Source organism: Nakamurella antarctica (assembly GCF_003860405.1).
GTDB lineage: Bacteria > Actinomycetota > Actinomycetes > Mycobacteriales > Nakamurellaceae > Nakamurella > Nakamurella antarctica.
Genome location: NZ_CP034170.1, coordinates 57,228 through 114,459 on the forward strand (window position 1 = coordinate 57,228; position 57,232 = coordinate 114,459).

At 61.9% G+C, this 57,232-nt stretch carries 53 protein-coding genes (2 of these 53 only partly in view); 39 read left to right on the forward strand and 14 right to left on the reverse strand.

Going from position 1 to position 57,232, the window contains the following annotated elements; genetic code table 11:
• From EH165_RS00275 to EH165_RS00285, 3 genes are all read right to left on the reverse strand, one after another.
• Window positions 1-675, reverse strand: the 5' portion of a protein-coding gene (locus EH165_RS00275) for a TIGR03842 family LLM class F420-dependent oxidoreductase (RefSeq protein ID WP_124797520.1). Its footprint begins 351 nt before the window's first position; only the first 675 of its 1,026 coding nucleotides appear in the window; the start codon lies at window positions 673-675; its stop codon lies beyond the left edge, outside the window.
• Window positions 676-722: 47 nt separating this feature from the next.
• Window positions 723-2,144, reverse strand: coding sequence for a dihydropyrimidinase (hydA, locus tag EH165_RS00280; RefSeq protein ID WP_124797521.1), 1,422 nt, complete (start codon window positions 2,142-2,144; stop codon window positions 723-725).
• A gap of 64 nt (window positions 2,145-2,208) precedes the next feature.
• Complete coding sequence (locus EH165_RS00285; RefSeq protein ID WP_124797522.1) at window positions 2,209-3,057, reverse strand: nitrilase-related carbon-nitrogen hydrolase; 849 nt, start codon at window positions 3,055-3,057, stop codon at window positions 2,209-2,211.
• Between the two features lie 235 nt (window positions 3,058-3,292).
• On the opposite strand from EH165_RS00285, the gene EH165_RS00290 reads away from it, so the two are divergent.
• Window positions 3,293-4,624, forward strand: coding sequence for an aminotransferase class I/II-fold pyridoxal phosphate-dependent enzyme (locus EH165_RS00290; RefSeq protein ID WP_124797523.1), 1,332 nt, complete (start codon window positions 3,293-3,295; stop codon window positions 4,622-4,624).
• Window positions 4,625-4,805: 181 nt separating this feature from the next.
• Here EH165_RS00290 and EH165_RS00295 read toward each other — a convergent pair whose 3' ends face one another.
• The 3 genes from EH165_RS00295 to EH165_RS00305 form a co-directional block, all read right to left on the reverse strand.
• Window positions 4,806-5,768, reverse strand: a complete 963-nt coding sequence (locus EH165_RS00295) for a Gfo/Idh/MocA family protein (RefSeq protein WP_164479029.1) — start codon at window positions 5,766-5,768, stop codon at window positions 4,806-4,808.
• A gap of 173 nt (window positions 5,769-5,941) precedes the next feature.
• Window positions 5,942-7,018 (reverse strand): NHL repeat-containing protein, encoded by a 1,077-nt coding sequence (locus EH165_RS00300; RefSeq protein ID WP_124797525.1) that lies wholly within the window; start codon window positions 7,016-7,018, stop codon window positions 5,942-5,944.
• On the reverse strand, window positions 6,999-7,847 hold the full coding sequence (locus EH165_RS00305) for a phytanoyl-CoA dioxygenase family protein (RefSeq protein ID WP_124797526.1): 849 nt from the start codon (window positions 7,845-7,847) through the stop codon (window positions 6,999-7,001). Before EH165_RS00305 ends, EH165_RS00300 begins: the two co-directional genes overlap by 20 nt.
• 84 nt (window positions 7,848-7,931) lie before the next feature.
• Here EH165_RS00305 and EH165_RS00310 point away from each other — a divergent pair, with 84 nt between their 5' ends.
• Window positions 7,932-8,828 (forward strand): helix-turn-helix domain-containing protein, encoded by an 897-nt coding sequence (locus tag EH165_RS00310; RefSeq protein ID WP_164479030.1) that lies wholly within the window; start codon window positions 7,932-7,934, stop codon window positions 8,826-8,828.
• Between the two features lie 119 nt (window positions 8,829-8,947).
• The gene (locus tag EH165_RS00315; RefSeq protein WP_124797528.1) at window positions 8,948-10,864 is read left to right on the forward strand and encodes a DUF8034 domain-containing protein; all 1,917 of its coding nucleotides are present in this window, start codon (window positions 8,948-8,950) and stop codon (window positions 10,862-10,864) included.
• A gap of 73 nt (window positions 10,865-10,937) precedes the next feature.
• On the opposite strand, the gene EH165_RS00320 is transcribed toward EH165_RS00315, so the two are convergent.
• Together EH165_RS00320 and EH165_RS00325 are read right to left on the reverse strand one after the other, a co-directional pair.
• Window positions 10,938-11,708, reverse strand: coding sequence for a GntR family transcriptional regulator (locus tag EH165_RS00320; RefSeq protein ID WP_124797529.1), 771 nt, complete (start codon window positions 11,706-11,708; stop codon window positions 10,938-10,940).
• Between the two features lie 94 nt (window positions 11,709-11,802).
• The gene (locus EH165_RS00325; protein WP_124797530.1) at window positions 11,803-12,552 is read right to left on the reverse strand and encodes an SDR family NAD(P)-dependent oxidoreductase; all 750 of its coding nucleotides are present in this window, start codon (window positions 12,550-12,552) and stop codon (window positions 11,803-11,805) included.
• A gap of 248 nt (window positions 12,553-12,800) precedes the next feature.
• Here EH165_RS00325 and EH165_RS00330 point away from each other — a divergent pair, with 248 nt between their 5' ends.
• The 15 genes from EH165_RS00330 (at window position 12,801) to EH165_RS00400 (ending at window position 26,794) form a co-directional block, all read left to right on the forward strand.
• Window positions 12,801-14,054, forward strand: coding sequence for an ABC transporter substrate-binding protein (locus tag EH165_RS00330; protein ID WP_164479031.1), 1,254 nt, complete (start codon window positions 12,801-12,803; stop codon window positions 14,052-14,054).
• 67 nt (window positions 14,055-14,121) lie between these two features.
• Complete coding sequence (locus EH165_RS00335) at window positions 14,122-15,018, forward strand: carbohydrate ABC transporter permease (protein ID WP_124797532.1); 897 nt, start codon at window positions 14,122-14,124, stop codon at window positions 15,016-15,018.
• Window positions 15,015-15,959 carry a carbohydrate ABC transporter permease gene (locus EH165_RS00340; RefSeq protein WP_124797533.1) on the forward strand — a complete coding sequence of 315 codons (945 nt, stop codon included), beginning with the start codon at window positions 15,015-15,017 and terminating at the stop codon, window positions 15,957-15,959. Before EH165_RS00335 ends, EH165_RS00340 begins: the two co-directional genes overlap by 4 nt.
• A 75-nt stretch (window positions 15,960-16,034) precedes the next feature.
• Window positions 16,035-17,030, forward strand: a complete 996-nt coding sequence (locus EH165_RS00345; protein ID WP_124797534.1) for an aldo/keto reductase — start codon at window positions 16,035-16,037, stop codon at window positions 17,028-17,030.
• A gap of 2 nt (window positions 17,031-17,032) precedes the next feature.
• Window positions 17,033-18,118, forward strand: coding sequence for an enolase C-terminal domain-like protein (locus EH165_RS00350; protein ID WP_124797535.1), 1,086 nt, complete (start codon window positions 17,033-17,035; stop codon window positions 18,116-18,118).
• Window positions 18,119-18,178: 60 nt separating this feature from the next.
• Window positions 18,179-19,303: an enolase C-terminal domain-like protein gene (locus tag EH165_RS00355; RefSeq protein ID WP_124797536.1), complete on the forward strand. Its 1,125-nt coding sequence runs from the start codon at window positions 18,179-18,181 to the stop codon at window positions 19,301-19,303.
• Between the two features lie 19 nt (window positions 19,304-19,322).
• Entirely contained in the window at window positions 19,323-19,646 is a 324-nt protein-coding gene (locus EH165_RS00360) for an L-rhamnose mutarotase (protein ID WP_124797537.1), read from the forward strand.
• Window positions 19,647-19,695: 49 nt separating this feature from the next.
• Window positions 19,696-20,352 (forward strand): RraA family protein, encoded by a 657-nt coding sequence (locus tag EH165_RS00365; RefSeq protein WP_124800199.1) that lies wholly within the window; start codon window positions 19,696-19,698, stop codon window positions 20,350-20,352.
• Window positions 20,353-20,403: 51 nt separating this feature from the next.
• Window positions 20,404-21,576, forward strand: a complete 1,173-nt coding sequence (locus EH165_RS00370) for a type 2 periplasmic-binding domain-containing protein (protein WP_124797538.1) — start codon at window positions 20,404-20,406, stop codon at window positions 21,574-21,576.
• Window positions 21,573-22,022 (forward strand): MaoC/PaaZ C-terminal domain-containing protein, encoded by a 450-nt coding sequence (locus tag EH165_RS00375; protein WP_124797539.1) that lies wholly within the window; start codon window positions 21,573-21,575, stop codon window positions 22,020-22,022. Before EH165_RS00370 ends, EH165_RS00375 begins: the two co-directional genes overlap by 4 nt.
• Window positions 22,019-22,879, forward strand: coding sequence for an amidohydrolase family protein (locus EH165_RS00380; RefSeq protein WP_124797540.1), 861 nt, complete (start codon window positions 22,019-22,021; stop codon window positions 22,877-22,879). Before EH165_RS00375 ends, EH165_RS00380 begins: the two co-directional genes overlap by 4 nt.
• On the forward strand, window positions 22,876-24,054 hold the full coding sequence (locus EH165_RS00385) for a CaiB/BaiF CoA transferase family protein (RefSeq protein ID WP_124797541.1): 1,179 nt from the start codon (window positions 22,876-22,878) through the stop codon (window positions 24,052-24,054). Before EH165_RS00380 ends, EH165_RS00385 begins: the two co-directional genes overlap by 4 nt.
• Window positions 24,051-24,563 carry a MaoC family dehydratase gene (locus tag EH165_RS00390; protein ID WP_206426020.1) on the forward strand — a complete coding sequence of 171 codons (513 nt, stop codon included), beginning with the start codon at window positions 24,051-24,053 and terminating at the stop codon, window positions 24,561-24,563. Before EH165_RS00385 ends, EH165_RS00390 begins: the two co-directional genes overlap by 4 nt.
• Entirely contained in the window at window positions 24,563-25,639 is a 1,077-nt protein-coding gene (locus tag EH165_RS00395) for a Gfo/Idh/MocA family protein (RefSeq protein WP_124797542.1), read from the forward strand. Before EH165_RS00390 ends, EH165_RS00395 begins: the two co-directional genes overlap by 1 nt.
• A 219-nt stretch (window positions 25,640-25,858) precedes the next feature.
• Window positions 25,859-26,794, forward strand: a complete 936-nt coding sequence (locus EH165_RS00400; RefSeq protein ID WP_124797543.1) for a hypothetical protein — start codon at window positions 25,859-25,861, stop codon at window positions 26,792-26,794.
• An 88-nt stretch (window positions 26,795-26,882) separates the two neighbouring features.
• Here EH165_RS00400 and EH165_RS00405 read toward each other — a convergent pair whose 3' ends face one another.
• Window positions 26,883-27,917, reverse strand: a complete 1,035-nt coding sequence (locus tag EH165_RS00405; RefSeq protein WP_124797544.1) for an LLM class flavin-dependent oxidoreductase — start codon at window positions 27,915-27,917, stop codon at window positions 26,883-26,885.
• Window positions 27,918-28,252: 335 nt separating this feature from the next.
• Between EH165_RS00405 and EH165_RS00410 the strand changes: the two genes are divergently transcribed.
• On the forward strand, window positions 28,253-29,776 hold the full coding sequence (locus EH165_RS00410; protein ID WP_124797545.1) for an MFS transporter: 1,524 nt from the start codon (window positions 28,253-28,255) through the stop codon (window positions 29,774-29,776).
• A gap of 71 nt (window positions 29,777-29,847) precedes the next feature.
• On the opposite strand, the gene EH165_RS00415 is transcribed toward EH165_RS00410, so the two are convergent.
• Entirely contained in the window at window positions 29,848-30,249 is a 402-nt protein-coding gene (locus EH165_RS00415) for a Fur family transcriptional regulator (protein ID WP_124797546.1), read from the reverse strand.
• Between the two features lie 237 nt (window positions 30,250-30,486).
• Between EH165_RS00415 and EH165_RS16360 the strand changes: the two genes are divergently transcribed.
• From EH165_RS16360 to EH165_RS00430, 4 genes are all read left to right on the forward strand, one after another.
• A complete protein-coding gene (locus EH165_RS16360; RefSeq protein ID WP_206426021.1) occupies window positions 30,487-31,311 on the forward strand; it encodes an Nramp family divalent metal transporter in 825 nt (274 codons plus the stop codon).
• Window positions 31,284-31,796: an Nramp family divalent metal transporter gene (locus tag EH165_RS16365; RefSeq protein WP_277870510.1), complete on the forward strand. Its 513-nt coding sequence runs from the start codon at window positions 31,284-31,286 to the stop codon at window positions 31,794-31,796. Before EH165_RS16360 ends, EH165_RS16365 begins: the two co-directional genes overlap by 28 nt.
• 107 nt (window positions 31,797-31,903) lie before the next feature.
• A complete protein-coding gene (locus EH165_RS00425) occupies window positions 31,904-33,391 on the forward strand; it encodes an Rv3212 family protein (RefSeq protein ID WP_124797547.1) in 1,488 nt (495 codons plus the stop codon).
• Window positions 33,384-34,688, forward strand: coding sequence for a type III PLP-dependent enzyme domain-containing protein (locus tag EH165_RS00430; RefSeq protein WP_124797548.1), 1,305 nt, complete (start codon window positions 33,384-33,386; stop codon window positions 34,686-34,688). Before EH165_RS00425 ends, EH165_RS00430 begins: the two co-directional genes overlap by 8 nt.
• A 171-nt stretch (window positions 34,689-34,859) precedes the next feature.
• Here EH165_RS00430 and EH165_RS00435 read toward each other — a convergent pair whose 3' ends face one another.
• Window positions 34,860-35,693: an aldo/keto reductase gene (locus tag EH165_RS00435; protein WP_124797549.1), complete on the reverse strand. Its 834-nt coding sequence runs from the start codon at window positions 35,691-35,693 to the stop codon at window positions 34,860-34,862.
• Window positions 35,694-36,011: 318 nt separating this feature from the next.
• Here EH165_RS00435 and EH165_RS00440 point away from each other — a divergent pair, with 318 nt between their 5' ends.
• From EH165_RS00440 to EH165_RS00460, 5 genes are all read left to right on the forward strand, one after another.
• Window positions 36,012-37,430, forward strand: a complete 1,419-nt coding sequence (locus tag EH165_RS00440; RefSeq protein ID WP_124800201.1) for a GntP family permease — start codon at window positions 36,012-36,014, stop codon at window positions 37,428-37,430.
• Between the two features lies 1 nt (window position 37,431).
• Window positions 37,432-38,031, forward strand: a complete 600-nt coding sequence (locus EH165_RS00445) for a gluconokinase (protein ID WP_124797550.1) — start codon at window positions 37,432-37,434, stop codon at window positions 38,029-38,031.
• A gap of 97 nt (window positions 38,032-38,128) precedes the next feature.
• On the forward strand, window positions 38,129-39,217 hold the full coding sequence (locus EH165_RS00450; protein WP_124797551.1) for an ATP-binding cassette domain-containing protein: 1,089 nt from the start codon (window positions 38,129-38,131) through the stop codon (window positions 39,215-39,217).
• Window positions 39,214-40,017 (forward strand): ABC transporter permease, encoded by an 804-nt coding sequence (locus tag EH165_RS00455; RefSeq protein ID WP_124797552.1) that lies wholly within the window; start codon window positions 39,214-39,216, stop codon window positions 40,015-40,017. The genes EH165_RS00450 and EH165_RS00455 overlap by 4 nt, the downstream gene beginning before the upstream one ends.
• An 8-nt stretch (window positions 40,018-40,025) precedes the next feature.
• Window positions 40,026-40,382, forward strand: coding sequence for a YciI family protein (locus EH165_RS00460; RefSeq protein ID WP_124800202.1), 357 nt, complete (start codon window positions 40,026-40,028; stop codon window positions 40,380-40,382).
• 546 nt (window positions 40,383-40,928) lie between these two features.
• Here EH165_RS00460 and EH165_RS15225 read toward each other — a convergent pair.
• Window positions 40,929-41,126: a hypothetical protein gene (locus EH165_RS15225; RefSeq protein ID WP_164479032.1), complete on the reverse strand. Its 198-nt coding sequence runs from the start codon at window positions 41,124-41,126 to the stop codon at window positions 40,929-40,931.
• Between EH165_RS15225 and EH165_RS00465 the strand changes: the two genes are divergently transcribed.
• The 9 genes from EH165_RS00465 (at window position 41,125) to cydC (ending at window position 54,186) form a co-directional block, all read left to right on the forward strand.
• Window positions 41,125-42,321, forward strand: a complete 1,197-nt coding sequence (locus EH165_RS00465) for a sugar ABC transporter substrate-binding protein (protein WP_164479033.1) — start codon at window positions 41,125-41,127, stop codon at window positions 42,319-42,321. The genes EH165_RS15225 and EH165_RS00465 overlap by 2 nt on opposite strands.
• A gap of 93 nt (window positions 42,322-42,414) precedes the next feature.
• Entirely contained in the window at window positions 42,415-44,031 is a 1,617-nt protein-coding gene (locus EH165_RS00470; protein WP_206426023.1) for an ABC transporter permease subunit, read from the forward strand.
• Window positions 44,031-44,957 carry a sugar ABC transporter permease gene (locus EH165_RS00475; RefSeq protein ID WP_124797554.1) on the forward strand — a complete coding sequence of 309 codons (927 nt, stop codon included), beginning with the start codon at window positions 44,031-44,033 and terminating at the stop codon, window positions 44,955-44,957. The genes EH165_RS00470 and EH165_RS00475 overlap by 1 nt, the downstream gene beginning before the upstream one ends.
• Before the next feature lie 65 nt (window positions 44,958-45,022).
• Window positions 45,023-46,213, forward strand: coding sequence for an ABC transporter ATP-binding protein (locus EH165_RS00480; RefSeq protein WP_124797555.1), 1,191 nt, complete (start codon window positions 45,023-45,025; stop codon window positions 46,211-46,213).
• The gene (locus EH165_RS00485; RefSeq protein WP_206426024.1) at window positions 46,210-48,033 is read left to right on the forward strand and encodes a glycoside hydrolase family 13 protein; all 1,824 of its coding nucleotides are present in this window, start codon (window positions 46,210-46,212) and stop codon (window positions 48,031-48,033) included. The genes EH165_RS00480 and EH165_RS00485 overlap by 4 nt, the downstream gene beginning before the upstream one ends.
• 190 nt (window positions 48,034-48,223) lie before the next feature.
• Window positions 48,224-49,666, forward strand: coding sequence for a cytochrome ubiquinol oxidase subunit I (locus EH165_RS00490; RefSeq protein ID WP_124797556.1), 1,443 nt, complete (start codon window positions 48,224-48,226; stop codon window positions 49,664-49,666).
• 22 nt (window positions 49,667-49,688) lie between these two features.
• Window positions 49,689-50,711: a cytochrome d ubiquinol oxidase subunit II gene (cydB, locus tag EH165_RS00495; RefSeq protein ID WP_124797557.1), complete on the forward strand. Its 1,023-nt coding sequence runs from the start codon at window positions 49,689-49,691 to the stop codon at window positions 50,709-50,711.
• The gene (gene cydD / locus EH165_RS00500; RefSeq protein ID WP_124797558.1) at window positions 50,711-52,459 is read left to right on the forward strand and encodes a thiol reductant ABC exporter subunit CydD; all 1,749 of its coding nucleotides are present in this window, start codon (window positions 50,711-50,713) and stop codon (window positions 52,457-52,459) included. Before cydB ends, cydD begins: the two co-directional genes overlap by 1 nt.
• A complete protein-coding gene (gene cydC / locus EH165_RS00505) occupies window positions 52,453-54,186 on the forward strand; it encodes a thiol reductant ABC exporter subunit CydC (protein WP_124797559.1) in 1,734 nt (577 codons plus the stop codon). The genes cydD and cydC overlap by 7 nt, the downstream gene beginning before the upstream one ends.
• 418 nt (window positions 54,187-54,604) lie before the next feature.
• On the opposite strand, the gene EH165_RS00510 is transcribed toward cydC, so the two are convergent.
• The gene (locus tag EH165_RS00510) at window positions 54,605-55,396 is read right to left on the reverse strand and encodes a DnaB-like helicase C-terminal domain-containing protein (protein WP_164479034.1); all 792 of its coding nucleotides are present in this window, start codon (window positions 55,394-55,396) and stop codon (window positions 54,605-54,607) included.
• A 239-nt stretch (window positions 55,397-55,635) separates the two neighbouring features.
• Here EH165_RS00510 and EH165_RS00515 point away from each other — a divergent pair, with 239 nt between their 5' ends.
• Both EH165_RS00515 and EH165_RS00520 read left to right on the forward strand, forming a co-directional pair.
• Entirely contained in the window at window positions 55,636-56,067 is a 432-nt protein-coding gene (locus EH165_RS00515; RefSeq protein WP_124800205.1) for a protein-tyrosine phosphatase family protein, read from the forward strand.
• 81 nt (window positions 56,068-56,148) lie between these two features.
• Window positions 56,149-56,766 carry a maleylpyruvate isomerase N-terminal domain-containing protein gene (locus tag EH165_RS00520; RefSeq protein ID WP_124797561.1) on the forward strand — a complete coding sequence of 206 codons (618 nt, stop codon included), beginning with the start codon at window positions 56,149-56,151 and terminating at the stop codon, window positions 56,764-56,766.
• 150 nt (window positions 56,767-56,916) lie between these two features.
• Here the strand turns inward: EH165_RS00520 and EH165_RS00525 are convergent, their stop codons facing one another.
• Window positions 56,917-57,232: the 3' portion of a hypothetical protein gene (locus EH165_RS00525; protein WP_124797562.1), read on the reverse strand. The gene runs 176 nt beyond the window's last position; only the last 316 of its 492 coding nucleotides appear in the window; its start codon lies off the right edge, out of view — the gene reads right to left on this strand; the stop codon is at window positions 56,917-56,919.

Below are 57,232 nucleotides of genomic sequence, written 5' to 3' on the forward strand. Positions count from 1 at the left end.
CCCGCCGAACCAGCGACACTGGTTGCGCATGTGCTCGATATCGGTGCCGATGTACATCGGAGCGGCCACGCAGAACTTGATCGCATCGGGGTCGCGCCCCACGTTTTCTGCGGCTGCGCGGACCGTCTTGATCATCCATTCGGCAATGTCGAGGTCAGCGAGCTGCAGGATAAAGCCGTCGGCGACCTCTCCCGTGAGTTTCAGAGCCAGTGGTCCGTAGGCCGCGACCCACACCTCCAGTTCGGAGCCGACGCTCCACGGGAACCGCAGTTCCGCACCGTTATGTTGAACGGATCGGGAGTTGCCGAGCTCGCGAATTACGTGGATCGCTTCGCGCAACGTCTTGAGAGTGGTGGGTGCGCCATTTTGAACGCGGACCGCCGAGTCGCCGCGACCAATGCCGCAGACGGTCCGGTTGCCGTACATCTCGTTCAGCGTGGCGTACGTCGAAGCAGTGACCGTCCAGTCGCGGGTGGCCGGGTTGGTAACCATGGGGCCAACCTTGATCCGGTTCGTTTCGGCCAGAATCTTGCTGTAGATCACGTACGGCTCTTGCCAGAGAACGTGCGAATCGAACGTCCACACGTAATCGAAGCCGTGTTCCTCGGCCCGTTTTGCCAGCGCAACCGTGCGCGCTGACGGTGGGTTGGTCTGTAATACCGCTCCGAATTCCATGGATCTCTTATCTCGATAGTGAGTGGCTTGCCTGGGCTTTGAGGTTTTTAGATCAGGTACTGGCTGAGCCCGCGGCGGACGTACTGGCCGTCGCCCTTGGTGCCGACGTAGGCGTTGTCGTCGACAATCACCTTTCCGCGGGACAAAACCGTATCAACGTGGCCGTCGATTTCGTAACCCTCCCAGGCGGAATGGTCCATGTTCATGTGGTGCGTCTTCTCGTACCCGATGGAGGTGTGACCGTTCGGGTTATAAATGAGGATGTCCCCATCGGCGCCCGGCGCGATGACACCCTTTTTGCCGTACATGCCGAACATGCGAGCTGGTGTGGTGGAGGTGATCTCAACCCAACGCTCGAGCGTGATGTGACCATTGACGACGCCCTGGTACAGCAGGTCCATGCGGTGCTCGACGGAGCCGATGCCGTTGGGGATCTTGCTGAAGTTGCCGATGCCCAGCTCTTTTTGGTCCTTCATGCAGAACGGGCAATGGTCGGTCGAGACCATCTGAATATCGTTGGTGCGCAACGCTTGCCACATCTGCTGCTGGTGGCCCTCCTCCTTCGAGCGCAGCGGTGTCGAGCAGACCCACTTGGCGCCTTCGAACCCGGGCGCACCCAGGTTGTCCTCGAGCGAGAGGTAGAGGTACTGCGGGCACGTCTCGCCGTAGACGTTCTGGCCGGCATCACGCGCGGTGGCGATCTGGGCGACGGCCTGCTTGGCCGATACGTGCACCACGTACAGCGGTGCGCCGGTTACGTTAGCCAACATGATGGCGCGGTGGGTGGCTTCCTCTTCCATCTGCCAGGCCCGCGCGATGCCGTGGTAGTACGGGTCGGTCTTGCCGTCGGCGATCAACTGCTGGGCGAGAATGTCGATGGCGCTGCCGTTTTCGGCATGCATCATCGTCAAAAGGCCGGTGGAAGCCGACTTCTGCATGGCTTTGAGGATTTGCCCGTCATCGGAGAGGAACACCCCGGGGTAGGCCATAAATAGCTTGAAGCTGGAGACGCCCTCGTCCAGGAGCCCGTCGATCGCCTTCAACGAGGCTTCGTTGACGTCGCCGATGATCTGGTGGAACCCGTAGTCGATAGCGCAGTTACCGGCGGCCTTTTCGTGCCAGGCGGCGAGACCGTCCTCGACGCGCTCGCCATACGACTGGATCGCGAAATCGACGATCGTAGTCGTCCCACCCCACGCGGCTGCGCGGGTACCGGTCTCGAAGGTATCGCTCGCTTCGGTGCCGCCGAAGGGCATTTGCATGTGCGTGTGAGCGTCGATACCACCTGGTACGACATACTTCCCGGTGGCGTCGATGACCTTATCGACGCTTGTCTTGAGATCGTTGCCCAACAGTGTGGAGCCTGGTGCCAGGACCGCAGCGATGGTCTCGCCGTCAATCAGCACGTCGGCAAGCGCGCGTCCGGTGGCCGATACAACCATCCCGCCGGTGATGAGAGTTGTTGTCATTCGCGAAGTTTCCTAATTTTCTTAATCGGGTTCGGGGTAGGTGACTGGCGTTTGCCAGGGGTCCTTACGGCGCAGTGATGGCGGTGTAGGAATCCGGGCGGCGGTCACGGTAGAACTGCCAAGAGTTGCGAACTTCGCGGATAAGGCCCAAGTCCAAGTCGCGAATGACGATCTCCTCGGTGTCGGTCGAGGCGACGTCTCCGACGTAGTTGCCACGCGGATCGACGAAGTAGGACCGGCCGTAGAACGTCACAGCGTCGTCGCCGAACTCTTCTGTTTCTGTCCCGATCCGGTTATTCGCAGCCACGAAATACTGGTTGGCGGCGGCCGCGGCGGGCTGCTCCAGTTCCCAGAGTCGGTTCGACAAACCTGGCTTGGTCGCTGACGGGTTGAACACGATCTCCGCGCCGGCCAGCCCGAATTCGCGCCATCCCTCCGGGAAGTGCCGGTCGTAACAGATGTACACGCCCACCTTGCCGACCGCGGTCTGGAAAACGGGGTAGCCCGCGTTGCCCGGACGGAAATAGAACTTCTCCCAGAACCGGTCGACGTTCGGGATGTGGTGCTTGCGGTACTTGCCGAGGTAGGTGCCGTCGGCGTCGATGACGGCGGCCGTGTTGTAGAGAACTCCCGGCTGCTCTTCTTCATAGACCGGGAGGACGATGACCATGTGGAACTCCTTGGCCAGGGCCTGGAATCGCTCCACCGTGGGGCCGGGAACACTTTCGGCGTAGTCGTAGTATTTCGCGTCCTGGGTGATGCCGAAATAGGGTCCGTAGAACAATTCCTGGAAGCAGATGATCTGCACGTTCTGGGCGGCGGCGTCGCGCACAAACTGTTCATGTTTGGCGATCATCGACTCCTTGTCGCCGGTCCATGTTGCCTGGGTAATGGCCGAGCGCACTACGGTCATGTGCAGATCCTCTCGAGGTGCTTTTCGCAAGACCAGCCGGAGTAGAACTCGCGTCCCACTGGCGCCGCTGGTGTTGTTCTGGTCCCTTCCAGTTACCTGGTTAAGACTCGATGACGACACCCACGCTGCTGCCGGATCGGTATTGTTATTCTGGGCGGTGAACATTTCACCTGGGTTTCACCCTGTGTCGCCGGTGTTAATAAGTCAAGAGCAAATCTCAAATCGTTAGGGACTGATGCTCAACCAGATCACGACAGCGATCGAGGCGCGGACGCCCGAGGGTATCGCCGCGACTGTGTCGCGTCTGATCCGCGGCGGTGATGTGGCTCCGGGCGATAGATTGCCGACGGTCCGAGAGTTGGCAACCGAGCTGGGGGTAAGCCCGGCGACGGTGAGCAACGCCTTCAAAGCCTTGTCCGGGGTGGGGCTCATTCGCTCCCGTGGGCGGGCGGGCAGCTTCGTGCTCGACCCGGTGCCCCAGTGGATGCCCTCACACTTCGGCAAGCTCGCCGGTAGCGCCCTGCCAGCCCGGCTCGACCTCTCCACGGGCACCCCGGATCCGCTGTTACTCCCGGAACTTGGTCCCGCCCTGAGCAAGGTGCCCGCCCGCGCCCAAACCGATAGCTACCTCGATGCCCGGGTGCTCCCCGAACTTGAACTCTGCCTGCGGGCCACCTGGCCATTTGAGCCCGGCACCCTCACCATCACCGACGGCGCGTTGGACGCGATTAGCCGGTGCCTGGAAGCAGTGGCCCGATTCGGCGACCGCATTGTGGTGGAGGAGCCGACTTTTCCGCCGTTCCTGGACATGCTCGAACAGCTGGGTCTGCACGGTATCGGCGTGCGGATGGACGCGGAGGGCATGGTGCCAGCAGAGCTGTCGGCGGCGCTGGACTTGCACCCGAGCGCCATCTTGCTGCAGCCGCGCGCCCAAAACCCGACGGGTTGTGGATTAACCCAGTCGCGCGCCCAAGAACTTGCCCGCATCATCAAATCGAAAACTTGCGACCCCGTCATCATCGAGGACGACCATTCCGGCGAAATCACCACGAGCGGCACTATCAGCCTGGGTAAATGGTTGCCGCACAGAACATTGCACGTGCGTAGCTACGCGAAATCACACGGCCCCGACCTACGAGTGGGGGCGCTCGCAGGTCCGACCGAGATGCTGGACCGCATCGTTGCCCGCCGCATGCTGGGCCCCGGTTGGACATCGCGAATGATGCAGACCGTTCTCTACGAGCTGCTGACGGCCGCGGACTCGGTCACGCAGATTTCCGAAGCACGCATGGTGTACCACGCGCGGCAGCGAGCCTTGGCAGAAGCTATTGTGACGCACGGTGTTTCGCACACACCATCGGACGGGATCAACACCTGGCTACGGGTGCGGAGTGAACGGGCGGCGATGCTGCACCTCGCCGCGAGCGGCGTGAAGGTGGCGGCCGGCCGGCCCTTCTACGCGAAACCTGTTGAAACGGAACAGTTCGTGCGCATTAGCCTGTCGCGGCTCTCGCAAGATTTCGACCAGATCGGCGCCCTGCTGGCCGCAGCATCCCGCGCGGAGTAGGGGAGGCGCCGAGGGGTGTGCGCCGAGGGGTGTGCGCCGAGGGTGTGCGCCAGCGGTGTGCGCCAGCGGTGTGCGCCGAGCGGTGGGCTATGGCGAGTTTGGGGCGGCGTTTTGCGTCATAGGGCACCGCTCGGCGAAGGATTTCGGCCCGGGCTAGCAATACGCGAGCCACCTTCTGCGCTCAGGCGCGTGCGGCTGCTCGGATCAGATCCAGGGCCTGCGCATTGCCAAGTGCAGTCTGCGACGCCAGCCACTGCGCGTCATGACCGCGGCTGACCTGCTGCACGTGCTCGATCATGTGTTGGAAGGCTGATTTCGGATCGGCAGTCCACGTATTTTTCAGTGAACCATCACGCCAGAGCTCCACTGTATCAACAGGTTTCGGGTGAAACGGGTTGCTAACGCTGAGTTCGGCCGATGATCCCATAATGCGAGTGAAAGTCGAGACGGGGCGACGCATGCCGGCAGATAAAATCAACCGCTGACCGGAAGCAAAGTTGGCGATTGCAGCTGTTTCAATGTCCACCCCGGAGCCCGCAGCAGCACTACTGGCCACGGCGGTCTCCACTTCCGAACCGAAGAGCATGCGAGCGAGTCGAATGGGGTAGCAGCCCACGTCGTAGAGGGCGCCACCGCCGAGTTGCGGAACGAGCCGGATGTTCTCCGTCGTTGCTAAATTGAAGTGGAATTCGGAAATTATCTCTCGCAGTTCTCCCAGCTCGCCATCGTCGATGAGCTGACGCAGCAGCCCGGTCTGCGGGTGGAACGGAAACGCGAAAGCCTCCCAAAGCGGTGCATCGACAGAAACTGTCGACAGCAAATCAGCGACCTGAGCAGCGTCCAGCCCCAAGGGCTTCTCGCAGATCACCGGCTTACCAGCAGCACTCGCCGCTTTCGCCCACTGAATGTGCTGATCATTAGGGAGGGCGATGTAGATCGCATCGACGTCCGGATGGGCGATTGCGGCGGCGTAATCCGCAGTGGACTCGACGTGATTCTGCGCAGCCCATTCCCGGGCCTGCTCGGGTCGACGGCTCCCCACCACGACCGCCCTCCCGCCCGCTGCGCGCATAGCTGGAAGAAAAACCTTGGCAGCAATGTTGGCCGAGCCGAGAACGGCCCATCGGACAGGTGATGAAGACATGGTCATTCCCGACTTGTAGCTCAAACTCTGACGTTGACAAGTAGAACCTAAGGCGGTGCCGGCCGAGCGGTGGGCCTGGAGTCCGCGAACCTCGCCGAGCGGTGCGCTAAAGCGCGCGACGAGCCCGATTTCGCCTCGTAGGGCACCGCTCGGCGAAAAAAAGAGGGTGCGGGTCAGGCGGGGGTGAGCGTGATCAGTCGCCCGCCGATGAGCCACTCCGTGACGTGAACGGCTCCGGCAGCATCAACCGCAATCCCATGCGGGCTCCGGAACGTCCCCGGAACCAACGTGGGTCGCACCAAAACCCCGTCAACCCGCTCGTTCGGCCAGTCCGCGGATCGCGGTAGCGTCGGGTCGCCGTATCTCGCAGTGCACACGTCGTTCTCGTCGAAGGTGACGAGTCCGCCGCCCAGTTCGGTCACCCACAGGGTGTTGCCCTCAAAAGCGAAACCCGATGGGCTGGTGAGGATGTCGCCGCCAAACGAACCCAGTTCGTCGCCACCGGAAGAGAGGCGAAGGATGCGCCGGTTGCCCCTGTCGGCCACCAAAATCTGCACGTCCTCGCTCCGAGGATCCACCGCGATGGCGTGCGGTTGGTGCAACCTGATGCCGTCCGTGGTTGTCGTCTTGGACCAGAGAAGCTCGCCCGCTCGGGTGAAGCAGTGCACGGCGCTCTGGCCGTAGCCATCTGCAACCCAGATGCGGTCGTCCGTCACCGCAATACTGGTGGGCCGCCATGCTTGGAGTTCTGGCGCAACCGCAGCGGCGGAGATCTCCTGCAGCACAACGCCATCCATGCCCAAACGGACGACGCGTCCGGGGGTGTCGACGATGGGCTCGTTTTCCTCGCCGGTGGGCATCGGCTTAAAGCCGTTGTCCGCGACCCAGAGCGAAGGCGCGCCCTCGCTCGGAACGTTGTCGAGCCACATATCGTGGCATTCGGTGATTTCCAGTTCGGCCGACAGCATCGGAGCGGGGGAGGCACCGACGAGCACCAGGTGGTTTCCGCTCGCGGAGGCGGTAACAACGCCGCCGCCAGCGAGCGCGGCCACCCCTTGATGCGCCAGCCCAGGCGATAGTCCAAAGCGTGCGTCGGTCTCGGTCCAGTGATAGTCGCGCTCGCCAATCCGAACGACCAGTCCAGAGCTAATCGGTTCAGTGCCCACCGGTTCAGTGCCCACCACTTCAGTGCCCACCACTTCAGTGCCCACCGGTTCAGAGTCCACCGGTTCAGAGTCCATCTTGGTCATGCCAATGCTCCTGCCAGCGCCAGTCGATCGGTTCCGAGGCACGCTGATAGCGGATGTCGGTCGAGAGCCGCAACCGATCCTGGCTATCAACGTTGTCCGTGCCCGCGTGGATGATGTGCGAGGAGTGAACCACGACGTCGCCCGCTTCGTAATCGGCGACAAGCCACCGCGAGTCGTACTTTTCCGCCAGCTTGGGTAGGTCGGCGGTGATCCATTCGGCGGCGCGCAGGACGCCGTTGCGTTCGTCGGCCATGACGGGGTGGTGGCTGCCCTCGAGGTAGGTCAGGCCGCCCATGTCCACAGGGCAATCGCCCAACGGAATCCACATGGCGAGCACCTTGTCGGTCCCGCCGCGCAGGTACACCAAGTCGTAGTGGGCCTGGGTGGCGGTGCCGATCCCGGCCTCACCGGGGCGGGTGTGCCGGATGATCTTGCGCTTGTGCAAATGCACGTCGTCGCCGAGAAACCACTCGAACCAGCCCTTGATGGACGGGTGGGATGTCAACGACTCGTATTCCGAGCCGGGGACGATATCCCCAAACAAGATGCTGCGCAGCAACGCTCGATCGATGGCAACCTGCGTTCCGACCGCCTCGCGCATGTCGGAACCGCGCTCCACGAGGCCGGTCTCGGCCATCTTCGTGAAGTAGTACTCGCGAAAGGCACGCACCAGCTCGGGGTCGATCTGGTTCTTCAAATACAGGTAGCCGTCGCGTCGCATTCGCGACCACAGTGCGTCTTTGTCTCCGCGCTCGGAGTCGGGGACCGGCTGCAGGGCACCCAAACGCGCCGGGGCTTCGTCCAGCGTGTAGCCGTTGGAGGTGATCATGCATCGAGTATTGGACAAATGCAGATCTACTTTCCATGGATTACCGCAGGCAATACTTGGACTTGTGCTGGCAGAATCACACACATGGACTTTTCGCCGCAGAATTGGGCGCATTTCACGACGCCGCTGGAAGGTCTGGCGACACACTCAATTGCCTGTGTCGGCGCCGGCGAGCAACGGGGGTCGTGGCGCGGCTTCCGTGGTCGCCGGTTGGCGAGCTCCGCGCTCGTCGTCATCTCGAGTGGGTCGGGCTGGTACGTCGACTCGTCGTCGCCAGCGGAAATATCTATAGATGGTCCCACCGCGATGTGGCTGGCCCCGGGCGTCAAGCACGGGTATGGGCCGAGCGAGGCCGGCTGGGTGGAACACTGGATCGTATTCACGGGTAACGCTGTTGCCGCTTACGCCGAACTTGGCGTCAGGCCCGCTACCTCCGCCGTAATGCCGCTGGTACACGGGGGTGGCGGAATCAGCACGGCGGCCGACGGCGGTGGAACCGGTTCTGGCAACGTCGAAACCGTCGTATCGCACTTCGGGCCGCTCCGACAGTGGATTCAAGACGCCAGCATCTTGGGCCAGATGGAGGCCTCTCTTCTCGTCCAGCGCATTCTCGTGGACGTGATTCGTTGCCGGGCGGAGCAGGATGAATTAGGGGCGTCGGGAAATCTGTTGCAGCGCTTCGTCAGCCACGCTTTTGAGTCAATTTCGATGGCCGAACGCGCCCGACGCTTGGGTCTGAGTGTGGATCGCCTCCGAGACGGCGTCGCGCAGTTAACCGGGTCTACCCCGCTGGAATACCTTCTCGATCACCGGGTGGCCCGAGCGTGCGAGCTTTTGACGTCAACGGAAGAGTCCATTTCGCGGGTGGCGCGACAGGTAGGATACGCCGATCCCGCCTACTTCTCGCGTCTATTCACACTGCGCGTGGGGGTCTCGCCGCGCAGTTTTCGAGACCAGCAGTCGCGGAACCCGCTGTCCTGAAGGCCTTTCGGGCTGGATCTCGGGACAACCCCTTCGTGCCAGGCATGTGAAGATAGAAAGAAATCATATAGTATCTAGGATCACTACAATCCGTCTGCAGAATCGGTGGCGATACAGCGATGAGCGAGAACCTTCCCCGCGTCCAATGCGGAACTGCCGTTACGCCACCTCAATGGGCGGTGATGCAGCGCCAGATCATGACAACGATCGCCGAAGCGGCGCCCGAGTTCGTGGCGCGTTACACCCGCGACGATGGCACCCTGATCTGGCGCGAAGAGTGGCCCGGCATGGACGGATCTGACGATCCTTACGAGGCTTTCCAGTATCTGGCGCTTTTCTACAGCATCAGCGGCGACGAGTCGGTGTACCAACTTGCCCGGAAAATGTGGGACGCGATTACCTGGCAGTGGACGCAGTACGGGCAGATTGAGCGCGAGTTCGACTGCTACTACGACTGGATGCACCACGGCGAGGCGAACCTCTTCCACTACTTCTTCGGGCTGACCAAACCCGAATCCCTCATCGACCGACAGCGCGCCATCAGTTTCGCCAAGATGTACACCGGACACGACCCGCTCGCGCCGAACTACGACCCGGAGCTGGGGATCATCCGCGCTCCGCAATCCGGCAGCAAGGGCCCCCGATTTGTCGTCACCGCGGAGGACTTGGGAACACATCGCGGGGTGCTGAACGACTACCTGCCGCCGTTCGAAGACATCGAGGGCGTTCCGTTCCCCGGGGCCACCACGCCCTGGGATGACGACCGGGTCTTCGCAGAGATCATCGAAAAGATGAATCAGCGCACCACCCGCGGCGACGTCCCCCTCAACATGAACGCCACTGGCCAGATGACGCACGCCTTCATGTACTCCGGCGACGAGGACCTGCGCACGTGGGTCACCGACTACATCGCGCGCTGGAAGGCCCGCGCGGACGCAAATGACGGGATCCTGCCCGATAACGTTGGGCTCTCCGGGCGCGTCGGCGAATACCTCGACGGCAAATGGTGGGGCGGCCACTACGGCTGGCGCTGGCCGCACGGCTTCCTGACCATCATCGAGCCGACGCTCAATGCTGGTCTGAATGCGTTGTTGCTGACCGGGGACGAGTCGCACCTCGCGCTCACCCGGCAGCAACTCGACGCCAATTTCGACCTTGGCCGTGATGCCGATGGTGCGTGGGTCGTGCCCAATAAGCACTTTGACAGCGGCTGGACCGACTACCGTGTGCCGAATTCGCTGCACCCGATTCAGGTCTGGGCCAGGACGTTGGCGGACGAGGACCGCGCGCGCGTCGAACGGGTCCGCGGCGATGCCGACTGGACCACAGCGCGGTACCCGGTGGCCCCGCTCTCCGCGAAGCACTTCAACGTCAACACCGCGGCATGGTTCACCTACATCTCCGGCGAGAATCCCGACTACCCGGAACAGGCGCTGACAGCGAATATTGCACTTATCGAGCAGCAGTTGCGAAGGATGCGATCCGCCGACGGCGACCCGGCTGGCTTTGGCGGCATTCACCACATCGATGGGCACACGGACGCGATCGACTTACAGATCGATGGGTACGCAATCCATATTTGGCAGGAGTTCAACCCGGTCTATTTTGAATCGCTGGTTCAGCTGATGTGGGGCGCCCCGATGCACATGTCGCACGGTGGGTTGCAGCACGCCACCGTACGGTATTACGACGCTGTCGGGCGGCGTGCCGGGTTGCCGGACGGCGTTGCGGCCCTGGTGAGTGCGATTGGCCCTGACTTCGTGGAACTCGAACTGGTGAATCTCGACACTGAGAACGCGCGCACCGTGGTGGTGCAAGCCGGCTCGTTCGGCGAGCACCGATTCGGGGATGTTTCAGTGCTTGGTGGTCCCGCCACCGGCGTGGATGGACGATGGTTCGAAGTGGCGCTCGCCGCAGGCTCGAGGGCGCACCTGCGGGCCACGATGTCGCGGTATGTCAACTCGCCGAGTTATGAAACGCCATGGTCACGCAGGAGCGACTGGGCGCCCCTTATTCGGGGTCGGGCGACGAACTAGGTAGAGGACTGGGCTCCGGGGAAGAGAGCATCGGTTCTTTGCCGGGGCCGAATCGCGGAGCGACAGGTGACGCTCAGTCGTCGGCGTTGAGGGCCTCGACCGCAGCGGTGAATCGTTGCCGCGAGGACTCTATATGCGCCAGCATCAGCGCGCTCGCTGCTGAGCTGTCGCTCGCTGAAATGGCCTGCACGATCGCTTCGTGTTCGGCGAAAGCAAGAGGCCGCTGGCCGGACTGGTAGTACTGGGCGAACATATCGCTGACGAACCCGGAACCAGGGCCGTCGTCACCTTCGCGACCGATGGAGGCCTTGTAGACCCGGAATAGGTGCAGATGGCAGCGAGTGCGAATAAACGCACCCTCCACGAATGCATTACCCGAAGCCTGCGCCACCAGCGTGTGAAGACGCGTGTCGTGCTCGACAGATTCAGCGAAGAAGGTCGTGGCGGCGGATTGCGGGATGTGATCGGCCCGATCAAGTTCCGCCTCGAGGGCCGCAATGTCGCGGCGCGTGCGGTGCCGAGCCGCTTCCGCTGCCGCCCACGGTTCAATCAGCCCGCGGAACTGGAAGAGCTCGTCAAACTGCTGCACGGACAGTAGATCCGTCGCGCGGTATCCGCGGAGCGGAATTTTCGTCACAAGGCCGTCGGCCTCCAGTCGTGCCAGCGCCTCGCGAATCGGGGTTTGGGACACGGATAGATCTCGGGACAACTCGTCGATGCCCACGTGCTCGCCTGGCGAGATCTCGTGGTCAAGGATCATGGCTTTAATCGCGTCGTAGGTTTCGTCCGCCAGCACGAGCCGTTTCGGGCTCGCGCCGGTGCGACGAGCCGAGTCTCGTGCCATAACCAGGAGCCCTCCGTTGATCTGTTCGGCCAGGATTGGGACCAGGCCGCCGCCAATCGTATATGCGATCAGGAATGATGCCGTCGCACCGCGGCTACAGCGACGGAACCCGCAAACCGTTCATTCCGCCGTCGACGCCAAGGATGGTCCCGGTAATGGATCGCTGCTGTGGGTGTGCCAGGAAGCTGATCGCGCTGGCCACCTCGGCGGCTGCGACAAGGCGCCCGCTCGGCTGGCGCTGCTCCAACGCACTTCGCTCCGCCGCGGGGTCCGCTGCCAGGTCGAGCAGTCGGGCTACCCAGGGGGTGTCCGCCGTACCCGGGTTGACGCAATTGACTCTGATTTTTTCGTGCACGAGGTCGGCCGCCATCGCCAAGGTCAACGCCTGCACTGCCCCTTTGCTCGCGGAGTAGATAGCGCGCTGGGGCAAACCGACTGTCGCTGCCACGGAACACGTATTGACAATCGAAGCGGCATTGCTGGCTCGCAGCAAGGGGAGCGCCGCGCGGGTGACCCGGGCGATGCCGACCACGTTGACGTTGAGCACCTTGGCCCATTCGTCATCGGTGGCATCTTCGACGCTGCCTACTGCGCCGATACCGGCGTTGTTGACCAAGATGTCCAAGACCGACACTGCGGCAGAGATAGTGGCGAAGGCTTCGGCAACGGAATCCGAGGATCCGATATCGCAGTGGATCCACTCGGCGACGCCGTCCAAGGCGCCGACTGAAAGGTCAAGTCCAAAAACTCGCGCCCCCGCCGCCGCGAAGTTCTGGGCGGTGGATAAACCGATGCCGGACCCGGCACCGGTGACTACGGCTGTGAGGCCAGTCAGATCGGACATGTGTGCTCCGCGCTCTCTCCGTTGAGTGGTGATGGCGACCTATTCCAGCTTGCGGAATCAGCCGTTATAACAGTTCAGTAAATCGTCTGGGAAATAGTGTATAGGATTCTGGGAAATCATGTAGCATCTGTTTCACACCGGAGCGAAGATGCTTTCTTTCGTTCCCTCACGGCATGAAAGGAAGTTCGAATGAAACGACTATCAGTGGCCATCGTCACTGTTGCGGCGCTGGCAGCCAGCCTCGCCGGGTGCTCGTCCTCAAAGTCGGATTCGGCGAGTGGCTCGAACGCTCCCGCAGCCGGCGGAACCCCGTCACTCCTGTTCTGGGTGGACACCCCCGCGTGCCGCAAGCAGAGGCCTACCAGAAGCTCATGGCAGGCAAGGTCGACATCAAGATCGAGGTCATCGCTCAGGCGGATGCCCAGACCAAGATCACCCTGGTCAACCGGGCCAAGAAAGGCTGGCCGGACATCATCTTCGGCACCGCCGCCGACACCGCGCAGTTCCTGGATCCGAGCAATGGCTTCGCCGCCGACCTCACCACCACCGTGTCGAAGGACATCTTCACCGGTTTTGGTGAAGGCAACAGCGACTGCCTGTTCGACGGCAAGTACTACTGCCTGAAGAACGATCTGGCCAACACCGTGCTCTGGTACAACACCAAGATCTTCAAGGAGTTGAAGCTGACGGTTCCGACCACCATGGAGGAGTTCGCGGCTACCGCCATGAAGCTCAAGGGGACCGGCTATTCCGCTGGCGCCATTGGTGATCAGAACTATTACGCCTCCTTCCTCCAGTCGAGCGAATGCCCACTAGCGCAGATCACGGCTCCCAATACGGTCCGGATCGCACCGGAGGACCCGAAGTGCACGCGCGTTTCCAAGCTTGTCCAACCGCTTCTTGATGCTGGTGTAGTCGACAAGCGCTCGAGCTTCGACGCCGGTTTCATCGCCGATGTGGCGAAGAAGAACAAGGTCGCCATGACCCTCGGGCCCTCATGGTTCGGTGACTTTGTCATCAAGCCAGCCGACTCCTGGGGTGTCCCCGCGGGCGAAATTGCTGCGGCAAACATGCCCGCATGGGGCCCGGCACCCGATGATCGCTCGGGCGCATACGGCGGCGGCGTGTTCACCGTCTCCTCCCACTCGGCCTTCCCGCAAGCAGCAGCAGACGCCGCAGTGTGGATGACCACCTCTGACGTCATGGCAAAGCTGGAAACCACGCCTACCTTCCCGGCCTACGGTCCAGCCAACAAGCTGTGGGAAGCGCGCATCTCGGTTGACCCGTACTACGCCTCGAACCCGTACCCGGCCATGGCCGCGGGCGCGAACAAGATTTCCCAGGTAGATCGGCCAGTCCGATTCCCCTTCGTCGCGCAAATCGGCACGGTTCTCCAGGCTGGAATCAACGGCGGCGGCACGCTAGAAGCCGCTCAGACCGACTTCGCGAAGTCGTTGCAGAACCTTGCTCCGTCTTCCGGATACACGGTAGAAACCAAGTAAAAGGTCTCCTTCGGCGTCGGGGCCATTGCCCCGGCGCCGAAGGTCCGTCTTAATCGAAGGGGTCGCAGTGGCGCGGTCACACACCAAGTTGAACAGCCTGTTCGTGGGCTCAATAATGTTTGCGCCGTACTTTGCGCTGCTCATCGCCTTCGGCATCGTGCCGATCGTCGTGGCCGCCCGGACCTCTTTAGAGGCATCGGTTCTCAACCCGGACGGCGGACCTCTGAACTATCTGCAAGTGCTCCAAGACTTTCGGTTTCTGCCGGCACTGCTAAATGTCGGGATCTTCCTGATCCTGTATGTGCCCGCCATGCTGATCGTGGTTGCCGGGATGTCCCTGCTGCTCGACACCGTGCAGGGCAAATGGAACATCTCGCTGCGCCTGGCCTACCTCGTGCCCGCTTCCCTGACCGGGGCTACGTCGGTGCTCGTCTGGTACTTCCTTCTCGAACCCACACTCAGCCCGTATCAAGACATCCTCAAGGCCTTGGGGCTTACCCAGGGCGGCGACATCTGGCGGGCGCCAAACCTGGCGTACATCTTTGTCGTCATGGCATTCTTCACGGGAGCCGGCAACTGGATCGTCGTGCAATACGGCTCGTTGCAGTCGATCCCCGACGACATTCTGGAAGCCGCCCGCATCGACGGGGCCTCAGGCCCCCAGATCGCGCTGAAGATTAAGCTCCCGCTGATCAAGAAGTACCTGGTGTACATGGGAATTCTCGTTTTCGCCGCCGGGCTCCAAGTATTTGTCGAGCCCCAGCTGATCTCGGCATCCGTGTACCCGGGATTGGCCTCCAACTGGTCGCTGAATCAACTCAGCTACAGCTTCGCCTTCCAAGGAAACAATCTCGGGGCTGCAGCGGCGCTGTCCCTCATGCTGCTCCTCGTATGCATTGTTTCCGCGGTCGTTTTGATCTTCCGGACGGACTTCTTTGAAGGCTCAGGAGTAAAGCGCAAATGACATTCATCGACGTAGACGAAGCACCCACCGACACGCCCCATTCCGGTCGGCACACCAAGAAAGCGCACCGCGAAAAGGTCACGTTTGGCCGCATCACGCTCTGGATTTTGCTCATTGTCTTCGCGCTGGTGAGCGTCATTCCGATGATTTGGCTCCTCATTGCGCCATCCAAGACTTCAGCGCAACTCAACGACGACGCGCCGTTCTCCTTTGGCAAGTTCTCCAATTACAAACTTGCCTGGGAGAATTTGCAGACTTTCCAAGACGGCGTCATTGTTGAGTGGGTAGTCAACTCGTTGGTGTACACCCTCGTCATCGTTGCCGTCTCGTGTGTGACAGCTATTCTTGCTGGCTATGCACTTGCGGTCACGGCGCTTCCGTTCAAGCGCACACTGCTCATCACCACTTTGGTTGCGACGATCATCCCGCCGGTCGCCCTCGTGATCCCGCTGTTTGTCGAAATCTCCGACCTGGGGCTCTACGACACGCCAGCGTCCGTCATTTTGACCAGCTCGTTCTATCCGTTCGGCGTCTTCCTTGCCTACATTTATTTCTCGACGTCGATCCCACCGGAACTTTTTGAAGCCGCCCGCGTCGACGGCGCCGGCGAGTTCAAGACGTTCTTCCTGATCGTTTTGCCGTTGTCCAAGGGTCTCTTCGGGATGCTTGCCTTTTTCAGCTTCAGCGCTGCGTGGGTGAACTACTTCCTGCCGTACGTGATGCTTGGGTCGGCCGAGAACTACACGCTGCCAGTCGGTCTCGGTATCTTATTCAGCTCCACCCCGGCGCTGAATCCGTCCAACGGGGCCCAACAGAGCGTGATTGGCCGACCGGAGATCGCCCTCGCGGGCCTGATCGTCGCCGTCCCCATCCTCATCGTCTTTCTGATTTCCTCGCGGTTGCTCGTCCGCGGTGTGCTTGCCGGCGCGGTAAAGAGTTGAGCGCCATGGCTGCACCTGGAGGTTCCCGGGTGGCTGCGCTGAGGCAGCGATGACCGCGCACGCGCCGGGTAACCGATGACGATGCGCGACCTGGGACGGGGCGGCCTGCGCGTTGACGCGAACTCCTTTGGTGCCGCGCCAATAGCCAACCTGGGACGCGAAGTCTCTGACGAATCTGCGCACGAGGCCCTCGAGGCGGCGTGGGCGGCGGGTATTCGGTACTTCGACGTTGCCCCGCATTACGGACTCGGGCTCGGCGAGCGTCGGCTCGGCGAGTTTTTGCGCTCGAAGCCTCGAAGCGACTACATCGTCTCGACCAAGGTGGGTCGCCTCCTGGTAGAAAATCCTCGGGGCGCCCAGCCCGATGACCAGGGCTTTGCGGTGGTTTCCGAGTTAACGCGCCGGCTTGACTACAGCGCGGATGGTGTGCGGCGGTCCCTCGATCAGAGCCTGGAAAGAATGGGGGTCGGTCATATCGATGTGGTCTTCGTTCACGACCCCGATGAGCACTTTCAGGAGTCGATGGACGGCGCCTTCCCCGCGCTTGAGAAGTTGCGCAGCGAAGGCGTCATCACGTCCTACGGTGCGGGGATGAACCAGACCGCGATGCTTACTGATTTTGTCCGCGGCACCGATCTCGATGTCGTCATGTGCGCAGGCCGGTACACCCTGCTTGAGCAAGGCGCGCTACTCGACCTGCTGCCCGCTGCATCGGAGCGCGGCGTTTCTATCGTTGCTGCAGCGCCGTTCAACTCGGGCTTACTTGCCCGTGATCGACCGCCTGCAGGCGTCACCTACAACTACGCACCGGCGCCCGCTGCACTCATTGAGCGGGTGAACGCCATCGCCGATGTGTGTGAGTCCCATGGTGTTTCGCTGCCCGCGGCCGCGTTGCAGTTTGCGATGGGTCACCCCGCCGTGGCAACCGTGTGCACGGGCGCGCGCACGGGCGAGCAGGTGCAGCGCAACGCCGACCTAGCGGCATTCCCGATCCCCGACCAGCTGTGGAATGACCTCGTTTCCGGCGCCCTCATTGACGCGAGCGCGCCAACGCCTGTCGCAGAAAGCTGACCATGATCATCACCGGCGTCGACGTCGTCCGAGTACCCGTTCCCGCTTACGAGCCGCCGTTTGTCTGGCGTGCGGGTCTGCCGGGATCGGAGCCCGCCGCGGACGGTGCGTGGCTGGTGATCCGCACCGACGCAGGGGTCTCCGGGCTGGCATTCACGTTGCGCGGCGCCATGTTGCAAGACGTGATCGACCGTCGCATCCGCGCCGAGCTGGTGGGCCGTGATCCGATCGCCCGCGAGTTTTTGTGGGAAAGAATCTGGGAACTCGACCGCATCGACCGCTTCCCCGTCTTCGTCCAAGGCGTCATCGACGTAGCGCTGTGGGACATCGGCGGAAAAGCTGCGCAGATGCCCGTTTATCAACTGCTCGGCTCCTATCGCGAGTCGATCCCGGCCTACGCATCGACCGTCACCTTCTCCTGTATCGAGGAATACCTCGACGTGGCTGATCAATGCCTGGAACTCGGGTACACGGCCATCAAGTTGCACGCGTGGGGTGATGCACGCCGGGATGCCCGGCTCTCGGAAGCACTCCGCGAGCACGTCGGCCCCGACGTCCCGTTGATGTATGACGGGTCCGCGGGGTTCGACCTGCTCGATGCGACATACCTCGGCAAGGCTCTGAGTGCGGCCGACTACCTCTGGTATGAGGAACCGATGCGCGAGTTCAGCGTCACCGCATACTCCTGGCTGGCCGAGCGCGTCGAAGTACCGCTGATCGTCGCGGAAGTGGCTGAGGGATCGCACATGAAGACGGCAGATTTCATTGTCGCCGGATGCGCCGCGGCAGTGCGGACGAGCACCGGACTGCGCGGCGGATTTACCGGCGCGATGCGTACCGCGCACCTGGCTGATGCGTTCTTGCTCCGAGCAGAAGTCCACGGACCCGGCGTCGCCAACCGTCATCTGTGCATGTCGATTAGCAACACGACCTATTACGAATCGCTTATCGACTCCAACCCGGTGCGGCGGCCGGCCGACGTCGATGCCGCAGGCAACGCCCATGCGCCCACCTTGCCGGGGGTCGGGTATGAGGAGAGCTGGGTGGACGGGCCGCCCGCGCTGCTCGCCGCCGTACTTGCTGAATAACGCTCTGCCCCAAAACGTGACTGCTGAGTTTGCTGACAAAAGAGTGGAGATCGAACCCGCATGAAGATCACCGATGTTGAAATCCGAGCCTGCCGACCGGGGATGGTGCAGGGCGAGGCTATTGACAAGGTCGATGAGGTCGACAGGGCCAAACTACGCGGGGGTCTCGCCCCCGACGTCGTAGTGGTGTCGATTAAAACCGACGAAGGGATCACCGGGGTTGCCTTTGGCTCCGGAGGGCTCGACGCGACGATCACCGCCCGCGCGTTCGCCCAGATCAAACCGTTCTTTATCGGGCGAAACCCGATGGCTCGGGAGAAGAACGCACAAGAATTCCGTTCCTTCGATCGGCGCTGGAACCATTCACCGATCTACGCCTACGGGCCCTTCGACGTGGCGTGTTGGGATATCGCGGGCATCCGCGCAGGCCTGCCCATCCACGAGCTGATCGGCACCGCCGCGGACCGCAGAGCTGTCTATGTCAGTTCGATGTTCTTAGCCTCGCCCGAGGAATACGCGGCGCAGGCTCTCGAGGTGAAGGCCCGCGGTATCCGCGGTTACAAGGTGCACCCACCCGCACCCGCGGCACTCGACCTCGAGGTCTACGCCGCCGTCCGAGACGCAGTGGGCCCGGACTATCCGCTGATGGCCGATCCCGTTGCCACGCACTCCTATGAAGAGGCGCTCCGGGTGGGGCGCGAGCTGGAGTCGCTCGGCTACCTCTGGTTCGAGGAACCGTTCTACGACTACGACATGGCCTCCTACATCAAGCTGCGGCAAAAGCTCGACATCCCCATCGCGGGCACGGAGACGATCGCGGGTGGAAGCCATCTCACGGCGCAATTTATCGCCAGCGGCGCCGTCGACATCGTACGTACCGATGCATCGTGGCGCGGGGGCATTACAGGAGCCCTCAAGGTCGCCCGATTGTCGGAAGCATTCGGGATGACCTGCGAGCTGCACACCACCATTTACCACCCACTCGAATTCGCGAACCTGCACACTGCATTGTCGATGAGCAACACCGGATGGTTCGAGCTGTTGTATCCGCTCGAAGATTTCACGTTTGGTCTGGCGGAGCCGCTCGATATTCGGGATGGATACGCCTACGCGCCTCAGGCTCCGGGGCTCGGCGCCGTCTACGACTGGGATGCCATCGACAACGCGACCATCGAAATACTGTGACCGGAGAGCGGGAATTGACATGAAACGAATGGCATCGGTGATCGGCCTACCGGCGGAAAATTCCGAGCGCTACGAGGCTCTCCACGCGGCTGTGTGGCCCGCGGTGCTCGAGCGGATCAAGGCCAGCAACATCGCGAACTACTCGATCTACCGGCACGGCGAACTGCTGTTTTCCTATATGGAATACGTCGGCCACGACTTCGAGGGTGATATGAACGCGATGGCGGCCGATCCGGTAACTCAGGAGTGGTGGGACGTATGCATGCCGCTCCAGCGCCCCCTCGATGATCGCGCGGAGGGGGAGTGGTGGAAAGAGATCCCCGAAGTTTTTCACGTCGACTAACAGCAAAATCCACCTTTTTAGCCACTGAATTAATGGAGTGCACGCAGTGATGAAGGCAAGTGAACAGGAGCCGGGCGATGAACGGCTCACGACTGCGATGCTCAGCGACGCGCTGGATGAGTGTGGACTGCGTGCGCAGGTTCTCGAGAACCGGCTCATCCCCGTTGTCCCCGGTACGCGGGCCTTCGGGCGCGCCGCGACGGCGCAGTTTGAAGCCGGCCAGGAAGACATTCCGGACGACCCCTACGGCGCTGCCATCGATTACATCAGTGGGTTGAATCGCGGTGAACTGGCCGTGATCGCCACCGGCGAAAGTAACGCCTCCGCCTTTTGGGGGGAGTTGTTTAGCGCCGCTGCGATCGGCGCCGGAGCCGTGGGGGTCGTGACGGACGGAAATCTGCGAGACACCCCGCAGATCGCCCGTCTTGGCTTTCCCGCTTTCGCGCGCTCGCATCGACCCATCGACTTTCGCCGTCGGATGCAGCTTGTCGCATCCCGCGGTGTAGTGCGGATTCTTGGTGTCGAGATTTCCGATGGCGACCTAGTGATGGCCGACGATGACGGGGTCGTTGTGGTTCCTCAGGCTGTCGAGGCCCAGGTGCTGGCGGCGGCGCGGGGGCGTGCGGCGGCGGAATCAACAGTGTTGAAGGAGTTGCTGGGCGGCGAATCTTTGCGCTCGGTATGGGATCGTCATCGCATTTTGTGATGCGAAATCACCGGGGTTCGCCGGTAACAGAATCTACCAAACGGAGGCATCGTGTCGCAGGCGTCAGCAGAAGCAACCGTCGTGCTGAAGGGCATGACCTGGGATCATCCACGAGGTGTTGATGGTCTCCTTGCCGCTGCCCCACTCGTACTCGAACGCCACGGCGTGACCCTCGAGTGGGAAGCTCGATCCCTGCTTGCCTTCGGCGACCAACACATTGCCGATTTTGCTCGCGACTTCGACGTCATGGTGATTGATCACCCCCACATCGCCGATGCGGTCGAGGCTGGCGCCCTCCTCTGCCTGGACGCGACACCCGGGATCGATGACCTCGCCCGCGAGAGCGTCGGGTTTTCCCACGAGAGTTACCGCTACCGCGGTGCTCAGTGGGGGCTGGCCCTTGATGCTGCGGCGCAGGTGAGCGCTTTCAGGCCAGACCGCGCCGACGGCGCGCCGCTTCTGTGGAGCGACACCCTCACACTTGCCCGCACCGGAACCGTCGTCTGGCCCTACAAGCCGGTCGATGCCTTCAGTAGTTTTGCGACCCTTCTTGCCCAGCGCGGCGCGCCACTAGCCGCATCGCTTGTCGGACCAGGGCTGTTCCTCGACAGAGGCATCGCCGGCGAAGTACTCGAGTTCATGATCGAGCTGAGCGGTGCCGTCCCCGATTGGTGCGCCACGGCCAACCCGATTGACGCGGCGGAAGCGCTCGTCGCAGAAAACAACGACTACAGCGTGGGTGTCGCCCTCTTCGGGTACACGAACTATTCGCGGCCGGGCTTTCGCCAGCACGTACTTGCCTACGACGACATCCCTTCTTTTGACGGGCAGAGTTCGGGCTCCACGCTGGGCGGCGCAGGAATCGCGGTCTCCGCGAGCACACAGCATGCCGACCTAGCTCTCGCTGTCGCGGCGACTCTTGCGGGCGCCGAAGTGCAGAGCGGCCCGTATACGGCGGGCGGTGGTCAGCCGGGCAATCTGCGCGCCTGGCGGAGCGCCGCGACAAACCAAGCGACTCAACAGTTCTTTCGGAACACTCTCCGCACGCTGGAACGCGCTTGGGTGCGGCCCCGAGTGCCGGGATGGCCCGACCTGCAGCTCGCGCTGTCGCACCTGGTGCGCGACGCGATTATCGCGTGCCGCGTTGATGACACGCTGCTCGACGCTATCGAGCGTCTCCCGGAGCTTCACCTGACCACTGGCAAAGGAGACACCAACGCATGACGTATTTCGAAGAATATGAGCAGGGCTCGACGCGGAAGAGCCACGGGCGCACCATCACCGAGGCCGACATCGTGCTGCACGCCGGCCAGACCGGCGACTTCTACCCCCATCACATGGACGCCGAATTCGCGAAGTCACTGCCGGGCGGTGAACGGATTGCCCATGGCACCCTGATTTTCTCCGTGGCTGTCGGCCAACTTGCCGGTGAAGTCAACGACCAAGCGATGAGCTACGGGTACGACCGGGTGCGCTTTATCCGACCCGTCCATATCGGGGACACCATCACATCGCGCAGCGAGATTGTGGCTTTGAAGGAGCACACCAAGCGCCCAGAACTTTTCGGCATCGCCGAAGAGCAGGTGGAAGTTGTTAATCAACGCGACGAAGTAGTCATCGCCTTTGTTCATCTCTATCTCGTCAACCGCAGGCCCGGGAGTGAATCATGAGCGAGAGCCATCAGAGCGCCCAGATGATCGACACGCACCAGCATCTGTGGATGCCGTCCGAGCGACGCTACGAGTGGCTGGATGCTGTGGCGCCGCTCAATGCCGATTTTGGTCCCGAAAAGGTGGCAGCCGAGGTAGCCGCGGCGGGCGTCACCGGCACGGTTTTGGTGCAAGCGGCCGACACCTACGAAGACACTTTCTACATGCTTTCTGTCGCCGCCAGTGTGTCGGTGGTGCGGGGGGTCGTGGCGTGGGCACCGCTCGATCGCCCGGCTGAAGCAGCTGCCGCGATCGAGCTCTATGCCGCGTCGCCGCTGGTGCGTGGGGTACGCGTGCTCAACCACGGCTACGCCGATCCCCGGTGGCTGCTGCAGGACTCAGTGGATGCGTCACTGCGCTTGCTCGCAGAGCATGGTCTGGCCTTCGACGTCGTGAGCGTCATCGGCGAGCATCTGAGTATGCTCGCCGAGCTGGCCGATCGGCACCCGCAGCTGACGATTGTGCTGGATCACCTCGCGAAGCCCGACATTGCAAACAAGGGCTGGGAGCCGTGGGCTTCGCTGATCGCCGAGGTGGCAACGCGCCCGAACGTGAGCGTGAAGCTCTCGGGCCTCAACACGGCCTCCGGTCCCGACTGGACTTGGCAGGATTGGCTGCCCTACGTCGACCATGCGGTGGAGCACTTCGGCTCAACTCGCATGATGCTCGGGAGTGACTGGCCTGTCTCGATTCTTGCTGGCGACTTTGTGGGTGTGTGGCACGCTCAGCGCGACGTGATCGCTCATCTCACCGCCGACCAACAGGACGACATCTTCTTCCGCACGGCAATCCGCACCTACTCCTTGGACGTGTCATGACCGATTCATTGCCCCTCGACGGCATGCTTGTACTTGATTTCAGCCAGTTTCTGGCGGGCCCGATGGCGGCCACGAGGCTCGGTGATCTGGGTGCGCGCGTGATCAAGATCGAGCGGCCGCAGGGCGGCGACATTGGCCGTCGACTCGCGTTCGCCGGAATTGTGGAGGACGGCGATACCCTTTCCTTCCACATCACCAACCGTAATAAGGAGAGCTACGCGGCCGACCTTAAAAATGAGGGCGACCTGGTGGGAGTGCGGGCGCTCGTGGCAAAAGCGGACGTGATCATCCAGAACTTTCGCCCCGGCATTATGGAGCGACTCGGGTTCGGCTACGACGCGGTAGCCGAGATCAATCCGGGCGTCATCTACGCGAGCGTCAGCGGCTACGGCGCCGAAGGCCCATGGAAAGACCGACCGGGGCAAGACCTTCTGGCCCAGTCGCTATCGGGGCTTCCGTGGCTCAATGGCAGTTCCGAAGACCCGCCCGTTCCGGTGGGGGTGGCGATCGCCGATATCATCGCCTCGATCCATCTCGCCAGCGGCATCACCGCAGCACTGTTACGTCGCGAACGCACCGGCCTGGGTGGACGCGTCGACACCAGTCTGCTCGAGGGCATGCTCGACCTGCAGTTTGAGCTGCTGAGCGCGCACCTCGACGACTCGTCGATCGTCGTCAAACGGGGGGCGCGCAATACCGCGCACGCCTTCCTGCAGGCGCCCTACGGCATCTATCCCACCTCCGACGGCTATCTCGCCATCGCGATGACTTCGGTGACCGAACTCGGCACCCTCATCGGGCTTGCGGAGCTCGAGCAGTACACCGACCCCGATACCTGGTGGACGGAGCAGACCGCGATTACCCGCGCGCTAGCTGATCACCTCGCGACCGAGGAAACGCAGCATTGGTTGACGATTCTGGATGCGGCCGATGTGTGGTGCGCGCCCGTTCTGACCTTGCCCGAACTCGTTGGACACGACGGCTTCCTGGCCCTGGATATGACCCAGCAAGTGACAAGGCTCAGCGCCGCAGGCGGCGCCCCGGTGCATCTTCAAACGCTGCGCGCACCGGTGCGATTCGACGGCCGCACGCTGAAAAACAACCGGGGCGCACCGCACCTGGGCGCCCACACCAAAGCGATTCGGGCCGAGTTTAGGGAAGAGGCAGCACAGTGAAAAACCCCAACTCTGATCCGGTCGCGCGCAACAAGGTTCCGGTCTGGAATCAAGACGTAAAGATGTACGAGGACTACGAGGTGGGGGAGGTCGACCGCTCGATCCGCCGCACCATTTCCGAGGGCGAGGTGATGATCTTCAGCAGCATGCTCGTCGACCTGCACCCCTACGTCGCCGACGATATCTTTGCCCGCGATGAGGGACTTTTCGGGCGCCGGATCGTGCCGGGCGCGCTCGTTTTCGGGTACGGCATGGGGCTGATGGCGCACAACAACATCCACACGTTCAGTTACGGATATGACCGCCTCCGCTTCATCAAGCCCGTCTTTATCGGCGACACCATCTACACGATGCGCACTTTGTTGCGGAAGGAACCCAAGTACGACGAGATGGGGTTGTTCACCGTTTCCTACGAGGTGTTTCGCGCCGATGATGAGCAGATCGTGCTCTATTGCGAACATCTGCAGACGGTGAAGTACCGGGACCCGGCAACAGCAAAGGGGCTGTAATGATTGATCTTTTCCGCGAGATTTCCGACTACTGCAGGCTTTTTGTCCCGGAGGAGCACAAACGCCCGATCGCCATCGTCGGGGCGGGTGGCATCGTGGATGGCCAGCACCTGGTGGCCTACAAACTGGCCGGCCTCGAGGTGGTGGGCATCACCGATGTGGACCTCGATCGGGCCCGCGACGTTGCTACGCGCCACGGCATCGGCCGCGTGTACGGCTCGCTCGCCGAACTGCTGGCCGACGACCGAGTGGAGGTAGTCGACATCGCCGTTCCCGTAGAGCAGCAGGCGGCGATCTTCCGGGCAGCTGTCGCCGCCGGGAAACACATCTTGGCGCAGAAACCATTCACGGTAGATCCAGAAACAGCGCGAGAACTGGCTTCCCTGGCCGCTTCCGCGGGGGTTGTCGCTGCCGTGAACCAACAGCTGCGCTTCGACGAGGGAATTGCTGCAGCGCATCGGATGGTCGAGCTGGGTTGGCTCGGAACGCTGACCTCTTTCACGCTTTCCGTCAACGTCTTCACCGACTGGAAGCAGTGGGAGTGGGCCAAGGAGATGCAGCGGCTCGAGGTAATGGTGCACTCGATTCATTACCATGACGTCGTCCGGTGGTTCCTCGGCGAACCGTCATCGGTGCACGCGGACGGGGGACGGGTTCCGGGTCAATTTCCGATCGGCGAAACTCGCACCACGAGCAGCTACCGTTTTGCAGGTGGCGCGTCCGCCCTGGTGTTTGCCAACCATATGAACCCGGGCGGGGACGACACCGCGGAGTTCAGAATCGAAGGCACCGGCGGGGCTATCCGCGGCACCCTGGGGTTGATGTACGACTACCCGACCGGCCGCCCCGACACCCTGGAAGTGACCAGCTCCGTTGTTGGCACCGACGGGTGGATGCCATACCCCGTTACCCAGCGCTGGTTCCCGCACGCTTTTATCGGGACGATGGGCTCGGTGCTGGAAGCGATCGCGACGGGCTCGCCGCCGCGGACCGCGGTCAGTGACAACGTCAAGACGGTTGAACTGGTGGCGGCGCTGTACCGCTCGATGGAATCCGAGGAAGTGGTGCGGCTCTAGGGCCCGCCTTTCGCCGAGCGGTGCCCGTTTTCCGCCGAGCGGTGCGTTGTGGCTCGGATTTGGGCGGAATGTCCGTCATAGCGCACCGCTCGGCGTAGGTTCTGACTTCAGCCCCGCCGCAGGCAAACGTCTCCACCGAACTTATCCACAAGACCAATTCCATTCACAGATTGCTGGAAGCTGCCCCGCTGCACAGTGGGCGGGGGCGAGGATCCAGCGATGCACCTAGCGATCTCCGATCCCCAACTCGCACCTCACCGTCCTGCTTCCCGGTTACCTGATGCGCTCATCGCACTGGCTTCGATACAGGGCGGCGCCATCTCGGGGAGTCAATTGCGCCAGTTTCTGAGCCCCGGAGACCTCGATCGCTACGCGAGGGCGGGAGCGATCAGCAAGCAATGCCGCAACAGCTACGTCCTAGGTCGCCCGGACCTGCATGCCGCCTTGGCGGCGGTCGATCAGCGCTGGGGTCGACCCGCAGTAGCTTGCCTTCACACCGCAGCATCCCTGTACGGGTTCGACATCGCCGGTGACGGCAGGCTACACATCCTCGGCGACTCCGACCACGCCAGTCAGGTACCTGGGCTGCGAGTACACCGCTTTTCCACGTATCAAGACTTCAGCTGGGTCCGCGGCCGAGCAGCAACCGGGGCGGCTGAAACTGCAATCCGAATCGCGGCTCAGATGCCAGACAATATGCGCGCTTTGGGAGTTCTCGATGCGGCGCTTCGGTCCGGAAGCACCTCTGCGGCGGAGCTTCTCCGATTCTGCGGCCCGGCGGGTCTGCGGGGCATCCGCAAAGTTCGTGACGTTGCGCACTTGGCAGATCCGCGTGCGGAATCACCACCCGAGTCGTGGCTGCGCTACGCATGTTTCGCCGCCGGCCTGCCCGCTCCGACCCCTCAGTTAGTGGTAATCGGGCCCGATGGTCGCCGATACCGCCTCGACCTGGGTTGGGAGGAATACAAGATCGGATTCGAGTATGACGGGGTTGAGTTCCACACGGGAGCGGCCCTGGCCGTGGATAGACGCCGTAATAACGTCTTCACGTCATTGGGCTGGACGATGTTCTCTATGACAGGAGTGTCGTTTTGGACCGAACGCGACGCAGTGATGGAGATGATTCGCCGCCAGATGCGCCGAGCGGTGCGTTAATGCTGAGAAAACAGCACGTACGGCGTTATATCGCACCGCTCGGCGGGTTTCGATCTGGTGGGTTTCGAGCGGGTGTGCCCGGGTGTTGTCAGTGACCGAGCTCGCGGTTCACCATCGGCATCACTTCGGTGGCGAGCAGCTCGATCGACTTCATCACCAGGTGGTGGGGCACCCCGGATAAGTCCATCTGCAGCGCGAGGCGATCCATTTTCAGGTGTCCGTGCTGATAGACGATGCGCTCGGCAATCTCCTCCGGAGAGCCCACAAAAAGTGCGCCGCGGTGGCCGGTTTGGTCCACATAGCTGGCTTCACTCGGCGGGCTGAAGCGCCGTTCCCTCGCGATCCGGCCCATGGAGTCCATCCAGTACGGGAAGTACGTGTCTGTAGCCGCCGCAGATTCTTCCGCGACGAAGCCGAACGCGGAAACGGTGACCTTGTCGGCGCCCAAGACGCCCGGACCTTGGGCGTAGGCCTCGTGGTAGAGATTGACCAGTGGGGCGAAGCGTTCGGGTTGGCCGCCGATGATGGCGTAGTTGATGGGCAAACCGATCAGCCCCGCGCGGGCCGAGGACTCGGGATTGCCGCCTGTGGCGATGCTGATCGAGAGATGGCCGCCCACGGGTCGGGGGAGCACCACCTGATTGACGAGCGCTGGTCGGTGGTGACCCGACCACGTGATTTCTGGGCGTTCGTCGATCTTGAGCAGCAGTGCGAGCTTCTCTTCGTAGAGCTCGTCGTAGTCCGCCAGTTCGTACCCGAAGAGCGGAAAGCTTTCGATGAAGGATCCGCGGCCGGCGAGCAGCTCGGCACGTCCGTTGCTGAGCAGATCGATTGTGGCGAACTGCTGGTAGACACGCACCGGGTCTTCGGTACTCAGAACGGTGACGGCGCTGCCAAGCTTGATCTTTTTGGTGACGGTTGCCGCTGCTGCCAGCACGGTCGCGGGCGCGGAGATCGAGTACTCGGGGCGGTGGTGCTCGCCGATTCCGAAGTAGTGCAGCCCAAGCTCGTCGGCAAAGGTGATCCGATCGATGATTTCTTTCAGCCGTTGACCGGGGTCAGTCTTGGCTCCCGTGAGCGGGTCAGGGTGAATGTCGCCAAAGGTATATACGCCGAATTCCATGTACGTTCATACAACTAGCTGAAGGGTTTTATTCCCGACGCCGTTGACCTGCGCAGATAGGGCAGCAGACCAACTTCAGCGGGCCGTTGGCGTTTCACGTGAAACAACGGCGAACGGTCGAAAGGGGACGCGCTCATGTAGGGGGTAAAAATTCTTCGATGACGGCAATCCCCGAGAGGGGAGGTCTACGAATACCTGCGGAAAATCCTGATGCCGTTGTCGGGGCCTTCCACTAGATTGAACCAGGGCCGCGACGTATCCGCATCCAGCCCTGAAATCGGCAGCTCGCAACTGCGCGCCGATGGTCACCACGAGTTTTGAGGAGTTAGTTCTCTATGCCGAAATCAACCTCCACGGTCGAGCCGAAAGGTTCGTTCGTCGCTGGTGGCGCCGCACCCGACCCCAAGCGATGGATAGCGCTCATCGTCATTGGGGTGGCGCAATTGATGGTGGTGCTGGACGCGACCATCACAAACATCGCGATGCCGCGAGCAGCCGCCGAATTGGGTATTGCGCAGGCGGACCTGCAGTGGATCATCACCGCCTACGCGCTGCCTTTTGGCTCGCTGCTGCTGCTGGGTGGTCGGATCGCTGATTATGTAGGTCGCAAGAAGGTAATGATCATCGCCCTTAGCGGCTTTGCGTTGGCATCGGCTCTGGGCGGCGCTGCCAGCCAGGCCTGGATGCTTCTCGCTGCCCGCGGGCTGCAGGGTGTCTTCGCAGCCGCCCTCGCGCCCGCCGCACTGTCCATGCTGACGGTGACGTTCACGGATGCAAAGGAACGGGCGAAGGCGTTCGCGGTCTTTGGCGCCATTGCCGGTGGCGGAGCTGCCGTCGGCCTCCTGCTCGGCGGCGTGCTGACCGAGTACGCCAATTGGCGCTGGTGCCTACTCGTCAACATTCCTATTGCTATTGGTGCGATGTTCGCTGCCATCGCCATCCTTCGCGAGTCGAAAACTGAAAGCACAGGGCATTACGACGTCCCGGGCGCAGTCTTGGCGACCCTGGGTCTCGCCGGACTGGTGTGGGGATTCACCCGACCCGAGAAGGTGGGCTGGGCTTCGCTCGACACTTGGTCGTGGATCGGCGGCGCGGTCATCGTCCTTGCGCTCTTCGTCGTGTGGGAAAGCCGCAGCACCAACCCGCTCCTGCCGATTCGAATACTCGCGAATCGAAACCGCGCAGCGGCATACCTGGTTGGCATGCTGGTGGGAGCTGGCATGTTCTCGCTGTTCCTGTTCCTGACGATCTATTTGCAAATCGTCCTCCAGTACACCCCGGTCAAGGCTGGCTTTGCCTTCCTGCCGTTCAGTGCCGGAATTGTGTTGGGCGCCGGCGTCGGCTCCCAACTCGTTTTGAAGGTCGGCCCCCGCATCGTCGTCACAACCGGCAGCACTTTGGGAGCCATCGCGCTTTTCTGGATGTCCTCGATCGCCCCCGATACGACCTACGTCGGAACGATTTTGCCAGCGATGGTGGTGATGGCCTTCGGTGTGGGATTCATCTTTATGGCTACCACCAATATTGCGCTGGTGGGCATCAGCAATAACGACGCGGGAGTGGCCAGCGCGGTAGTCAACACCACCCAGCAGGTGGGTGGCTCACTCGGTATTGCCCTGCTGAGCACCATCTCCTCCACCACGTTCCTGCGGTATCTCACAGATCGCGGAGTGGCCCCGATCGCCGATCCGTATTCAGCCGCGATTGATCCGGTCCAGGTCGCCGCCACCCTCCACGGTTACGGCGTTGCCTTCAAGGTTGCTGCGGGTCTTTTCGCGTTGGCGGCGGTGATTGCCGTGACGCTGATTTCGGCGAAAAAGTCCGACCTACCCACTGGCGCCGCGGTAGCAATGCACTAAGCGCACGATCGCTCAGCGGAGTTGGACTGAAGGCGTCGCGGACATCCCACGGATGTTAGCGGCGCCTTTCGTCATGTGGTGCCTGAACACGCTGCGCAGAGGCCGAATAGCTCCATGTGATGGTCAACGTCAGTGAAGCCGAAATCTTGAGCCACCGTCCGCGCCCACTTTTCTACGTGCGGTGCATCTATCTCCTGCGTGTTTCCGCAGGAGCGGCAGACCAGATGATGGTGGTGGAGTGGCTGCGCGCAGCGACGGTAGAGGATCTCGCCAGATTCGTTGCGCACGGAATCCACGTCGCCCGCAGCCGCCATTTCCTGCAGCGCCCGATAGACCGTTGCCAGGCCGACAGTGGAGCCACCCGAGCGCAGCTGCGAGTGCAAATCCTGTGCGGAGGCAAATTCCCCGGTCTCGCTGAGGAGGTCGCTAATAGCCGCGCGCTGACTAGTGTTGCGGCGCTGCACTGCAACCATGCTGATCTCCCCACATCTGGGAGCGATAGTGATTCTCGCTCTCGTTGAGGATAGCGGCTGGAGAGGTTGAGATCCGGGTCTGCATCCGCGCGCAGCTCAGGCTTGTGATGGGTAGGGCAATCGGACCTGGTGTGGCAAAGCCGACTAGAGTAAGTTTCGGAGATCCGAACTTAATTGTTGGAATGGGCGAAGTCGAGATTGGCGCAGTGGAGATTGGCGCAGTGGATGGGTAGGCGAGTGAGACCAGAGGGGGCAGTGGAGACGGAAGCGCCGCAGCCACCTCGCAGCAAGCTGCGCCGCACGCTTCCGCTCCTCGGCCCGGCGTTCGTCGCTGCGGTCGCCTACGTGGACCCCGGCAACTTCGCGACGAACTTTTCGGGCGGCGCCAACTACGGCTACCTGCTGTTGTGGGTGATCGTGGCAGCCAACCTCATGGCCATGCTGATTCAGATGCTCACTGCCAAACTAGGGGTGGCAACTGGCCGCGACCTGGCAACATTATGCAGAGAACGCTTTCGGCGGCGCGTGGTCTGGGGGCTGTGGCTGCAGGCCGAAGGTGTCGCCATCGCCACCGATATCGCCGAAATTGTTGGTGGGGCCGTGGCGCTCAATCTCCTCTTCGGGGTGCCGCTCCCCGTCGGTGGTGTGATCACCGCAGGCGTCGCCTTCGTCCTGCTCGCCGCGCAAACCCGAGGCTTTCGACCTTTTGAGGTGGTGATCACCGGCCTGCTGCTCATCATCGCGCTGGGCTTCGGATACATGTTGGTGCAATCAGGCTTTGACCCCGGTAAGGCGGTGACGGGGCTTGTTCCGTCATTTGCCGACACGGACAGCGTGCTCCTTGCGACAGGCATCCTCGGCGCGACCGTGATGCCGCACGTCATCTATGTTCACTCGGCGCTGACACCACAACGCTATGACCTTCCAGATGATGGACGGCTGGCCGAAGGCAGCGGCGAAAAAGTGGCTCCGGGGCAGCAACTACCCCCTCAATGCGTAAAAAGCTCCTCACAGCACAGCGGATCGACGTACTCATGGCGATGGGCGCCGCCGGCATCGTGAACGCCGCAATGCTGGCGATTGCCGCGCAGCTGTTCTTCAAAACAGACACGAAATCGGAATCACTCGAAGAAGTGCATGCCGGTCTCGGGCTGGTACTAGGCAGCGGCGCGGCAGTCGCTTTTGCCGTCGCACTGTTGGCCTCGGGTCTGGCTGCTTCGGCGGTCGGCACGTATGCCGGTCAGGTGATCATGGCGGGCTTTCTGCGCAAACGGATCCCGTTAACGCTGCGTCGCTTGCTGACCGCGATCCCTGCGGTGCTTCTCCTTGCTAGCGGCGCGGACCCGACGGCGGCTTTGGTGTGGTCCCAGGTCGTCCTATGTTTCGGTATTCCATTTGCGCTAATTCCGTTAGTGGTTTTCACTTCGCAGCCGAGCCTGATGGGCCCGTACGTGAACCGCCGCATGACGACTATCCTCGCCTCCGCAGTGGCCGTACTTATCGTCGTGCTGAACGCATATCTTCTATTCAGCTTGTTGTGGGGATAACCAGGTGCGGGTCTGGGCGATAGGCCTTGAGGTGTCGGAGCGCCCCCAACCTCTAGCGCTGCGGCGGAAAACAGATCTCCTCGGCCACCGTCGCCTACGCTCAACAGGTGAGTACCGCTTCTGACAATCCAGCAATGGGGCCCGACGCCCCCGCGAGCGAACAGCCGCTAGCGGCCCCGCAGACGCAAGATGCCGTGGCTGACCCTGCTGTGGCTGACCCTGCTGTGGCTGAACCTGCTGTGGCCGAACCTGCTGTGGCCGAACCTGCTGTGGCTGATCCTGCTGTGGCTGATCCTGCTGTGGCCGAACCTGTGTCAGTGAAGCGCCGCAGAACCCGCGATCGCAGTCTGGCAGCGTTATTAGCCGCCGCGGTCCTCGTCATCTCCGGTGCGATCTGGCAGCAGAGCGATGCCAGAGCCACCAGCGCCGAAGTCGGTGCGGAGTTCCCTGCGCCTCCCGGGATGGCGCAAGCCCCGACCACACTGAAGCCCCTATGGCAGATGTCTGCTGGTGCGTCGGTGCTGGTGTCGCCATACGGGACCGTGGTGGAAGCAGATAAGCACACCGTCACGGGGTACGACGCGTTGACTGGCGACAAGCGCTGGACCTACAGCAGGTCGAACCTACCGATCTGCGCGATTGGCAGCGGCGACCTGAAGTCGGTTGACTGGGCGGCGGGCGGCGCAGTCCGCGGCATCTTGGTGACGTACGAGAAGAATGGCCAGTGCAGCGAAGTTACTTTGCTGAACGCCGCAACCGGCGATCGTCGCTACCAGCGCACCTCCGACGTGCCAGCCGATACAAAACTCATTTTTGGTGGTTCCTACGCTGGTCTTTTTTCCCCGGATCTGGTGGACCTCTGGCGCTACGACCTGGTTCGTACGGCCAACTACGGCAACTTGCCGACCCCGCGCAGCCCCAACACCCGTCATCTCGGATGCACCTTCACCGACGGCTCCATTGGTGGCAATCAGTTCGCGACTATTGAACACTGTGAGGCGACGCCGGAAACCGCGAATGTGGTGCTGAACTACGCGGACCCGGGGTCGACCGACGAGGGTAAGAAGCAAAAGTGGGAGTACGACAGGTTTACCGCTCGCGCCACCATCGCGCTGGGTGCAAAGAATGCGAAACTGTTGTCCGTTACCAATGACGAAGTGGCAGTTTTGGTCAGTACGCCCGCGCCTGCGGTGGTGGTGTACAACACCGCGGGCAAGGAATTAAGCCGGACGATGGTGCTGCTATCAGCGGCAGATATCGCAGCTGCCGCTGCGGCTGGGCCGGGCACCAACGTTGCGGTGTCGGACGGTGCGCGATACGCCTTGATCGGCAGCACGCTCTTGGCTGTGAGCGGCGACAAGCTTGACAGCGTATGGACTATGCCCAACGTGGTGGGTCTACCGGTGGCGGTGGGTCCGGATCTCCTGGTGCCGACGGCTGATGGCATTGTCGTGGCCGGAAAGTTCAATGGCCAGATCGAGCGCACGCTCGCAGTAGACCGAGGTGGCTACGTGGGCCCGGTGCAGCTTGGCGTGAGTGGATCGGTGCTGGTGGAACATCGGGGCGATATGGTTGTGGCACTGAAAAGTGAGTGACATCAACGCCTCTGCCCTTTCTTTCGATCATGCTGCGGCGTTGGCAGAATTGCTGGAGGAGCCGATAAGCGTTGGCTTCAAGAGCTTTCCGACCGTGGGCACGATCGGTGAGGTGGGTGCCCAGGGGTGGCGCGCACTTGATGGCGACCTGATGTTGCCGGTGGCAGTGCTCAGCGAGTCCGCTGTGGAGCACAACCTGCAGCGGATGGCGCAGTACTGCCGCGAGAACGGTGTTGACCTGGCGCCGCATGGCAAAACCACTATGTCGCCGCAGTTGATGGTGCGCCAGTTTTCGGCAGGTGCGTGGGCGGTCACCGTCGCGACCACGGCGCAGGCCCGGGTATTTCATGCTTTCGGTGCACGCCGAATCGTCATCGCTAGCCAGGTCGTGGCGCGCGGCGACCTGCAGTGGCTTGCCCAGAGTCTTGACGGGGATGCGGGTCTGGAAATCCTGGTATTGGTCGATTCGGTCGCTGGAGTTGCGGCTACCTGTAAAGGCTTGTGGGAGGCAGGTTTTGCCGGCCGGTTACCGGTGCTCCTCGAGCTTGGCTATGACGGCGGTCGCGCTGGCTGCCGCGACAAGGTAACGGCTCTCGAAGTCGCCTCCGCAGTAATGGCCGCAAAGTGCCTGGTGCTGAGAGGTTTTGAGGGTTTTGAGGGTTTGATGCCGGGCGCCGACTACGCAGCCCAGCAAGCCGGGGTCGACGGATATTTGAACTTTGTGAAAGATGTGGTCGACGAAACTCTCGAACGAGCATTGGTGGAAGCGGGCAGCGAGATTCTTCTGACCTTTGGTGGAAGCGCTTACTTCGACAGGGTTGTCGCTGCATTCCCTGGCCGAGAACGCGGTGGGTTTTCGGTTCGCGTAGTGCTGCGCAGCGGGTGCTACCTCACCCACGATGATGGAATGTACGCCCGCACTTCTCCCCTGGCAGCCGGGGCTGACCCTGACCCGCTGTATTCAGCGTTGCATGTGTGGTCGGCTGTACTGGCAAAACCTGAGCCTGGCCTGGCAATCGCCGGGTTCGGGAAACGCGACGCCTCCTTCGATGCGGGCTGGCCCATTCCGCTGTTGCGGCGGCGCGAGGGTCAGATGCAGAACCTGAACGACGTTGCTGTGACCGGAATGAACGACCAGCACGCCTATCTCGCCCTTGGCGCACACTCTGACGTAGAGGTAGGGGATCTGATCGGCTGCGGCATCTCGCACCCCTGCACCACGTTCGACAAGTGGCCGCTGATCGCGATGGTGGATGAGGACTATCGCGTCACCGGCGCAGTGCGGACCTTCTTCTGAGTGGCCGGGACGGCTGGCTTTCGCGACCGGTGGTGCTGGTCATGGGTTTGTTCGCCGAGCGGTGCGCTACGCCCGCGAATTGTCCAAATTCCAGGGCATAGCGCACCGCTCGGCGAAATAGGCGTGGCAACGGGGCAAATTTCGGCTCGTGGTGAGTGAGCCGCTTAGTGGCTACGGCACGTAGTTAAACGTGTCCGGGTCCGGGCCCGTTCGTTGACCGCGGTCCAGGCTAGAGATCATCGACATCTCAGAATCGTCGAGTTCAAAATCGAAAATGGCCGTGTTTTCTTGGATCCGAGCGGGGGTCGCAGACTTCGGGAACACGATGTTGCCCAACTGGATCTGCCAGCGCAGCACAACCTGAGCGGCAGACTTGTTGTGCGCCAGGGCAACTGTCACGATCGTCGGGTCGTCGAGAACGAGGCCCTTGGCGATCGGCGACCACGCTTGCGTGGCGATACCGTGCTCGTCGTTGTAGGCATGGAGTTCGGATTGCACGAGGTACGGGTGTAGTTCGATCTGGTTCACCGCAGGCGGGATGGTCGTCTCGGCCAGCAGTCGTCCGATGTGGTGCGCCTGGAAGTTGGAGACGCCGATGGACCGGGCCCGCCCACTCTGATAAATCTCCTCCATGGCTCGCCAGGTGTCGACGAAGTTGCCCACCGCGGGCAGTGGCCAGTGGATCAGGAACAGGTCAACCCGCTCGAGGCCCAGGTCCTTTAAGGACGTATCGAAAGATGCGAGTGCATCGTCGCGTGAGTGCTTGTTGTTGTTCAGCTTGGTGGTGACGAACACGTCTGTGGGATCCAGAGCGGACTGCGCAATGGCTTGCCCAACCTCCTTCTCGTTCCCGTACATCTGCGCGGTGTCGATATGTCGGTAGCCCGCGTCAAACGCGCGCTGCACGGCCTCGACCGTATCCGCGGGCTTGATCTGGAAGGTGCCGAATCCCAGTTGCGGGATATGGACACCGTTGTTGAGGTTGATGTTCGGGATTTCCGTCATTCGGAGTGCCTCTCGTGTCGTCGTGTCTTTTACTTGGTACCCGATGCTCCTCGTTCTCAACGCACTCGAGCAAACCGGATGCCGGTGAAGGGACCCGTATCCAGATTGCCAGTTTGGGTCTGGGGAGGGACGGGTAACACCGGAACAGCTGGCCTGCAGGCCCGGGGAGTCGGCCGGCGAGCCGTCGGCGGTTGAAAAAACAGCCGACGTCGGCGCTCAGTGAGACGCCCAGCCCCGATCGCAATGGTCGGGGCTGGGCCACTTTATCGGGGAATGCACCTGCAGCACGAGGTATTCACTACTGACATCGGAGTCGGCATGTATCTATCCACCATGATGGCGGCGCCGGAGGTGGTTCCCAGTGGCAGCGATGCGCAGCTGATCATCTCCGCACTTGTCGGATTTGCCGTCATCATCGTCTTAATCACCTGGCTCAAACTCAACCCATTCCTGGCGCTCACGATTGGCGCGATCGGCGTGGGTATGGGCGCGAGCCTGGGCGCGGGAAAGTCGGTCACCAGCTTCGCGAGTGGCTTCGGATCCACGATGGGCAGCGTCGGAATTCTGATCGGCTTTGGCGCCATGTTCGGCAAGTTGCTGGCCGATTCCGGCGGCGCCGACCGCATCGTCGATACCCTTGTCTCGCGAGCGAGCCCGGCGGCGCTGCCGTGGATGATGTCCCTGGTCGGCGCAGTGGTCGGGCTTCCGATGTTCTTTGAAATCGGCCTCGTCCTTCTGATGCCGGTCATCATCCTGACGGCCCGCCGCTCGGGTTTGCCGCTGATGCGGATCGCAATTCCGACCTTGGCCGGACTCTCTGCCATGCATGGTTTGGTACCACCCCATCCGGGTCCGTTGACGGCGGTGACTGCTCTAGGTGCCGACCTAGGCCTCACGCTGGCGCTCGGGGTCGTGGTAGCAATTCCGACCATTATCGTTGCGGGACCTCTCTTCTCGCGGTTTGCCGCACAGTGGGCCGATGTTCCTGTGCCCGCACTTTTCGGCGCCGATGGGGAAGAGGCCGAGGGTAAAGAGAAGGAGGACCCCAACCGTCCGCGACCGACCTTTATCGCAGCGTTGGCTAGCATCCTGTTGCCTGTCGTGCTGATGCTCGCCAAGTCCATCGTGGACGTCATTGAGCCAGCGAAACAGGGAGTCGCAGCCTCGCCGTCGAAGTCGATTTTGGATTTTCTCGGCAACCCCCCGGTGGCGCTGGGCATTGCTGTGGTGTTCGGCATCTTTGTGCTCGGAAGCGGCGGGAAGATGAACCGCGATGCCATTTCGAAGACGCTAGATAAATCCCTGCCACCCATCGCAGGCATTCTGTTGATAGTGGGCGCCGGTGGCGGGTTCAAGCAGGTGCTGATCGATACCGGTATCGGGGATGTGATCGCGAGAGCTGTTCAAGGCAGCGGTCTTTCAGTGCTATTTCTGGCATGGATGGTCGCGGTTCTCATCCGCGTGGCCACCGGTTCAGCTACCGTGGCAACGGTAACGGCGGCTGGGATCCTCGCCCCCGTAGCTGCCACCTTGCCGACCGCGACGGTCGCACTGATGGTGCTGGCAATAGGCTCGGGATCCCTGTTTCTCTCACACGTCAATGACGCGGGGTTCTGGTTGGTCAAGCAGTACATGGGGACGTCCGTCGGCCAGACCCTCAAGACCTGGACTGTCATGGAATGCATTGTCTCCGTAGTGGGCCTTGTGGGCGTCCTACTCCTGAACCTGGTGATCTGATATGACGAATTCTGTTTCGCCACAACCAGTATTGGTCATCATGGGGGTGTCTGGGTCTGGAAAGTCCACGGTGGCAGGTATTCTCGCCGGACAGCTTGGCTGGGAACTGGAGGAGGGCGATGACCTCCATCCAGAAGCGAATGTCGAAAAGATGCATGCCGGACAGCCGCTGACTGACGAAGATCGTTGGCCGTGGCTCGATAAGGTTGCGGGCTGGATTAGCGAGCACACGCAGGCGGGGGTTCCGGGCATTATTACTTGCTCGGCCCTGAAGCGATCGTATCGAGATGTATTGCGCGGCAGGAACGTCGTCTTCGTTCACCTCGCTGGCGGCAAGGACACGATCAGCAAGCGGTTGACGACCCGGATGGATCACTTCATGCCACCGGCACTGCTCGACTCGCAAATTGCCACGCTGGAAGCGCCGGGTGAAGACGAGAACACGCTGGTAGTCGATATTGGGCGGCGGCCGGCCGAGGAAGCTGCGGAAATCATCAGCAGGCTCGGGCTGCGGCCGGAGCCGTCCTCCCCCGCGGCCGGGGCGCAGTTCCGGGGCGCTGTTCCCGGGCCAGCCGCCTGTCCCCCAGCGGATAGTCCTTGATGGAAGATGCCACGGGTGCAGGTCGACGGCAATTGCACGGGTGCAGGTCTACGGCAATTGATAGTCAATTGTCGGCGCAGCCTTCTATATTCCTTTCATGACTGAACTGATCGAAGTTTCGGGCTTGGTGAAACGGTTCAAGGGCAACACAGCCTTGGCGGGTATTGACTTCTCGGTTCCCGAGGGCACGGTGCTGGGGCTGCTCGGCCCCAACGGTGCGGGCAAGACTACTGCGGTCCGGATCCTGGCGACGCTGCTCCCGTCGGACGAGGGCACTGCAACGGTTGCCGGTTATGACGTTGCTACCCAGGCTCGGCAGGTTCGCTCGATCATCGGCTTGACGGGGCAATACGCGGCCGTGGATGAGTACCTCACGGGCTTCGAGAACTTGGAAATGGTGGGACGTCTTTACCACCTGGGAAAGAAGGAATCCCGGACGCGGGCGGCGGAGCTGCTCGAAAGGTTCGATTTGGTGGAAGCGGGAGGTCGGCCGGCGAAGACATATTCCGGCGGTATGCGCCGCAGGCTCGATATTGCCGCCTCCCTCATCGCCCGGCCGAGGGTTCTCTTCCTTGACGAACCCACTACCGGCCTCGATCCGCGCAGTCGGCTCGGGATGTGGGAGTTCATCGAAGGCCTCGTGCAGGAAGGGACAACGATCCTCCTGACCACGCAGTACCTCGAGGAGGCCGACCGTCTTGCGAACTCCATGGTGGTAATCAACCATGGCTTGGTCATCGCCCGTGGCACGTCTGACGAGTTGAAAGCGCAGGTGGGTGGTCAGCGTCTGGAGTTCACCGTCGCCCGTGATGGCCAACTTGCGATCCTCGCCGAGCGGCTCGCCGGAATCGCCGCTGAGCCGGCGCGGCTGGACGAGTCGAATCGCCGCGCGGTGATCCCCATCAATGGTGGGTCCGAGGTATTGGCTCAGGCGCTGAGCCTGTTGGAGGGGTCGGGTGTCGAATTGGTCGACGTCGGCCTGCGCCGGCCGGACCTTGACGATGTGTTCCTCACCTTGACGGGACATTCCGCTGAAGACGCGGAAGCGCCAGCGGCAACGGAAGGCGCAGCAACGGAAGGCGCAGCAACGGAAGGCGCAGCAACGGAAGGCGCAGCAACCGAAGGCGCAGCAACGAAAGGCACAGCAACGAAAGGCGCAGCACACCGAGGGGGAACCGGCAAATGAGCACACTTTCGCAGGGCATTTCTGACAGCCTCACGATCACCAAGCGCAACCTCATCAAGGTTCGCAGAGTTCCAGATCTGATCGTTTTTGCCACGTTATCGCCGATCATGTTCGTGCTGCTGTTCGTGTACGTGTTTGGTAGCGCGATTCCGATCAATGGCATCAGCTACGCCGAGTTCCTACTGCCGGGAATCTTTGCGCAGACTGTCATTTTCGGCGCCACCGTCACCGGCGCCAGCCTCGCCGAAGACCTTCAGAAGGGATTGATCGACCGGTTCCGGTCGCTGCCGATGGCTCGATCGGCGGTGTTGGTCGGTCGTACTGTCGCCGATATCGGGCTCAACGTAATCTCCGTGGTCGTGATGTCGTTGACCGGGCTGTTGGTTGGCTGGCGGATCCGCTCGTCATTTCTGGATGCGCTGCTCGGGTTTGCGATGCTGTTGCTCTTCTCCTACGCAATCTCGTGGGTGATGGCCATCATCGGTTTGCTCGTTCGCACGCCGGAGGTCTTCAACAACGCGACCTTCATCGTCATCTTTCCGGCGACCTTTATCGCCAACACGTTTGTGCCCACCAACAACTTCCCGGCAGTTCTCCGAGTGATCGCTGACTGGAACCCGGTTTCGGCCATCGTGCAGGTGGCTCGCCAACAATTCGGGAACACCGCGCCGATGCTGCAGTCCAGTACGGCCTGGTCGCTGCAACACCCGGTTACCTACAGCATGATGTGGGTGGTCTTGATCCTGGTCATCTTCGTGCCGCTATCCGTCCGCGGATACCTGCGAAGCGGCCTGCGGTAACAGCCGTGGTGAGATACCTGATGCTCGTCTGCCAAGACACCGCCGACTCGACCACACCGCCGACCCAAGCCGACCGTGCCGGCGCGCCGGATGTTGGCCAGTGGTGGCATGCCGCACACGAGGCCGGAACCCACGTCATGGGAGATCGGCTCCGCCCTGCCGCAGAGGCGATGACTGTGCGCATTCGTAGTGGCGAGCTAGTGGTGAAGCGAGGACCGCTCACCGAGGCGGGTGGGTTGCTTACCGGATTCGATGTGCTCGAATGCGAGTCGGCCGAACAGGCAATCGAGATTGCGTCGGGTCACGCAATGGCTCATGTCGGCGTAATTGAACTTCGAGAAATGTGGCCGTTAACCGGTGAATAGGGACAAGTAGGGCTTGTGCAATCAGGTCCGCGCCAGAATTAACCGCGGGGTCGCTCAAGCGGCCAGCGTGTACGCATGGCCAGGATGGCGGTGCATCGAAGATGAGGCCACGAGAAAAGTCGGCGAATCGCTAAATGAACTTATCCAATAATGTGAAGTAAATCGAGCCTCGGATCGGAGCACTCCAACCAAGGGCCCAGTAACAGATCAGGTGCCGAAAAGTAAGAGGTCGGGTGCCGAAAACATAGGCGAACGTGCGGACATACATCAGTTAAAGGAGCAGGTCAACACCTGTTTTCATGTTGTTACCTGCTGGCCCTGACGGGTTTAGTAATCACGAACGAAAACCAGTCACAATCACGTAACAGTGGGGTGACGATTCTTCCAACCCACTTCAAGGCCTCCGGCCGAAGCTATGCTTCGGTCACACGCAGTGGTTAACCGAGTCGGTGACCGTTTCGCGACTCAACACTGTTTGCTGGGTAGGCATTGTTTACCCCGGGTTTCGGAAATCGCACTTCGGGCATACCCTCATTGGCTCCATCCCTACGGCAGCGTTAAGGAGTATTTACAGATGAAATTACGCATGATGAAAGCAGCGGCGGGGGTGTCGGTCCTCGCCATGGTGTTGGCCGCATGCGGCAGCAGCGATAAAGCGGCAACCACCGCAACGCCGGCAGCGAGTGCGGCCACGCCCGCTGCGTCCTCCTCCATGAGCGAGGCCGCCAGCTCCGATGCGCCCATGTCGGATTCTGCTTCGGCAGAGGCACCCGCCGCAGCCGACCCGTCGGCCCCTCCCGTCATCGACGGCGCAGCCGACTTGGTTATCTGGACCGCGCAATTGGAATCTGCGGCGATCCAGGCGGCAGCCGACAAGTTCGCGGCTGATAACGGCATCAAGGTTAGCGTGCAGATCGTTGCCGAAGGTCGGACGGCGTTCTTGAACGCCTCTCAAGCAGGACAGGCGCCGGACCTCATCAACGGCGCTCATGACTGGATCGGGCAGCTAGTTCAAAACGGTGCGATTGACCCAGTCCAGCTGGATGCGGCGACCCAGGCGAAATTCAACCCACTTGCTATCAAGGGCGTCACATTCAACGGTCAGATCTACGGCGTACCATACGATCTCGGCAATATCTTCCTGGTCCGCAACACCGATATGGCTCCTGAGGCCCCGAAGTCGGTAGAAGACATGGTGGCGTCGGGTAAGAAGCTCGTTGCCGACGGCAAGGCTTCTGAGATCATGGCGCTCCCCGTTGGTGCCAACGGCGATCCGTACCATATGTACCCCTTCTTCACCTCAGCCGGCGGTTACCTGTTCGGTAAGAGTGCAGACGGTAACTACAACCCCAAGGACCTCGGCTTGACCAAGCCGGAGGCAACCGCGGCAATGGCAAAGATCGGCGAATTGGGCAAGGAGGGAGCGCTCAAGACTTCTATCGATGGTGGAAACCTTGTTCCCTTCTTCACCGAAAAGAAGACCGCCTACATGATCACCGGGCCATGGAACCTGCCCGACATCAAGAAGTCTGGCGTTCCGTTCGCCATCAGCCCAGTTCCAGCTTTCGAAGGCGGCGCTGCGGCCAAGCCTTTCGTGACCGTTGATGCCCTCTACGTGGCAAGCAAGGGCAAGCACAAGACGGTAGCTCAGGAGTTCGCACTGAACTACTTTGCGAGCGACGAGGTTTCGTCCGCGCTGTACAAGCTCAGCCCTCGCCAGCCCGCCCTGATCTCGGTGTACGACCAAGAGGTCGCCGCTGATCCGGTGTTGGCTGACGTGGCAAATGCCGGCAAGGACGGCGACATCCTCCCGGCCATTCCCGAAATGGCGTCGGTGTGGGATCCGTTCGGAAAGGCGCAGTCTGCTGTGATCGGTGGCGCCGACCCGGCGACGACAATAGCCGCAGCGGCATCAGCCATCCAAGCAGCTATCGGATAAATAGCGCTTTTGTTGGGCCGGTAGGGCAAGGTCGCCCTACCGGCCCGACGCAGTGACTCTGACCGTCCTACATCGTTCACAGGAGAGCGCCCCGTGGCTCAGCAGTCCGCATCGACGACGTCGACACCCACTCAAGGTGGCCGGCCACCCAAGAAACAACGGTTAAGCGTCGCCTCAAAACGGGGCTCCACGCTTGGAACTATCGTCAAAATAATGCTGTTGGGCGTCGTCGCCGCCATCGCGGTGTTCTCGATGCTGCCGCTGATTGATCGCCGAAATTGGCTCGGTGTGATCCTGGTGGTGCTCACCACCGCGGCCTTGTTCTATATCTACTTGACGCCGAAGCTCATCCCGGCCAAATACTTGGTAGTGGGAACGCTCTTCCTGGCAATTTTCCAGGTTCTGCCCATCGTCTACACGATCACCACCGCATTCACGAACTTCGGTGATGGGCACCGCGGTACCAAGGAAGATGCCATTGTCTCGATTCGATCGACCTCGGTAAAAGAGGTCGAAGGCGGCGCAACGTACACCCTTTCCATCGGCGTCAGCGGCGATGAGAATACGGGCGACATCGCCTTCCTTCTGGCGGATAAAGACGGGAACCCGTTCGTCGGCACCGCCAAGGGCGTTGCCCCGCTGGACAAGAGTGCGGTCACCCAGTCGCCGTCGGGCAAAATCCTGGCTGCTAGCGACTACACGGTGCTTAACCTCGGCAAGGCAGCCAGCCGTCAAGCAGACATCACCGCGTTGGTGGTGCCCACCGACAATGGCGCCATTATCGCCAAGGGCGTCAGCAGTGCGTTCGAGGGCGGCGCAACCCGCAAATACGATGCCGCGACGGACACCATCACGGACTCCATCTCCGGTCAGACGTGGGCCGCAGACGACACCGACGGCTACTTCAAAGACGCAAAAGGCGCTTTTCTCCCGCAGGGATGGCAGGTTAACGTCGGCTTGAAGAACTTCGTCGACGTGTTCACCAATCCATCGATTGCCAAGTACTTCCTGCAGGTCATCCTCTGGAACTTTGCGTTTGCGCTCTTGGTGATGGCCTCCACCTTCGCGCTCGGTTTGGGCGTGGCGATGGTGATGAATAGTGACAAGCTCAGGGGTAGGAAGATCTACCGGTCGATCCTGATCTTGCCGTATGCCATGCCCGGATTCGCCATGTTGCTGCTGTGGCGCGACATGTTCAACACCGACTACGGCCTGATTAATAAACTTTTCGGGACTGACATTGACTGGTTCGGTAATCCGTGGGCGGCGCGCGCGGCGGTTCTCATCGTGCAGCTCTGGATGGGTTATCCGTACATGTTCCTGGTGTGCACCGGGGCTTTGCAGTCCATTCCATCCGACCTCGTCGAAGCAGCGGGAGTGGATGGCGCCAAGCCGTTCTACGCCTTCCGTACGATCACCTTCCCGCTGCTCTTGGTCGCGGTGGCGCCCTTGCTTATTGCCACCTTCGCGTTCAACTTCAACAACTTCGGCGCGATATACCTGGTCAGCGGCGGTGGTCCATTCCCTGCCGACAACCCCACGGTGGGGGCGACCGACCTGCTCATCAGCTACACCTATCGGCTCGCATTCGGCGGCCAAGGCGCCCAGTACGGCCTCGCAGCGGCGATCTCGATTCTGATCTTCATCATCGTCGCCGCCGTATCGTTCATCGGATTCAAACGGACCAAGGCACTTGAGGAGATCAACTGATGACCCAGATCACCGGCGCCAGCCCCCTCGCGAAGAACGCGGCACCGCGGGAGGATGCGCCCGTCTATCTCGGCAGGGCCGGAGGCAATTGGTTCCAGCGAACCGGATGGCGCCACCTCGTCGCTATCGTCGGTGTCTTCTTCGCCGTGTTCCCGATTCTGTTTTTGGTCTCGGCAGCGTTAAATCCGCTCGGCACGCTGTCTGCGTCAACGCTTATCCCCACGGGGGCCAGCTTCAACAACTTCAGCAGGCTTTTTAACGAAACCGATTACTGGCTGTGGTTGCGGAATTCCCTGATCATTGGGGTGGTTTCCACGGTGGCCTCGATTTTCGTGTCCACCTGCGCCGCCTACGCATTCTCCCGTTTCCGATTTAAAGGTCGGCGCGCAGGGCTTCTTGCGGTGCTGCTGATTCAAATGTTCCCAGTGTTCCTTGCGCTGGTGTCGCTGTACCTCATTTTTGCCACCATTACGGACCTGTATCCCGTGATTGGCTTTAACACCCCGTGGGCGCTGGTGCTGCTCGGATTGGGTGGTGCGCTCGGCGGAACCACCTGGCTGATCAAGGGCTTCCTTGACACCGTGCCAAAGGATTTGGACGAATCCGCCACCGTCGACGGCGCGACCCATGTTCAGATCTTCTTCGGAATCATTTTTCCGTTGATCACCCCCATCATTGCGATCACCGGTCTACTAGCGTTTATCGGCTCGATCAGCGAGTTCCTGATCGCCAGCGTCTTCCTCACAGAGCCCACGCAGAAGACGGTAGCGGTCGGTCTGTACGGGATGGTCGCCAACGAACGCAACGCCAACTTCGGCATGTTCGCGGCCGGGGCGGTCATCACAGCAATCCCCATCGTGTTGCTGTTCCAGTACCTGCAGAAGTACATCGTCAGTGGTTTGACCGCCGGCGCGGTCAAGGGATGATCGCATTTGCGATGTCCACGACAGCAGCTTTGCTCAGCACACCCAGCACAGAAAAGGACGCTTAGATGGCTCCCGTGACTTTGGACCGCATCAACAAGGTGTACGAGAACGGTTTTCACGCTGTTCAAGATCTCAGCATCGATATTGCCGACGGCGAGTTTATTGTTCTGGTCGGACCGTCCGGTTGCGGTAAGTCCACGGCACTGCGGATGGTCGCAGGTCTAGAGGACATCAGCAGCGGCACCTTAAGCATCGGCGACAAGGTGGTGAACTCGTTGACGCCGAAAGACCGAGACATCGCGATGGTGTTCCAGTCGTATGCGCTGTACCCGCATATGACGGTGGGCGACAACATTGGGTATGGGCTGAAGATCCGAAAAATGGAGAAGGCCGAGATCCAACGGCGGGTCAAAAAAGCCGCCGACATGCTCGAACTGACTCCGCTGCTGGATCGCAAGCCCAAACAACTGTCTGGCGGCCAGCGCCAACGTGTTGCGATGGGTCGCGCCATCGTTCGCGAACCCCAGGTGTTCCTGATGGACGAGCCGCTCTCGAACCTTGACGCCAAACTCCGCGTTCAGATGCGCGCCGAGATCGGCCGTATTCAGCAAGATCTGAACGTCACCACCCTGTACGTCACCCACGATCAGATCGAGGCGATGACGATGGGGGACCGAGTGGTTGTCCTTAAATCCGGCCTGCTGATGCAGGTTGGGGCCCCCCAGCACTTGTACGACAACCCCGCCAACGTCTTTGTTGCCGGGTTCATCGGCTCCCCGCCAATGAACATGGGGATGGGCCGGATCGGCCGCAACGGCGATAACTACACGCTGCAGATGGGTTCGGCGACTTTGACCTTGGCGCCGGAACTTATCGCTGCGAAGCCGGCACTCAAGAACCACGTGGGCAACGAGGTCATCGTGGGCCTTCGGAGCGAGGACATGGAAGATGCATCAGTGCGCGGGGATGCCACCGAGACGCTGGACGCCAAGGTCGTGCTCACCGAGGCACTGGGCTCTGAGATCGTCGTTCACTTCGAGACCGATATCGAGAAGGTTGTCACCGAGGACACCAAGCTGCTCGCCGAGAACTTGGGTGGGGCGGATGTGGGGGTAATCGGCAGTGACCGGACGCAGTGGGTGGCCTCTTTCGCGCCGCGCTCACGCGTCCGCTCTCGCGACGACATCAAGGTCGTCGTTGACACCGAGAGGCTGCACTTCTTCGATGCGACCACGAGCAACTCGATCAACACTTGATCCCCCCGATCGCAGCTCGGCTCGGCCCTCATCACGATGGCTCGTCGCTCTACGTCGGTGACTCCACGCCGCGGCTCGGAGATCGCGTCCCCGTCAGAGTGCGGGTACCGTCCGGGTCCGGGGTGGACGCCGTTCGGATCCGAGCGATCCGGGACGCCGAGCCGACATTGGTGCAGGCCAAGAGGGACGGCGGTGACGATCACGAGGACTGGTTCACCGCAGACGTCGAAGTTCACAACCCGGACACCCGCTACCGGATTCAGCTCGACCGCGGCTTGCAGGGGTACTCCTGGTTGAACGGAACAGGGGAGCACTACCGGGACATCCCCGACGCGCACGATTTCCGGCTCACCACCCATGATCCCGGCCCCGACTGGGCACGTGACGCCGTGGTCTACCAAGTTTTCCCGGACCGTTTCGCGCGCAGCGGTGCGTCCCGAGAGTTGCCTGGTTGGGCTGTACCGGCCGAGTGGGATGATGCCGTCATCCACCAGGGTTCGCAGACCCCGTTGCAGTTCTTCGGCGGCGACCTTGACGGCATCCGTAACAAACTCAGCCACCTCAAGAGTGTGGGTGTCACGGCGCTCTATCTCACGCCGATCTTCCCGGGTGGGTCCAACCACCGCTACAACGCGTCCAGCTTCGCGGAAGTAGACCCGCTGCTAGGGGGCGACGCCGCCCTCGCCCGGCTTGCCCGCGCGTGCCATGAAAGCGGCCTACACATCGTTGGCGACCTCACCACGAACCACTCCGGCGACGATCACCCGTGGTTCGAGTTGGCCAAGCAGGGACCCGACGCACTGGAGCGCAGCTTCTACTACATGGACAAAAACGGGGACTACATCAGCTGGCTCGGTGTGCCCAGCCTGCCAAAATTCGACCTCGCCTCACAGGAGTTGCGGGACAGGATGTTCGGCACCGGTGACTCGGTGGTGTCACGGTGGTTGCGGCCGCCATTCGACCTCGACGGCTGGCGGATAGACGTCGCCAACATGACGGGCCGCCAGGGTGAATACGACCACGGCAGAGAGGTCGCCAGGCTAATTCGCCGCACCCTCGACGAAGTTCGCCCCGATTCGGTACTGATCGCCGAATACACCAGCGACTTCACGGCGGACCTTGACGGCGCCGGGTGGCAGGGCTCTATGAACTATGCAGGCTTCGCGGGCCCGGTGTGGTCGTGGCTGCAATCGGCGGCACACGAGAAATCTGTGCAGGGCAATCCGAATCGCACCGCTCGGCGCAGCGGCCAGAGCACCGTCGCCACCATGCGCGAGTTCGCTGCGGCCGTTCCGTGGAAAGTCGCTGCCCGGCACTGGAATCTGGCTAGCTCCCACGACACCGCACGGATCCGTACCATCGCCGGCACGCCCGAAATGGTGCGTGTTGCCGCCGGCCTACTTTTCACCTACCTCGGCACCCCGATGGTGTTCGCGGGCGATGAAATTGGGCTTGAAGGAACCAACGGGGAAGACTCCCGCCGCACGATGCCCTGGGATCGCCCGGAGGACTGGGATCAGGAAACGCTCGCCGTGTACCGCGATTTGATCGCGGTTCGGCACGCACATCCGGCCCTGCGCAGGGGCGGCCTGCGGTGGGTGGTGCAGACCGATGACGCAATTGGCTACCTGCGAGAGACCGCTGACGAGCGAATTTTGGTGGTGGTGGCCCGCTCTCGCTGGCAAGGCGCACTGCTGCCCGGTGGTCTTGTATACCAGTCGGCCGAGACGCTCTACGGCGAGGTGAGCCTCGTTGTTGACGGCTCAGGGGTTCTCATCCCGGGAGAGGGCCCAGGGGTTGGAATCTGGCGGCTGACCTGACCCGCACGCGCGCCCCAGTCTCGCGTCTGCTTGCTGCGCTGGCCCCAGAAGGCGTAAATGCGGTTGTGATCGAGGTCCCACCCTACGCGCCAGCATCTGGGACCTAAGGCCCTACGCGCCTCGCGCGAGGGCGACGACAGTGGATCGTGGAAGTACTCGCGCCTTGTCTATCGCAGCAGGAGAACCCATAGTGGACCCGCTCAGCATTGCCCGCTGGCAATTCGGCATCACCACCGTCTATCACTACATCTTTGTGCCATTGACTATCGGACTCGCGCTCCTGACCGCGATCCTGGAGACGGCGTGGGTCCGGACCCGCAACCCGGATTACCTTCGGGCTACTAAGTTCTGGGGCAAATTGCTCTTGATCAACTTCGCCATCGGCGTCGTCACCGGCATCGTGCAGGAATTCCAATTCGGCCTTAACTGGTCCAGCTACTCGCGTTTCGTTGGCGATGTGTTCGGGGCGCCGTTGGCGATGGAAGCGTTGATCGCCTTCTTCCTCGAGTCGACCTTCCTCGGCCTCTGGATCTTTGGCTGGGACAAACTCTCACCCAAGTTGCACGCCATGTGTATGTGGCTCGTTGCCATCGGCACCACGGCGAGCGCGTTCTTCATCCTGGCCGCCAACTCCTTTATGCAGCACCCGGTGGGCGTGCAAATTGACGCAGTGTCCGGCCGGCCTAAGTTGAACGACATCGGCGCAGTGCTCTTCCAACAGCTGCAGCTCGTCACGTTTAGCCACGTCATCGTCGCCTGCGTCGCCACCGGCGCGATCTTTATGGTGGGGGTATCCGCCTACTTCCTGGCGCGTAAGCGCGATCTTGCAGTGTTCAAGCCCTCTATGCGGCTAGGGCTGTGGTTCTTATTGGTCAGCTCCATCGGGATTGTGATCACGGGCGATATGCAGGCCAAGATCATGACCGAGGTGCAGCCGATGAAGATGGCTGCCGCCGAGGCGCAGTACACGACTCAGGCGAACGCGTCCTTCTCTGTATTCAGCATCGGAACGCTGGATGGTAAGGAAGAAACCTTCTCCATTCGGGTTCCCGGTCTGCTGTCCTTCATGGGTACGGGTGATTTCAACGGCACCATTGAAGGCATCAATGATGTCCAAGCTCAGTACGAAAAGCTCTACGGCCCAGGCGATTACAGCCCCAACATACCGTTGACATATTGGAACTTTCGGTTGATGGTGGGCGCCGGCTTCGCGATGGTGGCGTTGTCGATCGTGGGTTTGTGGATGACCAGGCGCGGCCGCCTCCCCGAGAAGCGTTGGGTGTGGCGGCTAGCCATGCTGTCGATGGCGGCGCCGGTGATCGGCAACTCGACCGGGTGGATCTTCACCGAGATGGGCCGCCAACCGTGGACGGTCGTCGGACTGTTCAAAACGGCGGATTCGGTGTCGCCAACTCTAACGACGGGCGCCGCGCTGACATCGCTCATGTTGTTGACGGCGGTGTACGGGGTGCTCGCGCTGATCGAGGTGCGCCTCATGGTCAAGTACGTCCAGGTCGGCCCACTCGGTGCGCAGGAGGCGCTCGCCAGTATCGAGAAGTTGCCCCCACCGGATCCTGATGACCCAAATGCCCACACATCCGATGAGAACAGGGTTTTGACCTTCGCCTACTAGGCGGGTCGAGGAGAAGATCGTCATGGAACTGTCACTGGTGTGGTTCATCTTGATCGCTGTCCTGTGGATCGGGTATTTCATTCTGGAAGGCTTCGACTTCGGCGTGGGAGCGCTGCTGCGGATCGTCGGCCGCGACGAGCGCGGCCGACGGGTGTTGATCAACACCATCGGCCCGCTCTGGGATGGCAACGAGGTGTGGGTGATCACCGCTATCGGTGCCACCTTTGCCGCGTTTCCCGACTGGTATGCCACCATGTTGTCGGGCATGTTCGGGCCGATGCTGGCGATCCTGCTGTGCTTGATTGTGCGAGGCGTCGCCTTCGAATACCGGGCCAAGGGCGACACAGACAAGTGGCGTGCCAACTGGGATCTCGCTATCCAGGTCTGTTCCTGGGGCCCAGCATTTTTGTGGGGCGTGCTCTTCGGCAACATGATCTACGGAATGCCGCTTGACGAGGCGGGTGAGTACACCGGAGGGTTCTTCGGACTCTTCGGCCCGTTCCCCCTACTGCTGGGTCTGTTGACGCTGGGCCTATTTCTCACCCACGGGGCGATCTTCTTGGCGCTCAAAACTCGACACGAAGTTCGCGACCGCGCGAAAGCCTTTGCAGAACGCGCTGGGGTTGGTACCGCAGTAATTCTGGTGGCCGCAGCTGGTTGGCTGCAGCTCGAGCGCGGCAACATCGTGACCGCACTGGTGTCCGTGCTCGCGTTGGGCGCGCTGGTCGCAGGAGTGGTTGCCACTAAAGCACATCGGGACGGCTGGGCGTTCGTAGCGACGGCCGGAGCGATCCTGTCGGTCGTGGTGAGTTGGTTCGCGGCGATGTACCCGAACCTGATCGCATCCACCACCAACGCGGCGTGGAGCCTGACGGTGCAGAACGCATCGTCGAGCCCGTACACGCTGAAGCTCATGACGTGGGTTGCGGTAGTCATGCTTCCGTTCATCCTCGCCTACCAGGCCTGGAGCTACTGGGTATTCCGCAAACGTATTTCCGCTCAGCAGATTCCGCTGCCACAGTTGGCCGCAAAAGTACAGGGCTGATGAAACCGCTGGACCCACGGTTGTTGCAGTACGCCCGGGGAACCCGGACGTTGCTCGCGGTGTCAGTGGGTTTTGGCGTGTTATCGGCCATCGCCATTATCGCGCAGGCCGTGTTGCTGGCTTCGATCCTGACAGCGCTGATCATCGACGGTGCAACGCTTTCCATGGTTCGCGGCTTGCTGGTGGCGTTGGGAGTGGTGGTCCTGGTGCGAGCCTTGGTGGCCGCTGCGACCGAGGAGGTGGCGGGCCGGATGGCGCAGGGCGTGACGGCGCAGATCCGCCGCGATCTGGTACTCCATTCGTCGAGATTGGGCCCACGGTGGCGTAGCGAGCAGCAGTCGGGTGGGCTGGCTACCGTTGCCGGTTCCGGCCTGGATGCCATGCAGGAGTATCTATCTCGCTATCTGCCACAGCTGGTGCTGGCGGCGCTAGTACCCGCCGCCATGGTCGTCTACCTCGCCACCCAAGATCTGATCAGCGCGGGCATCGTCGCTGTGACACTGCCGCTGATTCCGGTTTTCATGGCCTTTGTCGGTTGGTACACCGACCGGCAGGTAACGGCGAAATGGGCTGTGCTGCAACGGTTGTCCAACCACTTTATGGACGTGGTCGCGGGTTTGCCAACCCTTAAAGTGTACGGTCGAGCGCAACTTCAAGCCACTGCGGTCGGCGCCGTGACCGGCGAATACCGCCGAGCGTCGATGGTGACGCTCCGGGTGGCGTTCCTATCGTCATTGGTGCTGGAACTCCTCGCGACGCTATCGGTCGCACTCATTGCTGTGACGATGGGCATTCGGCTGGTCGGTGGATCCGTTGGCCTGCAGGTGGGCCTGACAGTTTTGATCCTGGCCCCGGAGGCGTACTTCCCGCTCCGCGCGTTGGGCGCGAAATTTCATGCCGCCGCCGATGGGGTTGCCGCAGTGGAGAGTGCGCTGCGGGTCCTCGAGATGCCGCTCCCAGTGCGCGGCAGCATCACTGATCTCCCGGAGAATTTTGAGATTAGAGTAGCGGGGGCCGGTATCGACTTCGGCGAACGCGGCGGGGTGGCCCGCGTGGATCTCACGCTCCGGCCGGGACACATCACAGCGTTGACGGGACCGAGCGGGTCGGGCAAGTCCACGCTCCTCATGATGATCGCTGGCCAGTTACTTCCTGATCACGGGAAAGTGTTGCTGTGCAATGGTGCTGAGTCGATCAATCTTGTCGACGTTGATCCGGATGCGTGGGTTCAGCAATTGGCCGTCGCCACCCAAGGGTGCTTTCTGATCGCCGGCACGATCGCCGACAATGTGCGGCTGGGAAACAACTGCAGCGACGAGGTTCTCGGCACGGCGCTAGACGCGGCGGCCGTGGACTTTCTAGGCGAACTGCCGCGCGGCGCCCAGACCCTCCTGACGGAGGATGGGGGTGGACTCTCTGCTGGGCAGCGGCAGCGGGTGGTGCTTGCCCGGACGGTGGCGAGGACGTTGTCGAGTGGGGCGTGCGTGGTACTACTGGACGAGCCGACAGCATCGCTGGACGGCGCGACCGAGCAGCGTGTTCTCGCAGGGCTGCAACGGGTTTTGGCTGGCCGCACGGTGTTGCTCGTCACCCACCAACTCGCGGCGATGCAGGTGGCGAACAGTGTTGTCGAAATCGGTAGCGACTACACGGAGCCAGCCATCGCGCTGAATGAGGCGGCGTTGAATCAGGCGGCGCTGAACGAGGCGGCGCTACAGGACCCGCCACTGCAGGTGGCCTCATGGTGATAACACCTGACACTGAACGGCGCGCCGAACAGCAACTGGCGCCACCGACCGGGAACCCGCTGCTGCGGATCCTCGCGCTGACCCGCCCTCAGTGGGCTCGCCTGCTCTCGGCGGGGATGCTGGGAGCGTTGGCGTCGGCCTCCGCCGTTGCTTTGATGGCGCTATCGGCGTGGCTCATCTCCAGAGCGGCGCAGCATCCGGCGATTCTGACGCTGATGGTCGCGATCGTTGGCGTACGTACCTTCGGTATTGCGCGCGGTGTGCTGCGTTATTTGGAGCGACTTTCCTCCCACGAGGCGGCGCTGCGGGTGCTGGAAGGCCTGCGCGTCGCGATCGTGACGCGGCTGGCGCTGGTGGCGCCAGCGGGGCTACCTCTGTGGCGTCGATCAGACCTGTTGGGCCGCACCATTACCGACGTCGACGATATTCAGGATCTGCTACTGCGCGGGCTACTGCCGCTGTTCGGGGCAGCAGTGGTGTGCGGTGGCGCGACCGGGCTGTTCTTCCTGATCCTGCCTAGTGCGGGTTTAGTATTGTTGGCCTGCTTGGTGGCGGCCGTCGTGCTAATTCCGATCTGGTTGGTGCGCCGCGGCAAGGACACAGAAGCGGTGGCGGCCAGCAACCGCGCCGAGCGGGACGCACTGGTCGCCGACACCATTGCTGCTAGTACTGAGCTGAACCTGTTGGGCGCCATGGGAGTTCGGCTGGATGCGTTGCGGCAGCACGAGAAGCGGGCGGCATCCTGTGGCCAGCGGCGAGCGAGGGAAGCGGGGATCGCAGCTGGCAGCGCCGTCGGCCTCATGGGGCTGGCCAGTATCGGCGCTATCGTTGCAGCCGCGCCGCAGGTGTCGGCAGGCCAGCTGCCAGCGGTGCTGCTTGCGGTGGTGGCCTTGACACCGCTCGCGCTCGTGGAAGTGGTCACCGCGGTCGGCACCGCGTCATCGGCGTTGTCCAAAGCCACTGCCGCTGCCGTGCGGGTACTCGCAGTGTTAGACACCCCAGACCCGATGCCCGCGTCTGCTCTGTCTGTAAAACCGTTGCCTGCCAACAGTAAAGGACGGCTCATCGAAATGCGCGGCGTCAGCGCGCGATGGCCTGGGACCGACCGCGACGCCATCAGTGACGTGTCGTTGGTGCTGCGCCCTGGAACCAGCACCTGCTTGCTCGGCCCTTCGGGTTCTGGCAAGTCGACGGTGCTTGCAGTACTTCTCGGATTCCTCCGTCCCACTGCCGGCACGATCATTATCGACGGGCAGGATGCGTCCCAGTACGAGCCGCAAGAGGTGCGCAACCTGATGGGTTGGACGGGGACAGACGCGCATGTTTTTGCGACATCGGTGGCAGAAAACCTACGCTTCGCGCGGCCTGACGCCGATGACGTCGAGGTGGCGTCTGCGATGCGCGAAGCAGGGTTGGGGGAGTGGCTCGGAACTCTTCCACGTGGGCTTGACACGCAGATGGGTGAGCAAGGTATCAGTATTTCTGGTGGGGAACGGCAGCGGTTGCTGTTGGCCAGAGCGCTGCTTTCTCACCGGCCGGTGCTTTTGGCGGACGAGCCAACTGCGCATGTGGATGAGCCGACAGCCGCGGCGTTGAGCCGGATGTTGTTGGGGCGCAGGGAAAATGGTCAGGCCGTGTTGCTAGTGACGCACCGGGAAGCCGACGCGGCAGCGGCGGATGTCGTGGTGCGAATGAGTGGGGGTGTGGTTTCAGGGCACTCGAGGTGATCAGTTCGGTCGTGTGCTCCCGCTTGAACGCTCGTCTTGGCGGCGAGCCGCACAGCTGCTAGACCGATACGACGAAATCGGCCCAGCCAAATAATTGCGCCCCAACGTTTTTCGGGGCGCGCGCAGCGCGGTCCACACTTTTTGGGCCGCTCTTCGTTCGTAGTGGCGGGGTCTCCCGCTGTCGAGGCCCTAGCATTAGCCCGGCTTGGGCCAGTTTCCGGCTTGAGGGCTGCTGCGAGGCCCTCCCCCCGTGGTTGAGCTCGGGCCTCCATGTTTTGCCGCGCAGAGCGCTACGCCGCGTCGGGTTCTATGCGTGCTTGGACACTGATGCCACGGCATCACTGTGACGTACGCCGGTGGATGAGCGAAGGCAGTGGTGCTAACTGGAATTCACCCCCGTTCGAGAACGTAAAAACGATTAGCCACGAAGGCAAGATCCAGTTCCGCGCGGGGTCCTCGCCCGTTTTTTCAGCGCAGACATGTAAGCGAGAGTGTTGTCGAAAACTGCCTTGTCGATGTGCGGGTCTCGGGTGCCCACAGTGTCTATGTGCACGACCACGTCAGCGGCCCTCAGCCATTCCGCAGGGATATCCTGACGAAATTGTTTCCTCGTATGGGTGGTCGGCCTCGTGACCATCACGGTCGACCCATTTCGGACGGCCCACACGCGCAGCTGCTCCGGCAATATATTGTCTGGTCGAGATGGTGTTTCGTCTGAGCCTGTGCCGTAATTGCTTTGGTCTTCGTAGAAGTCGATATCGTCGATGACTAAGACACGCCGGTCAATCGGTGCTGTCAACAGCCCCACAATTGAATCGCTGAATGGCTCGTCACTCGAATCCTCTCTATAGATCGGAAGTTCACTTAAATGCGTGACCGCGGAGCAAAGCCGCGAGTTGCCTTTGTCGGCTCGGTCCGGTTGGCCGAAGTGCCGTGACCGCAACTGGGTGTGCTGCCGAAGCATTCTGATGCCGACTTCTTCAGCAGGCATCATCGCTGAGACGAACCAGGTGGAGGCGCCTTGCTCGGCGGCGTGGATAGACAACTGCAGGGCCAACGTGGATCGACCAACTCCACTGGGTCCAGTCAGGACCCATACCGAACCCGGAATGAACCCGCCGGTGAGGTCATCGAGGTGATCGAGACCGGTCCCGATGGCGTGCTCGCTGTGGTGTTTATCGCGCGCAATGGCGGCGACCGAGGCTGTCACCTCTGCCGCAAACGCCGTCCTAGAACTGCCTGGTAACGAGGCTCTCGTCGAATGGGAAACGCACCTCATCGCAGGCAGACATGATTTTAATTTCGGCTCTCAAAAGTTCCTCTTCGGCGAGAAAGGGATTGGTTCTGTGCCGCCAGACGCAACAGCGTGAGTGAGCGCACCCCTCCTGCGACCATCTGGCCGTGCTTCCGGGGTTATCCCGTAAGCCGATGGCCAGGACTAGTTTCTGCATGGTGAGAACGTGGACCGCGGGCGCACCGGGGATCTTGTCCCTGCCGTCTGGCCCGCTTGTGCGTGGCCGTGGACTGCGTCGATCGCTCCCCGCCGGGATGTTGCCCGATTTCGGGGTCTACCTGCGTCGCAGCCGCCCGGAGCAGGTGGAGTGGGAATCAAGATGGATCCGCTGGCCAGACTTCCGGCTGCCCCACGACCGCGGTGTCGCCGAGGAGATCATGCGGCTGGCATGGCGCCGCGCCGCCAACGAGCGGGTGGAGATTGCCTGCGGCGGGGGACTTGGCAGGACTGGCACAGCGTTAGCCTATTTGGCAATACTGGACGGCGTGGCCCCTGGCGAGGCGGTCGCTTACGTTCGGGAGGGCTACCACCGGCAGGCGGTCGAGACGCCATGGCAGTACCGCTACGTCACCCGGTTAGAACCATAGACGGCGTTCCGGTCAGGGATGGGCGACTGTGACGGCGGACCGTACGGAACGTTGAAGACCCGCTTCTGCGATGCTGAGCTGATGGACACCCCCGCGGCTCAAGCCTTCGGAAGTGCCGCTCACCGGTTCCTGGAAGTTAGTGCCTGCGCAACAGGTCACTACGATTCCCCAGGCCTGGGTGAATGGTCCGTGCGTGACCTGCTGGGGCACACCAGTCGATCGCTGTCGACGGTCGAGACCTACCTCGGTACCGCCAGCTCCGACCCCGATGCGGTGGACCTGGCCGATGCTGTCGCCTATTACTTGGCCACCGCCGGTGCCCTGGCTGACACCGCAGCAGTGGCCCAGCGTGGACGTGACGCCGGCGCTGCCCTCGGCGCGGATCCTCTCGCCACGCTGAGCGCGTTGGTGCTCCGGGTACCAGAGCTGGTTTGGGCCGCTCCAGCTACCGCCCTGGTGCGCACTCCGTTCGGGACAATGACCCTGGAGGGCTACCTCCCGACCCGCACTCTCGAGCTGACGGTGCATACCTGCGACCTGGCCGCCGCCCTCGGCGTCACCGCAGACGTCCCCCAGGCGGCCGCCGCTGAAGCGTTCGCGGTCATCGGTGGTCTGGCGGCAGCGCAGGGAACAGCGTCCGCGGCACTGCTCGCCTTGACCGGCCGTAGTTCTTTGCCAGCCGGCTACTCGGTTCTTTGACGTATCGGTGTCCGGTCACCGATCGCTAGCCGGGCGCACTTCCATTTCTTCCCCCCGCGTACCGGGCGCTTCTTTGATGTCCAGGTCATCGGAGGTGAGAGGACGCCAGAGTGCGCCGCGAAGAAGTTACTACCTAGATCGAGAGTGAAGTTACCGACCCCACTGCCAAGGCCACAGGGACTTTCTCCCTCGATCGTCCAACTCGTTGTAGGGCAACGCTGCGACTTTTTCGTACGCCCCGCGTAGCACTCCTTCGTAGTCGCTTCGGTTGAACGTCATCGCAGAGGAAGGACCTGTAACGGTAGATGGTTCGGAGTAGCCGTCTTCCCACAAAAAATTAGTCCACGTGACTGTATCGTCATCTATTCGAATCGATGCGGTCACGGCACCGCAGCCGAGGTCCCCGCATTCGCCGCACACCAATAGGGCTACCCGACCCGCAGCGAGACCCGGCGTCGCGCGACGT

Excerpts from the sequence above, each read along its gene's own strand:
- EH165_RS00450 (WP_124797551.1), top strand. The coding sequence starts at position 38,129 with ATGACTGAACTGATCGAAGTTTCGGGCTTGGTGAAACGGTTCAAGGGC.
- EH165_RS00515 (WP_124800205.1), top strand. The coding sequence starts at position 55,636 with ATGGTGAGAACGTGGACCGCGGGCGCACCGGGGATCTTGTCCCTGCCG.
- cydD (WP_124797558.1), top strand. The coding sequence starts at position 50,711 with ATGAAACCGCTGGACCCACGGTTGTTGCAGTACGCCCGGGGAACCCGG.
- EH165_RS00315 (WP_124797528.1), top strand. The coding sequence starts at position 8,948 with ATGAGCGAGAACCTTCCCCGCGTCCAATGCGGAACTGCCGTTACGCCA.
- cydB (WP_124797557.1), top strand. The coding sequence starts at position 49,689 with ATGGAACTGTCACTGGTGTGGTTCATCTTGATCGCTGTCCTGTGGATC.
- EH165_RS00475 (WP_124797554.1), top strand. The coding sequence starts at position 44,031 with ATGACCCAGATCACCGGCGCCAGCCCCCTCGCGAAGAACGCGGCACCG.
- EH165_RS00290 (WP_124797523.1), top strand. The coding sequence starts at position 3,293 with ATGCTCAACCAGATCACGACAGCGATCGAGGCGCGGACGCCCGAGGGT.
- EH165_RS00340 (WP_124797533.1), top strand. The coding sequence starts at position 15,015 with ATGACATTCATCGACGTAGACGAAGCACCCACCGACACGCCCCATTCC.
- cydC (WP_124797559.1), top strand. The coding sequence starts at position 52,453 with ATGGTGATAACACCTGACACTGAACGGCGCGCCGAACAGCAACTGGCG.
- EH165_RS00355 (WP_124797536.1), top strand. The coding sequence starts at position 18,179 with ATGAAGATCACCGATGTTGAAATCCGAGCCTGCCGACCGGGGATGGTG.
- EH165_RS00405 (WP_124797544.1), bottom strand. The coding sequence starts at position 27,917 with ATGGAATTCGGCGTATATACCTTTGGCGACATTCACCCTGACCCGCTC.
- EH165_RS00435 (WP_124797549.1), bottom strand. The coding sequence starts at position 35,693 with ATGACGGAAATCCCGAACATCAACCTCAACAACGGTGTCCATATCCCG.
- EH165_RS00365 (WP_124800199.1), top strand. The coding sequence starts at position 19,696 with ATGAAGGCAAGTGAACAGGAGCCGGGCGATGAACGGCTCACGACTGCG.
- EH165_RS00520 (WP_124797561.1), top strand. The coding sequence starts at position 56,149 with ATGGACACCCCCGCGGCTCAAGCCTTCGGAAGTGCCGCTCACCGGTTC.
- EH165_RS00285 (WP_124797522.1), bottom strand. The coding sequence starts at position 3,057 with ATGACCGTAGTGCGCTCGGCCATTACCCAGGCAACATGGACCGGCGAC.
- EH165_RS00375 (WP_124797539.1), top strand. The coding sequence starts at position 21,573 with ATGACGTATTTCGAAGAATATGAGCAGGGCTCGACGCGGAAGAGCCAC.
- EH165_RS00395 (WP_124797542.1), top strand. The coding sequence starts at position 24,563 with ATGATTGATCTTTTCCGCGAGATTTCCGACTACTGCAGGCTTTTTGTC.
- EH165_RS00325 (WP_124797530.1), bottom strand. The coding sequence starts at position 12,552 with ATGTCCGATCTGACTGGCCTCACAGCCGTAGTCACCGGTGCCGGGTCC.
- EH165_RS00385 (WP_124797541.1), top strand. The coding sequence starts at position 22,876 with ATGACCGATTCATTGCCCCTCGACGGCATGCTTGTACTTGATTTCAGC.
- EH165_RS00415 (WP_124797546.1), bottom strand. The coding sequence starts at position 30,249 with ATGGTTGCAGTGCAGCGCCGCAACACTAGTCAGCGCGCGGCTATTAGC.
- EH165_RS00400 (WP_124797543.1), top strand. The coding sequence starts at position 25,859 with ATGCACCTAGCGATCTCCGATCCCCAACTCGCACCTCACCGTCCTGCT.
- EH165_RS15225 (WP_164479032.1), bottom strand. The coding sequence starts at position 41,126 with ATGGGCGCATCGGAGCTGGCGGCCTCGCTCATGGAGGAGGACGCAGCG.
- EH165_RS00380 (WP_124797540.1), top strand. The coding sequence starts at position 22,019 with ATGAGCGAGAGCCATCAGAGCGCCCAGATGATCGACACGCACCAGCAT.
- EH165_RS00465 (WP_164479033.1), top strand. The coding sequence starts at position 41,125 with ATGTCGGATTCTGCTTCGGCAGAGGCACCCGCCGCAGCCGACCCGTCG.
- EH165_RS00410 (WP_124797545.1), top strand. The coding sequence starts at position 28,253 with ATGCCGAAATCAACCTCCACGGTCGAGCCGAAAGGTTCGTTCGTCGCT.
- EH165_RS00440 (WP_124800201.1), top strand. The coding sequence starts at position 36,012 with ATGTATCTATCCACCATGATGGCGGCGCCGGAGGTGGTTCCCAGTGGC.
- EH165_RS16365 (WP_277870510.1), top strand. The coding sequence starts at position 31,284 with ATGGCGATGGGCGCCGCCGGCATCGTGAACGCCGCAATGCTGGCGATT.
- EH165_RS00480 (WP_124797555.1), top strand. The coding sequence starts at position 45,023 with ATGGCTCCCGTGACTTTGGACCGCATCAACAAGGTGTACGAGAACGGT.
- hydA (WP_124797521.1), bottom strand. The coding sequence starts at position 2,144 with ATGACAACAACTCTCATCACCGGCGGGATGGTTGTATCGGCCACCGGA.
- EH165_RS00350 (WP_124797535.1), top strand. The coding sequence starts at position 17,033 with ATGATCATCACCGGCGTCGACGTCGTCCGAGTACCCGTTCCCGCTTAC.
- EH165_RS00345 (WP_124797534.1), top strand. The coding sequence starts at position 16,035 with ATGACGATGCGCGACCTGGGACGGGGCGGCCTGCGCGTTGACGCGAAC.
- EH165_RS00455 (WP_124797552.1), top strand. The coding sequence starts at position 39,214 with ATGAGCACACTTTCGCAGGGCATTTCTGACAGCCTCACGATCACCAAG.
- EH165_RS00360 (WP_124797537.1), top strand. The coding sequence starts at position 19,323 with ATGAAACGAATGGCATCGGTGATCGGCCTACCGGCGGAAAATTCCGAG.
- EH165_RS00445 (WP_124797550.1), top strand. The coding sequence starts at position 37,432 with ATGACGAATTCTGTTTCGCCACAACCAGTATTGGTCATCATGGGGGTG.
- EH165_RS00320 (WP_124797529.1), bottom strand. The coding sequence starts at position 11,708 with ATGGCACGAGACTCGGCTCGTCGCACCGGCGCGAGCCCGAAACGGCTC.
- EH165_RS00305 (WP_124797526.1), bottom strand. The coding sequence starts at position 7,847 with ATGATCACCTCCAACGGCTACACGCTGGACGAAGCCCCGGCGCGTTTG.
- EH165_RS00295 (WP_164479029.1), bottom strand. The coding sequence starts at position 5,768 with ATGTCTTCATCACCTGTCCGATGGGCCGTTCTCGGCTCGGCCAACATT.
- EH165_RS00310 (WP_164479030.1), top strand. The coding sequence starts at position 7,932 with ATGGACTTTTCGCCGCAGAATTGGGCGCATTTCACGACGCCGCTGGAA.
- EH165_RS00300 (WP_124797525.1), bottom strand. The coding sequence starts at position 7,018 with ATGACCAAGATGGACTCTGAACCGGTGGACTCTGAACCGGTGGGCACT.